The sequence below is a fragment of the Cyanobium sp. L1E-Cus genome (assembly GCF_024345755.1).
In the GTDB taxonomy this organism is placed as follows: Bacteria; Cyanobacteriota; Cyanobacteriia; order PCC-6307; family Cyanobiaceae; genus Cyanobium_A; species Cyanobium_A usitatum.
In genome coordinates, this window is the sequence record NZ_JAGQBS010000007.1 from 1 (window position 1) to 53410 (window position 53410).

Sequence of the window (53410 nt, forward strand, 5' to 3'; positions counted from 1 at the left end):
CCTGTGCGGTGGGCTCATCCGCCTTCTCACATCAGCTTTGACGGCCTCGCTGTAACGACGCATTGGTCATGTCCTCAAGCCCCCGGGTGTACTGATTAGGGGGTGACAACTTTCCTGAAACTGGGGGCGGCACCACTGCTCACCAACTGTTGAACGCCCGCCTGGTTGAGCCAGCCCATCACCGCCTCCGGCGCCGGCGGCCTGGTGCCAAAGCGACTGCAAACGGGCAAGGCGTAACGGCCGCGGGTGATCTTCACGAGCTTGCCCCGGGCCGCCAGGCGCCGCAGGGCCTGGTCCACCGCATCGCGCTTGCCCAGCGCCAGGAACTGCTTGGCAGCCAGCAGGAATCCCTCAGGTCACTTGCCTGCCGCTTCAAGGATCTGCTCGCTCAGCACGGTCTTCTCGCTCGGAACAGCCATGACAAATGGATCGATCCTGTTATGTCCTAGTGTGTCAGGACGCTACAAGAGTTTCTGACACCCTGTCCACGGAGCTTTTGCCATCGCGCCCGTGAGACCGGTGCTCCTGGCTTGGCCGTCGACGCGCTCCGGGGGCGGTGATTGGGGTGGAGGGCAGAGCGGACCTCCCCCGACTGCTACCCCTCCAGCGGCGTCCAGCCGCGGGCGGGCCGTAGCGCAAGACCTAGCGAAAAGCGAAAAACAATGCATCCAGAGGCATCCACACGACCACAGCTCTTACCAAGATCGACTGCGCTGCAATGGCCTTACCAGTGGCGATCAGGAGTCTCGAAGGGTGGCATGTATTGCATGACATGCAGGGAGTTAGCCCCGGGGTTTGGCGAATGAGCTGCCGGGGGGCAACCCACTAGCTCATTTAAGAAGTTCAGCTAGAGCTACCACCGTGGCGGGTCAAAGATTGGGGGAAGGAGTAGTCCTTTTCCCGGAACAGCGCCAGGCAAGCTTCCACCACAGCGCCATCGAACAGGGTATTTTTGCCCGCACTGACCACCTCCAACGCCTCCACCAATCCTTTAGCAAAGCGATAGGGACGGTTGGTAGTCATCGCTTCTACGGTGTCGGCCACCGCCAGAATCCTGGCCTCGATAATGATGGCGTCGCCCTCAAGCCCTTGAAGGTAGCCGCTGCCATCGAGACGTTCGTGGTGTTGACGCACCGCCTTAGCCACCGGCCAGGGAAAATCAATTTCACTAAGCACCTCATATCCCACCTCCACATGGCCCTTAATCAGAGCCATTTCCCAAACAGACAAGGCGGTGGGCTTGGTCAATAACTCTGCGGGAATTGCAATTTTGCCAATGTCGTGCACAAGTGCAGAAATGCGCAAACCCTCCATGGTGCTGGCATCTAGGCCCAGCGCTCGACCAATCGCCTCGGCAAGATCTGCCACTCGGTGAGTATGCCCAGCGGTATAGGGGTCGCGCGCCTCCAGCACCGAAGTGAGGGCATTAACGATGCCACTTAAACCGGCCAAAACCGCATTGTCATAGGCCTGCTGCAGGCCTTCGGCCCGCTTCCGCTCCGAGATATCACGAATATTGCACTGAATCACCATAGCCTCGCCAACCGAATAGACATTGCTAACAAACTCCACCGCTATCGACTTTCCGGCCTTCGTGAGCAGAGGCATGTCGTCATAGTGAACATAAAGCTTGTCCTGCAGATCAGCAAAAGCCTGAAGCGATTTCCCCTTATCAACAAAAGCGCCAATCTCCCACAACTTCAAGCCCACAATTTCAGCGGAGGAATAGCCAAGCAGATCGCAGAGGTAGGGATTTACCTCCAGAATCAAGCCAGTCAACGCATCAATTATTAAAATGCCGTCCTGGGCAGACTCAAAAAGACGCCGGTAGCGCTGCTCCGACTCCAGCAACGCCCGTTGAACTAGATCTTCCTGCTTCGTCACTATCTTTTCTCCCCCAACCCCTTAAGCCTATCCCTGCAAACGGCTTTCGACCATGCAGGGACAGGAACCGCCACCTACCTTTTTCATATCCAACCATTTTCATAGCAAATTCTATTCACAACCAACTCTTTTCCACCCAATCAACGGATCACACTGCGAGTGTGTGCCCAGCCTGGTCTTGATTTGGGGGCTTTTGGCGCAACCAATTAACTGCCCTTAGGGATTTCCTACCCACCCAGCGTTGTTTAGCTGGCAGAATGGCAGTTGACCATTGCAAGCCCATGGGCTTCAGCGCCAAAACCCAATATGGATTGGTCGCCCTCATAGACCTCGCCGGGGCTTACGCCACTGGAGACTTGGTTCAAACCGGCGAGATCTGCAAGCGCCATGCCATTCCCGAACGCTATCTCGAGCAAATGCTCACCGGCCTGCGCAAGGCCGGACTGCTAAACAGCATCCGCGGACCGAAGGGTGGCTTTCAACTCGCCCTCAATCCAGACAACATCACCGTGGCCGATGTAGTGGCTGCGCTTGAAGGCAGCAGCAGCACGGATACGCAAAGAGAACCAGATGATCCGGCCTTCCTTGTGCTTGCAGCTCTAGAGCAAAAACTGGAAGCCACAAAGGAAGCCCTTCTCACCGCAACCACCCTGGCCCAACTGCTGCGCGAGCAAGATGCCTTCAAGCAGCCATTGCCAATGTTCTATATCTGATGCGCAACCGCAAGCCCTTGCCTCCATCAATGGAGGATCAAGACGATTGGCCCATCGACCAGGGGCGTCCCTGGCTGCTAAGACTGCTAGCCCTGCTTGGGGCCCTTGGCTTCGTGATGCTGGGGGTTAACAGCCTGTTGCCTGCCTTCGAGCCGCCCAGCCCAAGGCCAATGCCCGATCAGCGCAACCGCTCAATCACTTGAGGGCTAGAAGCGGGACATGGCCACGATCTTGGCCAGCTTCTCGGCTTCTAGACCATTCAGTTCGTCGAGCTGCAACAGGCTGTCTTTGACCAAGCTGGCAAACACAAACAGGATGCCGTCGAGGCGGAAATCAAAGCGACCTTCGATCGTGTGGCGCTCGATACTCAGGTAATCGTGCAGCTGCCATACGGTTTCAGCATCTTCAAGCTCGTCGGCCTTGGCACGCACCTGAGCCACTAGCTGCTGCACTGCCCTGGTGTAGGCACGGTCGAAGGCTTCGCGGGCAACTGACTGCTCCGTATCTGTCCAACCCTCAAGCATAGTGTCCATCATGTGAATTGGGCCCTCTCCCTTAGCAGCGAGGCTAGTCGGGGACTCAGCCTGCTGCGAGACATACGCCGCTGGGCCGGAAGTTCAAACCAGGCAAGCGTCGGGGCGTCATGGTGCTCCCTGTGATAACCGAAGTGGAAACAGGCCAGTAAGGAAAGCCAGGGAGCCAGTTCGAGGCTATCGGCGTGGGGGCGACGCTGGGGCAAACGCTGGCCTCGATGCGGCAGGTAGGTGCCGAAAACAAACAACTGCAGCGAGCTGAGCAGCAGGGGCAAGGTGCAAAACAGCAGCACATTCAGCCAGCCGAATGGAGCCAAGCGGCAGGCGATCAAGGCCAACACTGTCCAGCCCATAAGTAACCGGCCCATCTGGCCCCAGGTGAGATAGCCAGCCATGAAGCGGGCATACCAAGCAATGGCCCCTGCGGCTGGATCCCCGTGGAAATCAGGGTCAGAGGCGCTAGCAGTGAATAGATGGTGGTGTTGATGGTTGCGACAACAGGCTTGATAAGGAAGCGCCGCATATAGACCCAGGGCGATCCTGCCCAGCAAGGCATTGCCATAGCGCCAATGGGGCCACAACACCCCATGCATGGCGTCATGACCAACGATGAATAGGCCTGTTTGCAGCAGGGTGCGGCCAACCACTCCAAAAAAGATGGCCAGCCAGACCGATGGTCTGGCCAGCTGCGTGGCGTTTAAATCCCAGCTCAGCAGGCCAGCAAGGCTGACCAGCCAACCCATCGTTATCAGTGCGGCAAGCAGAAGCCCCTTGCGGCTGACTGCGCTCAACGGCCGAATTTCAGCAAATCTGCAGGGGAAGCCAACAGATCGATGGCCACGAAGTAGATCTTGCCGTCAGGGTTGAGCAGGAAACGCCAAGCAACGTTCATACCAACGCCAGCTCCAAACCAGGGGGTCTGGACCTTGCCAGTCACCTTGATTTGGGTGAAGTTGCCTTCTGTGGGTTCAGCGAAACCGCGCTCAGGAAGAAGCTGCAAGTTCTGGCAGTCTTCACGGAAGAAGCGCAGGATCGCGTCACGTCCCACGATTGGCTTCTGGAAAGGGGCTTGGAGTGCGCCATCCGTCAGAAACAGCTCGATCAGGTTGTCGAAGTCGTTGGCGTTCAGCAGGTCCATATAGCTGTTCACCGTTGGGTTGATAACGCCCTCGATGAACACCCGCTTGCGCTGCTCCTCCGGGGTGGGAGCGGCAATGGGCTCCATGACCCGCTGTCCTTCGCCTTTGGCGGGGTCGTAGCCCATATCCACCACAAAGTTGCGCAGCAGGGTGATCTGCTGACCCTGATCGACAGCTTTAACTGAGCTGAGCACCGCAGAAGCGTTGGGCGACAGCTGATAGCCCTCGGGGATCGGAGCAACCAAACCGGCGGCCATCCATTCGCCCAACTGGTACCAGAAGCCCAGCTTGATGTTCACCGACCAGCAGGCGTAGGTGCGACCGATTTGGGTATCGGCGCGATTGGCAAGCTCGCACATCACCTGGCTTTGCTCAGCGAAGTTCATCACCTTGATTTGGTTGAGCACAGGCTCGGCAAACTGCATCCGCGCTGCGCCAGGGGCGGCAACGGTGATCGTGTTGCCCATTTCGAGATAGGCGTACCAGATCAGAGCCAGTTGGTCCTCCGCGCTCAGCAAGCGAAAGCGGGCCGTGATCGCAGGCACGACGTCAGCTGAAGCTGTATCGGGAAAGATCTGGGTTGCCTTCTCAAGCGTGAACATGCGGCGACGATCCAATTGTTAAGGAGATTTGCAGAGTCTAGCGCCAAGGAGCCAGATCTGATAAGTCGCAGCCGCTTTGCAGCTCCGCCATGATCCAATTCTGCTCTAAACACCCCACTCCGTGACCATGGTTGCGCCCGTACCGGTGCTTAACGAAGCCGACCGTTACAAGCTCGATCGCTCAGACGACGCTCTTTTTTACGCCGAGCCCCGCCTCGTACAGCACCTCGATGCCAGCTTCCGCGCCCGGCTGACCTCTCTGTACCGCGAGCGCATCCCCCCTTGCGCAACCGTGCTGGATCTGATGAGCAGCTGGGTGAGCCATCTACCAGAGGACATCGCCTATCAAGAGGTGATCGGCCATGGCCTCAATGCCGAAGAGCTCAAAGCCAATCCGCGCCTTGATCGCCATTGGGTGCAAAACCTCAACGTTGATCAGCAGCTACCGCTAGCCAACGACAGCGTTGATGTGGCTCTGATCGTGGCCGGCTGGCAATACCTTCAACAACCGGAAGCTGTAGCTGCAGAGTTGCTGCGGGTGGTCCGGCCCAGGGGGGAAGTGATCGTGGCGTTCAGCAACCGGATGTTCTTTCAAAAAGCGCCCCAGATCTGGACCGACGGCGGCGACCGTGATCACCTGGCCTACGTGGCCCAAGTATTGATGGCTCAAGGTTGGGGCAGGCCGGAACTGGTGGCGGAAGAGACAGCAGCTCCAGGAGCTCTCGGCTGGCTTGGCCAAAAAGGGGATCCTTTCTTGGCGGTGATTGCCGCCAAGCAGATTGCCAGCTAGGCAACCGTCAGCAGCAGGGCCTGGCTGCAAGAACACAAAAAAACGGGCAGTTTTCACTGCCCGGGAAAAGCTCAGAAGGCTGTTGCGCTGAGCCCGAGTGGATTCAGCCCAAACCCAGTTGGCCCAAGATTCCTTGACCGGTGAGGAGCTCGGTGCCAAGTCCGATCACGAAACCGAGCATGGCGAGACGACCATTCCAGGTTTCAGCGAAAGCGACAAAACCGAAGCGGGTGGTGGATTCAGCCATGAATGTTCGTTAGTTACGAAACTTGAAGTGATCGTAACAGATCTTGAAGCCATGGTTGCGCTCGATCGGAGCCGGCCATATGGGTTCCTGCAGGCCCGCCCGGGATTGATCACCACTGCTGAGCAGTGGGCTTTTCCCCAGTCAAGCGCCCTTATCCCCAGCTTTGCGTAGGTTTTTCCACAGAACGGCGGCTCAATATCGGCCGCTCGTCCTGATCCTTTTGGTTCTGGATGGGGAAAACGGCCCTCCCCTTGACGCGTCTCCAAGCAACACTTCCGAGCCTGAAGCCGCAGCTCCCAAACCCCGAAAGCGCCCATGGGCCGGTGCTGGCGGCCGTGCGTCTTGCCGGACTCGCCTCCCGGGGCAGCCTTTGACGGATGAGCGCCTGGCGTGGGGTGATGGGGGACCCAGGCCGAAGCCGCCATGCTGCAGATCCCGGAACACGCCCCCGCCTTTGTTTCAGTTGAAAACCAGTTCCCTGAGGAGCTGTACGACGCCATGCGGGAGTTTGTCCGGGTTCACCCGCAGTGGGATCAATACCGCCTGATGCAGGCAGCCCTGGCCGGCTTTCTCTTCCAGCACGGCTGCCCAGACCGGGCCGTGGCTCGCCATTACCTCGACGGACTATTCCGCCGCCAAGAACCCGATCCCACCGCAACCAGACCCTGAGCTCACCAGCCGGGGGCAGAGTGGCAGGACGTTGTTGAACAGCAATGGCCCCAGGAGCATCAGAGGCCGATGCCCTCATGGTGGCGATCGGCGCCGTTCCCGGCGCCTGGCTCCGCTTCCGGGTGGTGGATCACCTGGAGCCCGTGCTGCCCAGCCGGCACTGGGGCACCTTTGGGGTCAATGTGATCGCCTGCTTTGCCCTAGGGCTGATTGTGGGCCTAGAGCAGAGCTGCGGCGAAGCCTCCCGCAGAGCATTGCTTCTTCTGGGCACCGGCTTCCTGGGTAGTTTCAGCACCTTCTCCAGCTTCAGCGCCGAGCTCTGGATCGAGCTGGGCAAGCGGCATTGGCGCGAGGCTGCCGTGCTCGCGGGGGGATCGGTAGCGGGAGGGCTGCTGGCGATGCTGGCGGGCCTCAGCCTGGGCGCTCAGCCATGACCACCATGCCAAGCCGCAGCCTGCAGGGCGATTTGCGCGACCTGGCCCTTGTGGCCGGCGGGGCCATCCCCGGCGGCCTACTGCGCTGGCAGTTGGAGGCCGATGTGGTTGCCAACATGCTGGGTTGCTTACTATTAGGTGTAGTTTTGGCCCAAGCAAGCCAGCGCAAAAAGCTGATGCTGTGGGCAGGCATTGGCTTCTGCGGGTCCCTCACCACCTTCTGCACCTGGATGTTGGACCTGGCAAGGGCCCTACAGGCCGGCAAACCAGGGGAAAGCGCTCTTTTATTGCTGGCAAGCCTGGCCGGTGGCGTTGCTTTGGTCGCCCTTGGCCACACCATTGGGATGCTTTTGAGCCCCCGCCTGCGAGATACGTCTGCGAGATAGGACGGCGGAGATAGGGCGAGAATGCCAAAAAACCAATGAGCAGCTCTGCTGTGAGGCCCAGCTCTCCAAAAAAGGGCCCCTATCAACCCTCCCTGTTGCGCGCCCTGCATGGCTGCAGCGCCCTGGCCGTGCTGGGATGCTGGCTCACGGGCCTAGTGGTTTACGGCCGCTACGACGGACGCTGGGGGCGGCTACCACTGCAGCTGCCAGGCGACTGGATTGACATCCACGGCAGCTTGGGCGTGGTGTTGTTGCCGTTTGCGGTGCTGCTGGCTGTCTACGCCTGCACCCTGGGACGTCGCCGGCTGCAACGCCCCAGCAACTCCCTGCCCCTGCTGGCCCTAGGCCTGGCGATAGGCAGCGGCAAGTTGATGCAAGAAGACTGGTTGCGCAGCGGCCAACTGCACCATCTCGCCTATCACCTTCACCTGCTGGCCTGGCTGTTGGTTGGCGTGGCAGTGGCGGCCCATCTCTGGGGAGTCCTGCGGCTAGGTGGCTGGCCCCTAGCCCAGTCGATGCTGAATACCACCGCCCGCAGCGGCGATCAACCCAGCGACTGGCTCCGGCAGCTACGCCGAAGCAGGTGATCCCTCAGAGCCATCTGCGCCAAGCCGCCCCCACCAGCACCAGTAGCAAGGGAAGCTCTCGCCAGCGGTCGTAGGGGCTAGGGGCCTGCAGGCGGGGCACGGTGAACACACCGGTGGCGGTCCGCCCGGAAGGCAGCGAGGCCACGGGCAGGCCGCGGCTATTCACCAGCAGGCTGGGCCCCGTGTTCGCGGCACTCACCAGCCAGCGGCCCGTTTCGATGGCCCGCAGCTGGGCCAGGGCCTGAAACTGCTGCTGGAGCAGCAGCGGGTAGGGATCGAGGTTGGCGCTGGCCAGCAGCCAGCCAGCTCCGTCCCGGGCGGCGGCAGCCAGAGCGGCCCCATCGGAGAGCTCATAGCAAATTGCCCCGCCGATGGCGCCAGCTGGCCGGAGCAGTAGCCGCGACGGCGCTCCTGGCTGCAGACCCCCCACGGCCGAAAGGCCGCTCCAGCGAGCCAGGTTTGCCAGGGGCACCCATTCCCCCAGGGGCACCAGCCGATGCTTATCGAGCCAGCTACTCGCCCGGCTTTCCCCTGGCGCCAGGCGCAACAGGGCGCTGCGCTGCTCGGGCTCCCCCGCCACCTCCTGCCAGCGGAAGCCGCCGCTGATCAGCTCCACCGGCACCGGCTGCGCCAGCTGGGGCTCAAGACCGAGGGCCCCCTCCGGCAAGACCACCACATCCACCGAGCGCTGGGACGCCTCCGCCAGCGCGGCCGCCAGGCGCTGCTGCAGCCGCTGCTGCTGGTCCCACTGAAACTTGCGGCGGGTGGGAATCGCCGGCTGCAGCACCAGCACTCGCTCGCTGCCGCCCTCCCCCCCCAGGGGCATGGCCGCTAGGGCAGCAGCACCGGCGCCGTGGCTGAGCAGCACGGCAGCGGTTGTAACCACAAGCCAGCGGCGGCGCTGGGGGGCGGTGCAGCAGCGCCAGAGGCACCAACCCAGCAGCAACTGCACCGCCGCCAGCAGGCCACCACCACCAAGGGCAGCCAAACCCGCCAAGGGGCGATCGCCCGGCAGGGCAGCAGCCCCCAGCCCCAGCCAAAACAAAGGCCCTTTGGCCAGCAGCACCTCAACCAGCCCCCAGCCAGCGGCTAACAGCAGGGCGCTGCTGAAGCGGCGCGGGTCCAGGCGCCGCGCCAGCAGCACCCAGAGGGCCACCAGCAGTGCTCCCGCCAGGGCACAGAGAAATAGCAACAACAGGGCCAGGGGCAGGCTCAAGGGGCCCGGTACGCCGATCCAATCGAGGGGATGGAGACCCAGCAACCAGCGGTGACTCACCAGCACGGCGGCAGCTCCCCACAGGGCCCCACCCCAAGCCCCGAGAGCTGAGCCAGCCAGGGCCCACAGGGGCACCAGGGCCAGCCAAAGCAGGGGAGGCATGCCCAGAGGCGGCAGCGCCAGCCCGGCCAGCAGCCCCGAGGCCAGCGCCAGCCACCACCTCCCCAGCCGGTCATTGCCCATGGCAAGCAAGCGTAGGAAGCGCCAGGGTGTCAGGGGAATCAAGCCGCCATGGATCCGAACAACCCCCTCCAACAACTGCTGCTGCGCGGCCTCGGCACCACCTCGTTGGTGTCAGAGCGGTTGCGCAGCGTGACCCAGGCCTGGGTGCGCAGCGGCAAGCTCGATCCCAGCCAGGCTCCAGCCCTCGTCGACGACGTACTCAAAGCCCTGCGGGGCGAAACCCCAGAGCTAGAGCAGCAGGCCGAGCGCCAGCTGGAGCGCAATAAAGACCAGCTCCTGCAAGACCTAGGCCTGGCTCGTCAGCGCGAACTTGATGAGCTGCGGGGCCGACTCGACCGGCTTGAACGCAGCCTGCGTCAGCGCCCAGGCAATGAAATGCCTGGCGAGATCGAAATTCCCGACTGATCAGCCCTGGCTATCCGTCTGCCCGTCAGAATCAGTCCACTACTTGGAGTCCCATGCGCGACATCCTGATCAGCTCCGCTGTCTGCGTGGCCTGTCTGCTGCTGGCTCTGGTGAGCCAGCTGGTCAATCCCACCGTGGTTGACGCGGCCAGAGTTGATGCGGCCAGCGCCGGTGGCCAAGCCATGGCCTCCCTGTTTTCAGCCCAAGCGCGGCCAGCCGTGAGCAGCAGCTTCGAGCTCGACCCCGACGACCCCAACCCCACTCTTTTTGTGATGGCCAGCGAAAACGATCAAACCAACGGCGCTGAGATCGCCCAGGCCAGCGGCCTCGGCGGTGAACTCAACGCTCCTAAAGAGCGCACCACCCCCAGCGGCCTGCGCATCACCGACCTGGTAGTCGGCGACGGCGCTGAAGCCATCGCCGGCCAGACCGTGGCCGTGAACTACCGGGGCACCCTGGCCAACGGCACGGAATTCGACAGCAGCTACGGCCGCGGTCCCTTCTCCTTTCCCCTTGGCGGCGGCCGGGTGATCCAGGGCTGGGATGAGGGTGTGGCTGGCATGAAGGTGGGCGGTAAGCGCAAGCTGGTGATTCCACCCGATCTGGCCTACGGCGATCGTGGCGCCGGCGGCGTTATCCCCCCCAACGCCACCCTCACTTTCGAGGTGGAGCTGTTGCGCATCGGCGGCTGAGCTGCGGGCTGGGATCGTTAGGATGGGCGCACTGGCTGGATGCTGGCGCGCCGCCCCTCCTGCCCACCCCTTCGTCTTTTTCCTCTCCATGGCTCACACGCTGCCCGCGCTGCCCTACGGCCTCGATGCGCTCGAGCCCAACATCTCCCGCTCCACCCTGGAGTTTCACCACGGCAAGCACCACGCTGCCTACGTGACCAACCTCAACAACCTGGTGGCTGGCACCGACCTTGAGGCAAAGAGCCTGGAAGACACCATCACCGCAGTGGCTGGTGATGCTGGCAAGGCTGGCGTTTTCAACAACGCCGCTCAGGTGTGGAACCACAGCTTTTATTGGCAGTGCATGAAGCCCGATGGTGGTGGCCTGCCCACCGGCGCTCTGGCCGAGAAGATCAATGCTGATTTCGGCAGCTACGAGGCCTTCGTCGAGCAGTTCAAAACCGCCGGTGCCACCCAGTTCGGCAGCGGCTGGGCCTGGCTGGTGCTCGATGGCGGCACCCTGAAAGTCACCAAGACCGCCAATGCCGACCTGCCCCTAGCCCACGGCCAGAAGGCCCTGCTCACCATGGATGTGTGGGAGCACGCCTACTACCTCGACTACCAGAACCGCCGTCCCGACTACATGACCACCTACCTCGAGAAGCTGGTGAACTGGGACTTCGTAGCTGCCAATCTGGCTGCCGCCTGAGTCGAACCTCTCCAGGCGTTCAAACGTCATTGAGGCCAAGCCCCCGGAGAACCTGGGGGCTTTTTTATGGCTCTGAAATACACAGCCGTGACTTGACTAGTCTGACCAGACAAGCCTGGTCAACCAAGCATGGATATCAAGACTGTGAACGTCCAGGACGCCAAGACCCATCTTTCGTCCCTGCTTGCACGGGTGGCAGCCGGCGAACACATCTTGCTAGCCCGCAATGGCAAACCGATCGCCCAGCTCGTGCCCCTCGATCCCAAACCCCGGCGCCAGCTGGGCTTCATGTCAGGAAGCCTGGGTAATGAATTCTTTGAGCCCCTGGCCAACGATGAACTTGAGGGCTGGGGCCTATGAGGCTGCTGCTCGACACCCACATCCTGATTTGGTCAGTGCTTGAACCGCAAAAACTCTCACCAGTCCTGCGCGACGCCCTAGAAGACAGCAACAACCAATTGTTAGTGAGCGCTGCGACCGCCTGGGAAATCGCCACTAAATGGCGCATTGGCAAGCTCAATCAGGCACAAGCCATAGTGCACAACTACCCCCAGGCCCTTAACGGGTTGGCCGCCATCGAACTGCCCATAACCGGGGCGGTGGCCCGTCAGGCCGGACTCCTGGATGTTGAGCACCGCGATCCCTTTGACCGCCTTCTGGCCGCCCAGGCGATTGCAGATGGATTGCTGCTCGCCAGCAATGACCCTGCCTTCAGGTTGTTTGCTGGATTGGAGCTGCTGAGCTGAGCACCACTTCCGGCGCAATCCACATGGCATCGCCATAGGAGAAGAAGCGGTACTCCCGGGCGATCGCCTCGGCATAAAGAGCCAAAAGGCGCTCGCGGCCTAGGAGGGCACTTACCAGTAGCAGCAAGGAGCTCTTGGGCAGGTGGAAGTTGGTTAGCAGCCCCTGCACCACGGCAAACCTGTAGCCCGGCTGGATTACCAGATTCACCGGCCCCGTGTGGGGCCGCAGCTCGCCGGCATGCAGCTGGGCCACCGCCTCGAGGCTCCGCACCGAGGTGGTGCCGATGGCTATCACCCGGCCGCCACGGGCGCGGCAGGCGGCCACCGCCGCCACCAGCTCTGGGGTCACCTCCACCCACTCACTGTGCAACTGGAGTTGGCTTAGGTCTTCCGTTTCCACGGGGCGAAAGGTGCCCAAGCCCACGTGCAGGGTGGTGGTGGCCAGCTCCACACCTCGAGCGCGGATCGCCGCCAGCAGTTCGTCGCTGAGATGCAGCCCCGCTGTTGGCGCAGCAACAGCCCCAGGCTTGGCGGCGTAGCGGGTCTGATAGCGCTCGTTGTCGCTTTCGTCGTGCTCGTGGATATAGGGCGGCAGGGGGATGGCGCCGTACTGCACCAGCAGCGGCTCCAATGCCGCCGCATCGGCGCACTCCACCGGAAACTGCACAATCCGCCCGCCCGTATCGGGGTCACTGCCAAGCACCTGCAACGGCAGCGGCGGCTGGCCTTCGGCCACCACCTCGATCCAATCACCAGGCTTGAGCTTCTTGGCGGGTTTAGCCAGGCAGAGCCACTGGCCCAGCCCGCCATGCCAAGGCTCCAGCACCAGCAGTTCCACGGAGCCGCCACTGGGCCGGCGCGCCTCCAGCCGAGCCCGAAGCACCCTTGTGTTGTTCACCACCAGTAGGTCGCCGGGCCGCAGCTCCTGCTGCAGGTCCCAGACGTTCAAATGACGAGCCTGGGGCGCAGGACTAGCCCCGCCTGGCTCCACCACCAGCAGCCTCGCCGCATGGCGCGGCTCCACGGGACGCTGGGCGATGCGCTCCTCTGGCAGATTAAAGTCGTAATTGGAGAGCCGTAGATCGGCGGAATCGCTCATGCCGGAAGGTAATAGCGCACGAGGGTAAAAACGCGATTGCCGCTGGCATCTAGGGCTCTGTGCATATTGATGCCGCGTTGATTGAGAAGTAGCGAATCAAAGCTGTAACGAGGTATCGCCATCGGCATCACAATCGTGTGGGTGACGTCTGGGTGAAGCTGCTCCTCAGACGCCACGAATGCCACAAACGGATCTACCAGCGACGAGAAGGGGCTTTCCAAAATATGCAAGTGGATTCCGGGCGACTCGCCTACTAGCCGCTGCCAGTCGCGGCGGATCATTGCAGGGTCGTCCTCCTCGGAGCGAACCCACACCCCAATCACCTGATCCGACACCTTGGCGGCGTAGCGCAGGGCGTCAAGTGATGGACGTGACAGGGAAGGAATCCAGACGATGCTGCAGTTGCCCACCGGATCGCGTCGATCGGGCAAACGCACTGTGCCCTGCGCCTCGGCTGGCAGGGAAATAGCCGCATAAACCCGGTGATAGCGGCCCCGAATGCGAGCCAGCAGCCACACCAGGAGCGGGATAGCAATCACCACTATCCAGGCCCCCTCGGCAAATTTTCCCACCACAATCACCAGCAGCACCACCAAGGTCGTGAGTGCTCCCAAGGCATTCATCGTCATTCGGCCCAGCCAGCCAGCGCCCCGTAGCCGCCACCAGCGCACCACCATCCCCGCCTGGGAAAGGGTGAAGGCCAGGAACACGCCCAAGGCGTAGAGGTTCACAGCCACGCTGGTGTCACCCCGGCACACGAGGATGATCAGAGCGGTGGTCACCAGCAACACGGCGATACCGTTCTGAAATACAAGCCTGTCGCCAATCCAGCCCATCTGACGAGGCAGGAACCGGTCATGGGCCAGCATCGCCGCCAATCGGGGGAACCCCGCAAAGGCGGTGTTGGCCGCCAGGGTAAGGATCAGCAGAGTGGTGATCTGCAATGCCCAGAACAGTGGACTGCCCGCGCCGAAGACCCTCATGCCGATTTGGGCCAGCACCGTGCGCTCCGGATCAGGAGCCACTCCGTAAAGGAAAGCAAGTCCACTGACGACCAGGAACATGGCGGCCAGCATTACCCCCATTACCAACAAGGTGGCCTGGGCCCGGCGAGCTGCCGGTTCACGAAACACCGAAACTCCATTGGCGATGGCTTCAATTCCAGTCATCGCAGAGCAGCCAGAGCTGAAGGCACGAAGTAGCAAAAACAGTCCCAGGGGCTCCACCGCCCGGATCACGGGTGGCGCATCGGGCGTAAAACCATGGGCAAACACCAGGTTGTGGAGGCCGAACACCGCCAGCAGCGCCACCATCACCACAAAGGCGTAGGTGGGAACGGTGAACGCCTGGCCGGCTTCGCGCAGGCCCCGCAGATTGGCCCATCCGACAGCCAGGAGCAGCAGCAGCGCCAAGGGCACCTCGTAGGGGAGCAGGGCTGGCAAAAGCGAGGAGAGGGCTTGAGTACCTGCCATCAGACTCACTGCCGCGGTGAGGGTGTAATCCACCAAAAGAGCTGCTGCCGCCACTAGCGAAGGCCCGGTGCCCAGGTTTTCGCGGGCCACCACATAGGAGCCACCTCCCTGGGGATAGGCCTCGATCGTCTGGCGATACGAGAACACCACGATGGCGATCAAAACAACGATCGCTGCGGTGATCGGCAGCGACAGGCCCAAGGTCTGGCTGCCGGCCAACACCAGAACCCCAAGCGCAGCCTCGGTTGCATAGGCCACCGAGGAGAGAGCATCTGAGGAAAGAATCGGCAGAGCCTGCACACTCGGCAGGCTCTGAGCAGAGGCTTCCGCGCGAGGCAGAGGTTTGCCCAACAGCCTGCGGAGCAAGGGTTGGGCCGCAGACTGTTTCATCGCGATAGGGGCTTCAGAAGGCCAAGCTTTCGGGGTTTGTCTCGATCAGCTGAGCCAGATCCTTGAGGAAGGCAGCCGCCTGGGCGCCATAAATCGTGCGGTGGTCGCAAGTGAGATTCACCTGCATTTGATTGGCCACCCGAATCGAGCCGTCTTTACCTGCCACCACTGCGGGCCGGGAGGCGGCCACCGCCAGGATGGCGCCGGTGCCTGGGGGCAGGATTGCGTCGAAGCGATCCACACCAAACATGCCCAGGTTGGAGAGGGTGAAAGTGCCGGTGCTGTATTCCTCAGGCTGGAGCTGCTTGCTGCGGGCCCGCGCCACCAGATCGGCCCAGTTGCGGGCCATGGCATAGATATCGGTCTTATCGGCGTTGGCCAGCACTGGAGTGATCAGGCCTCCGTCTTCCATGGCTACGGCCACCGCCACATTCACTGAGGCGGGGAAAGCCATGGCAGTGCCATCGGCGCTGGTGGCGGAATTTACCTGGGGATGGCGCGCCAGCACCACGCCCACGGCCTTGGCCAGCAGGGCGGTCATCGTGACGCCCTTGGGCTTCACCTGCTTGTAAAAAGCGTCGAGCTTGGTGGTGGTGATTGTGTATCCCACCCGGAAACAGGGCACCGCCAGGCTGGCGAACATGTTGCGGTTGACGGCGTTTTGCAGCGTGTTGAAGCCCACGCTCTCGCCGGGCCGGCCGAAGGCCTCGCCGGCGGGAGCTGGGGCAGGCGCTGCTGCACCATTGCCAGCGGCAGGTGCGGAGGCGGGGCCTGAACCCTCGGCAACCCGCGGCACCGTGATTGGCTGACCGGTGGCAGCCATCACGTCTTCCGCCTGGATGCGGCCGTGGGGACCACTGCCGCGCAGGGCACCCAAATCGACACCCAATTGGGAGGCAAGCTTCTTGGCCCGTGGCGAGGCCACCACCCGGCCGCTGGCCGTCGACGCGGGAGCCACCACCGGAGCCACCACAGCAATAGCTGGGGCAGGAGCTGTTGCCGGAGCAGGAGGTGGGGTTACGGGTGCTGCGGGAGCGGTGGCCGCAGGCGCTGGGGCAGCAGCTGGGGCAGGGGCGACAGCAGGTGCCGCTGGGGCCTTGTCTGCCACCTCGGCAATCTCAGCCTCGGTTTCGACGATCAGGCCAATTGTTTCGCCCACCGGCGCCGTGCCGCCGGCAGGCATCAACACAGCCGCCAGGTAGCCCTCGTTGAAAGACTCCACGTCCATGTCGGCTTTATCCGACTCGACGACCAGCACGGACTCCCCGCGCTCAACCTTGTCGCCTGGCTGCTTGAGCCACTCCACGATCTTGCCCTCCGTCATGGTGGAGGAGAGGGCCGGCATGAAGATTTCGTGGGTGGCCAACGGAGGTCTGCCGTGTAATCGGCTGATTTTACGCGGCTCCCGCCAGGGGGATCAGCCGGCCTCGATGGCCTCGATCACGCCATCGCGCACCAGCACAGCCGCCTGCAACTTCTCAACCAGGTTGTCGCCCACCCGCACATCGCAGACGCTCTCGATCTGGCCTTGCTCCACGATCTGCTCCATTTCCAGTTCGCGCACCTGGCGCTGCTGCTCCAGCATCTGGCGCTTCTGCTCCTCCAGCTCGGCGCGCTTTGCCGCCACCTGCTGCTGCACTGAAGCCACCTGCTCCTGCACCCGGGGGTCGAGGGGGTTGGCGCTCTGGCGGCGGATCTCGTCTACCAGCTGCTGACCCTCCTGCTCAAGCTGGGACAACTGGGCGTCGACATTGGCGATGGCATTGCTTAGCTCTCGCTCGGCGTCCTCCTTCCAACGGGGGGTAACCACGGCACGCACGGTGATGGTGCGTTTGATCGTGAGGGAGCCGTCAGCCATGGGGGGAGTAAAGCAGCGCTCAGGCTGTCAGCAGGGCGCACCAGGGTCAACCGCCGGTTCGCCGCACCTCACCCACAAGCCTCAGCGGGGTGCGTAGATCGACTCAATCGCCCTAGCGTCGCGGGCCGTAATCCGGTCGCGGCGCTGCTTGAGGGTCTGGGTGAGCAGACCGTTATCGAGCGTGAATGGCTCCACTAAGGCCACACCGCCAAGGCGTTCGTCTGGCCGGGAGCCGGGGCGGGCGGCCAGCAGCCGGTTGCACTCCCGCGTTAAGGCGCGCAACAGGGCCAGATCGCTTGACTCAGCCGCCTCCTTGGGCACCACCAGGGCGCCGAGCTGCTTGCGGTCCTGGCCCACCACCAGCACCTGCTCGATCAAGGGGCTGGCCACCAGGGCCTCCTCGAGGGGGCCGGGCTCGATGTTTTCGCCGCTGCTGAGCACGATCGTGTCCTTGGCCCGGCCGGTGAGCACCAGGGAGCCATCGGGCAGCAAGTGGCCCAGATCGCCGGTGTCAAACCAGCCTTCGCTATCAAGCACAGCCGCGCTGGCCTCCGGCTTGCCCCAGTAGCCCGCCATCACCTGAGGGCCCCGGGCCAGCACCCGGCCCCGCTGCCCCAGGGCCAGCAGCTCGCCGGATTCGGGATCAACGATCCGCAGGCTGGTGCCCGCCAGGGGCTGGCCGGCGCTACCGCGGCGGTTGGCCCAACGGCGCCGGCAGGTGAGCACGGGACTGGTTTCGGTGAGGCCGTAGCCCACCAGCAGCTCGACGCCGATGGCCTCGAAGAAGCCATCCACGTGCATGGCCAGGGCGCCGCCACCGCTGATCGCCGTGCGCAGCCGGCCGCCCACCAGCTGCTGGCGCAGCTTCGGCCAGAGGAACGACGCCGCCAGCCGGTGCAGGGGCCAGCGCAGCAAGGCCAGCCCCGCGGCGCCGAGCCGAGCCGGCCAGGCCTCCGGCGCAAGGGTGAGGTCGAGGGCCTGGCGGCGGCAGCGGCCAAAAGCGCGGCTGTTGGCCAGGGCCACGCCTAGTAGCCGCTGGCGCGAGGCCGGCACGGCCGCCAGGGCATCGTCAAAGCCAGAGAGCAGTGCCTCCCACAGCCTCGGCACACTTATCAAGTAGTGGGGTTTTACCCGCTGCAGGTCGGCGCGCAACTGCTTGAGGGTTGTGTAGGTCTGGCGGCAGCCGCAGGCGAGCAGGAAATATTCGGCACTGCGCTCGTAGGAGTGCCAGATCGGCAGCACGCTCACCACCCGGTCGCCGGGCTTGGGTGCCACGGCCACCCCCAGGTGGCGCAGCTGGTGCAGCAAGTTTGAGTGGCTCAGGGGCACACCCTTGGGCTGCCCCGTGGTGCCAGAGGTGTACAAAATCGTGGCGAGGCGGGCCCCATCAGCCGGTGGTGGCGGGGCCGGCGTGCCGCAGGCCAACGCCGCCGCCCCGCGCTCGAGCAGTTCGCCCCAACTGAAACAGGATCCTGGCGCCGCCCCCGTATCCCGTTCCCCCTCCAACAGCACCACAAAGCGCAAGCGCGACCTTGCCTCAGGGGAGAGGTTCAGCTTGGCCAGCAGGGCGGCCGACTCCACCACCAGGCCGCAAGCGCCGGAATCTTCAAGGATGTACGCCAGCTCCTCCACAGGAGCGGCGCTGCCTCTCACCGCATTTGCAGCTCCGGCCCGCATCAGTCCCTGGTCGGCCTGCAGCCAGCGGGGACCGTTTTCAGCAAACAGGGCCACCACATCACCAGCGCCCACACCCAGGCCGGCAAAGGCCGCCGCGGCCTGCTCGATGCGCTGCTGCAGCTCGCGGTAGCTGAGCTGCTCGGGCGTGGCCGCATGGGGAGCCTCCAGGGCCAGGGCCTCGCCGTGGCGCGCCGCGAGCACTGGCCAGAGCTGCTCCAGGCCGGTGAGGCCGCTCCAGTCGGCACGCTGGGCCAGGGCCTGGCGATCGCGGCGACTGCCGCTCCAGTGGATTTCAGCGGGGGAGGCGGCGCGGGCCACGGTGGTGGAAGCGGTAGGGCTTGCCAGCAGTGTTAACACCCTTTGGACCGGCGCCCGCGACCTAACGGCGCCAGGGAGGGTCCTGTTTATTGCTCTTGCCGCCAGCGGCGCACCACCAGTTCAGGGCTCTGGTGGTCCAGATCCACCGCGGCTCAGCAGTCACAGCTTGAACACCCCATCCTGGGGATTGGATGGCCGCAGCACCAGGCCAAAACTGCTGGCAAAAGCATCCAGCAGGGGCTGACGCAGCTGCTGGGCGTTGAGCTGCGGCCGCCAATCCACCAGACGCCCCACGGGCCGATCACGGAGTCCACAGGGCACCACTGCCGCAAAGCCAGCCAGGTCGCAATCCACATTCAGGGCCAGGCCGTGCTGGCTGATCCAGCGCCTGGCCCCCACACCGATCGCCGCCAGCTTGCGGCCCTCCAGCCACACCCCGGTGAGCCCATCGATCCGCTCGCCCTGCAGATCCAGACCCGCCATCACATCGATCACAACCTGCTCGAGTTGGCGCAGATACAGGTGCAGGTCAGCGCCGTGGCGCTGCAAATTGAGCACCGGGTAAAGCACCAGCTGGCCCGGGGCGTGGTGGGTCACCTCGCCGCCACGGTCAATGCGGTGCAGTGGCAGGGGCGGTGCGGCGGGATCGAAGCGCAGAAAGGCCTCCGATGCGCCGCGGCCCAGGGTGTAGCAGGGCTCATGCTCAAGCAGGACCACGGTGTCAGGGCCCTCGGGATAGTCCAGCAGCCGCTGCTGCAGCTGGCGCTGGACCGCCCAGGCCCGTTCAAACGGCACCGGACCCGTCGCTTCAAAAAGGATTGCATCGAGGTTGGGGGATATCACAAGCCGTTCTTAGCGTTGGTGCACCAGAAGACCGGAGGCGGTTGCCATCTGATGAAACTGCTGATCCATGGCCGCAATCTTGACGTCACTCCCGCCATTCGGGAGTACACCGAAACCAAGCTGACCCGCGCCATTCACCACTTTGAGGGCCTTGTTAAAGAGGCCGATGTGCACCTGTCGGTGGCCCGCAATCCCCGGGTACCGCAGCAAACGGTTGAAGTCACGATGTTTGCCAATGGCACCGTGATCCGCGCCCAGGAGCGCAGCGACAACCTCTACGCCAGCATCGACCTGGTGGCCAGCAAGCTCAGCCGCCAGCTGCTCCGCTACAAGGACCGCATCCAGGAGCAGGCCCAGGGGCCGGTGCATCGCTCCGCCCGCGATGAGGAGGCCGGCGCCGCCGCCAATCTGCCTGCACCTGGTAGCAGCTTGGTGGACGGCAAGGAGCCCGAACTGCCCAGCCGGGGTGTGCGGCGTAAGTACTACGACATGCCCTCGATGAACATCGACGATGCCCTGCACCAGCTGGAGCTGATCGACCACGACTTCTACGTCTTCCGCGACGCCGAAAGTGGCCAGATCCAAGTGGTGTATCACCGCAACCATGGCGGCTTCGGGGTGATCCAGGCCAAAGACGCGTGAGCGCCGACCGGCCCGACCTAGCCCCCCTGATCGACCACGCCCTGCTGGATCCCCACCACGGCAGCAGCGCCGTGCGCCAGTGCTGCGAGGAAGCCCGCCATTTCGGCTTTGCCGGGGTGTGCGTGGCCTCCCGCTGGGTGGCCAGCGCCAGGGAGCAGCTGCCCCTTGAGGGCAAGGGCGCCAGCCCCCAGTTGATCGCCGTGGTGGGCTTCCCCTTCGGCGCCGTGCCTGCGGCGGTGAAGCTGGCCGAAGCGGTGGCCGCGGCTGAGGCCGGCGCCGACGAACTGGACGTGGTGCCCGATTTCGGCGCCCTGGCGGACCGCCAGAGCACGCCGATCCACGACGAACTCGCCGCCATCTGCGAGCTGGGCCTGCCGGTGAAGGTGATCCTGGAGGTGGGCAGGCTCGATCCAGACGCCCTGGCCCTGCTGGTGGAGATCAGCATTGATGCCGGCGCCCGCTTCCTCAAAAGCGGCAGCGGCTTCGGGCCGGCGGTAACGGTGGACCACATTGAACAGCTGCGCCAGCTGGCCCGCGGTCGGGCAGCCATCAAGGCCTCCGGTGGCATCGCCAACCTGGAGCATGCCCTTGCCCTGGTGGAGGCTGGCGCCACCAGGCTCGGCACCAGCCGCGGCGTGGCCCTGGCCCAGGCGATGCGGGGCTGAAGCAACCGTGCCGGAGCAAAGCCTCGAAGGGTTGGCGCTGAGCTGCCGTCCCCTGGGCGAAAACGACAGGCTGCTCACCCTGCTCAGCGACGAGGAGGGGGTGGTGCGGCTGGCCGTGCCGGGGGCGCGCAGACCCCGCAGCAGCCTGGCCGCCGCCGTGCCCCTGAGCCATCTACGCCTGCAGGTGGGCGGTCGCAGCGGCCTGAGGCGGGTGCGTCAACTGAAGGTGCTGCGCAGCTACAGCGGCCTGGCCCAGCAGCTGGAGGCCCTCGCCGCCGCCCAGGCCCTGATGGAGCTCTGTTTGGCCCTGGTGCCAAGCGACGCACCCTCAGCCGGCATCTTGGGAGATCTACTGATGCAGCTGGGCCGCCTCGACGCCCTGGTGCGGGAGCGGGGCTGCGACCTAGAAGCCTTGGCAATCGCGGTGCAAGGCAGCGTCCACCTGCTGGCCCTCGGCGGCTACGCCTTACCCCTGGGCTGCTGCAGCCGCAGTGGCGAGCCCCTGGATCCACCCGTGGGCGATTGGGATTGGCGCTGCAGCCTGGTGCCGAGCGAGGGGTTGGTGATCGGTGGCGTGCCGGGGGCACGGGTGGTGCTCAATGCATCCGAACTGGCCCTGCTGCAAAGGCTTCTGCGGCCCAACCTGCCCCGCCGGCGCGATGGAGAACTGATGGGCCCCCTGCCGGTGTGGCTGCACCTGCTGGAGCTGGTGGAGCACTGGTGCCAGGAGCATCTCAGCCGCAAACCCCGGGCCTTTCGGCTGCTGCGCACCGGCCTTGCAGCCGGGACTGCGCCATCATGACGAGCCAGCAGCAATACGAACCAGCTTGAGAGGCAGTTCCAACGCCACCGGATTGCAGGGCGTTCTGGCGCTGCCCGATTTCCGCTGGCTCTGGCTTGGCCAGATCTTTTCCCAGCTGGCAGACAAGTTTTACATCGTGCTGATGGTGTTCCTGATCGCCCAGACCTGGGTGAAGGGAACGCCTGAGGCCAACCCAGCCCTGGCGGAAGCCGCCTCGGCAATCCGGCTGGACCTGCCCGAGACCAGGGCCCAGATGATCACCCTGCTGGCCACCGGGATCTACGTGGCCAACACGATTCCAGCCATGCTGCTGGGCACTGTCGCCGGGGTCTGGGCCGACCGCTGGCCCAAGCGGGGCGTGATGGTGGCCTCCAACGGCCTGCGGGCGTTGCTGGTCTTGCTAGCTCCCCTATGCCTGGTGGAGGGCCCCGAGTGGCTGGGGCTGAGCTGGGGTTACTGGGGGCTGGTGCTGATGACCTTTTTCGAGTCGGTGCTCACCCAGTTTTTTGCGCCGGCCGAACAAGCAGCCCTACCCCAGCTGGTGCCAAGCGACCAGTTGCTGGCAGCAAACTCGCTTTATCAGGCCACCAGCATGGCCGCCACGATCGTGGGCTTTGCCCTGGGTGATCCGATCCTGCGGCTCCTAAACCTGGGCCTGCAACGAATCGGCATCAGCGGCGGTGAATTTTTGCTGCTGCCGCTTTGCTATGGCCTGGCGGCCGTAGCCATCAGCCGAATCCGCTGGCAGGAGCCGCCTCGGGCGCCGAGCCGCACAACCGTGTGGCAAGAGATCGGCGAGGGGCTTCAGGTGCTGCGGGAGCGGCCGCGGGTGTTCAGCGCCATGGTGCAGCTGGTGTTGCTGTACAGCCTGCTTGCCGCCCTTTACGTGCTGGCGATCAGCCTGGCGGCGGCTATCCCCGGGCTTGGCCCCACCCAGTTTGGAACCCTGCTGGCGATGAGCGGCCTGGGCCTGGCCATTGGGGCCCTGGCCGTGGCCCAGCTGGGCCAAGGGATCAACCGCCGCCACCTGGCTGCCACGGGCCTGGGCACGATCGGCTGGAGCCTGGTGCTGCTGGGTCAGTTGCGCGGCAATTTGGTGTTCACCTTGCTGCTCTGCGGCGTGCTGGGGGTGGGCTCAGCCCTGCTGGCGATTCCCGCCCAAACCACAATCCAGGAAGAAACACCCGAAGAGTTGCGCGGCAAGGTGTTTGGCCTGCAAAACAACCTGATCAACGTGGCCCTGAGCCTGCCTTTGGTGCTGGCCGGGGCGGTGGTGAGCAGATACGGCCTGCTGCCTGTGCTTTGGGGCCTGGCAGCCATTGCCTTGGTGGCGGCCTTATTGGAGCGTCCCTGGAAGCGCTGGTAGCGTGGGCCTCCGGACGCGCGAGCCCTGGTGGCCCACATTGCCTGGCTGGGCAAGAAAACACCGTTCTGCGGCAACGTCACCTACGGACTGAGCACGACCCACGCGCTGCGCAGCCGCGGCCATGGCATCAGCTTTATCCACTTCGACACACCCCCCGGCAGCCTGGCTCGCTCCAGCGATGCCCTGCCGGACGCTGACAACCAGGGCGACAGCAATGGCGGCGGCCCGGAAGTGGCCCTGCCCTATCTGGTGAAGTCTCAGGTGTACACGATTCCATCGCTGGGGGCCCAGCGGGAATTGCGCGAATCCCTGGAGCGACTCAAGCCCGACCTGGTGCACGCCAGCCTCACCCTGTCCCCCCTCGATTTCCGCCTACCCGATCTCTGCCAGCAGCTGGGGCTGCCGGTGGTGGCCACCTTTCATCCGGCCTTCGATGCCAGCTTGCGCAACCTCACCGCCGGCACCCAGCAGCTCACTTACCAGCTCTATGGACCCACCCTGGCCAAATTTGATCGGGTGATCGTGTTTTCGGAGCTGCAGGCGGAGATGCTGCTGCGCCTGGGGGTGCGGGCCGAGCGGCTGGCCGTGATCCCCAACGGCGTCGACACCGCCATGTGGCAGCCGGCATCGCTGGCCGCCGCTGCCAGCCCAGACCTGCAGGAGCTGCGCCAGCGCTTTGCGGGCCGGCGCGTCTTCCTGTACATGGGCCGGGTGGCCACTGAGAAAAACGTCGAGGCCCTGATCAAGGCCTGGCGGCTAGTGCGACCCGCCGGCTGCGTGCTGGTGATAGTGGGCGATGGCCCCCTGCGCAGTGCGCTGCAGGCCCCTGGAGATGAACCAGATCTGGTGTGGTGGGGCTATGAACCCAGCCTGGAGCGACGCGTGGCCTTCCAGCAGCTAGCCGAGGTTTTCCTTCTTCCCTCCCTGGTGGAGGGCCTGAGCCTGGCCCTACTGGAGGCCATGGCAAGCGGCACCGCCTGCATCGCCACCGACGCCGGCGCCGACGGCGAGGTACTGGAGGGGGGCGCCGGCATCGTGATCAGTACCCAGGGCGTCACCACCCAGCTGCGCACCTTGATCCCGGTGCTGCGCGATCAGCCGGTGCTTACCGCCGAGCTGGGCCGCCGGGCCCGGGAGCGGGCCCTGGAGCGCTACACACTTGAAGGCAACATCGACGCCCTCGAGAAGCTCTACGCCCAGCTCATACCCCAGCGCTCACTGGTTGCCTAAGCGTGGTGGCCTAATAGCTCTCTACAGCAGGCCGCAAACGCCGCAACCGGATCTGGCGACGCCGTGATCGGCCGGCCGACCACCAGCTGGCTGGCACCGGCGGCGACGGCCTGGGCGGGCGTCAGCACCCGCTGCTGATCCCCCAAGGCCGCTCCAGCCGGGCGGATGCCGGGGGTCACCAGGGCAAAGGGCTCCTGGTGGGCAGCACGCAGGGCGGCCACCTCCAGCGGGGAGCAGACGCAGCCGCCGATGCCAGCCGCCGCCGCCAGCTGGGCCAGCCGTGGCACGTAGGCGGACAACGGTTCCTCAATGGCCAGCTCGGATGCAAAACGGGCCTGCTCCCAGCTGGTAAGCACCGTCACAGCCAGCAGGGTGGGGGCAGGTAGGCCTACCGCCGCAGCCGACTCCAGCGCCGCCGCCTGGGCCGCGCCAAGGGCCACGCTGCCAGCGCTGGCATGCACCGTGATCAGCTCTGCACCGAGGCGGGCGGCGCTGCGGCAGGCGCCGGCCATGGTGGCAGGGATGTCGTGGAACTTGAGATCGAGAAACACCCGTTTGCCCTGGTCGCGCAGCTGCTGGACCACCTCCGGCCCGCCAGCCACGAACAGCTCCAGGCCCACCTTCACCCAGCGCAGCTCAGGCACGGCAGCCGCAAAGGCCATGGCCTGCTCTGGCGCCATGCCATCGAGGGCCACGATAATTTGATCACTGGGCTCAAGCAAGGGCCGCTGGCAGCTTGCTTGCAGGCTAGGCAGAGCGTCTCCCAGACGACATGGCGATGGCATCAGCGCTGCATTGAGGGCCCTATGCCAGCGCCCAGGCTTGGTAAGTGCGAGCCGTGGCCATGGCCTTCTCCGATTCCACTCCCCTGCCGGTGACCCTCAGCCTTGAGCCGGGAGCCTGCTGCCCCCTACCTGCCTGGCACCCCTGGGGCGATGCGGGCATCACCATTCCTTGCGGCAGTTCCAGTGATGCAGCTGCAGCCCAGGGCCCGAGCTGGGACGATCTACTGGGCACCAGGTAGGAGGGCACCAGGTAGGAGCTGCAGGTAGTAGCGCTCAGCCCGCCACCAGCCTCCGAAAGGTCTTCTTGCCCAGCTGCAGCACCTTGCCGGCGAGGACCTCCGGGCCGGCAAACTCCTGGTTGGGATCGGCGAGCTTTTCGCCATCGAGCTTGACGCCGCCGCCCTGGATCTGGCGGCGGGCTTCGCTGCTGCTGGCGCAGAGGCCCACAGCACTGAGTAGGTAGAAGGCCTTGGCGGGGAAATTCACCGCCGCCAACGAGGCCTCCGGCACCTCGGCGGCGGCGGCACCACTACCCGCGGCACCGGCTACAAGCTTGGCTGCATCCACCTGGGCCGCCGCCGCCGCCGGCCCGCCATGGCGCGCCTGGGTGATCTCCAGAGCCATCAGTTTCTGACGCTCCCGAGGGTTCTGCGGCAGAACTGCCATATCCAGATCAGTCAGCAGGGTTAGGTAGTCGTCGACCACCGCATCGGGCACCTTTTCAAGCTTCGAGTACATCGAAAGTGGGTCTTCGGCGAGGCCCACGGTGTTGCCCAGGCTTTTGCTCATCTTCTGCACGCCATCGAGGCCCGGCAGGATTGGCAGCAGCATGCCGAATTGGGGGCGCTGACCGAAGTGACGCTGCAGGTCGCGGCCCATGGCCACGTTGAACTTTTGATCAGTGCCGCCCAGCTCCAGATCCGCCTGCACCTGCACCGAGTCGTAGCCCTGCAGCAGCGGATAAAGAAACTCGTGCAGGGAGATGGGGGCGCCCGAGCCGTAGCGATTGGAAAAGTCCTCCTTGGCCAGCATCTGGCCCACGGTGCTGATGCCCAGCAGCTCAATCACCTGGGGCAGGTCAAGCCCGGTGAGCCACTCGCTGTTGCGGCGCACCTCCAGCCGGCCAGGAGTCTCGAAATCAAGCAGGGCGCGCTCGGGGTCCTGGCCCTGGCCCAGCTGCTGCAGGTAGGTGGCGGCATTGGCCTCCACCGCAGCAGCGCTGAGTTGAACCCGGGTGGCGCTCTTGCCGGTGGGATCGCCGATGCGGGCGGTGAAGTCGCCGATGATCAGCACGGCGATGTGGCCAGCATCCTGGAAGGCCCGCAACTTGCGGAATAGCAGCGAGTGCCCCAGGTGGATATCGGAGCCGGTGGGGTCGATGCCGAGTTTGATGCGCAAGGGCCGCCCGGCCCGCTCGGCCTCTTCCAGGCGAGCGGCTAGCTGCTGGTCTGGGTCGCTGCAGGCACCGGCACCGCTGCCGGCGGGGAACAGATCCGCCATTCCCCGCTCAAGCCAGGCCGGCAGAGGAGGCAGGCCGGTAGGTGGCTGCTCTGCTGGAGTGTGCTCTGCTCGCGGCTGCTCTTCTGGAGGGTGCGCTGTTGTCATTCGAACTGCGACCCGCCTTGCTCTGTGGCGAGATCGTAGGCAGCCGCTATGCCGTGGCCTCCAGCTCAGACTTCATGCGCTCCAGGGTCTGGTGCATCTGTTGGAACATCGTTTCGGGTGTCATGCCGAACTGGCCCAGCTGGGTACGTAGCTGCTCCACGGTGAGCTTTGCCTGGAAGTCTTCGGAGAGCTCGAAGCGCTTCATGAACACCCGGTAGCGCTCCATCATGTCCTCCATCTTTTCGATGTAGAGCTTCTTGCCCTCGCGATCAAACTTGCCGTATTCACTACCCAGCTGCATCAGCTGCTGGTAATCGCCAAACAGCCGCTTGGCTTCGTCCTGAACGATTTCGGATTCAAAGAACGCCATAACCCTGGCAGCGCAGCGTTTGCAGATTCTGGTGAGGCCTGGCACCCCTGGGGAGTGCGGATAGGCGTATTGCCCCTGGCGGATCGAGCGGAGCTGGCCAGGATGGCGCCAATGCAGGCCCCCAGCCCAGCCTTCAGCGCCGATGGACTTCACGCCCAAGCTTGAGCAGATCCGCCGCAACACCAGCCAGATCAACAACCTGCTGCGGGATGCCCGCCTGGTGGCCTGCCTCGGCAACAGAGCCCTGCTCAGCTTATTTGTGGGCGGCCTGATCGGCCAGGAGCACCTGGTGGGTGCCGCCACCTGTGAGGCCGCCGGCCTGGAGCTGGTGGAGCGGCACCGGCCCTCGATGGTGTTTCTCAGCGACACCCTGGAGCAGGGGTCGGGAATCTCCTTACTGCTGCAAATCAAGCAGCGCTGGCCCGGACTGCACACCTTGTTGCTGATCACCCAGGAGCACCGCCAGAGCGAGATCCAAGCAGCGATCGAGGCCGGCTGCGACGGCTTGCTGGTGGAGTCCCGCATTGGGCTGGGCAGTGCCATGGCCGCCCTGCATGCGATCAGCGGCGGCGGGGTCTACGTAGACCGCAGTCTGACGGAGCTGTTTCGCCGCGGACCCGGTGAGGGGGGCCCCCTAGAACCGCTGACTGGGCGCGAACTCCAGGTGCTCAGCCTGGTGGCCCAAGGCGACACCAACGTCGAGATCGGCGAGCGGCTGTTTATCAGCGCCGACACGGCCAAAACTCACCTGCGCTCCCTCTGCCGCAAACTCCAGGCCCGCGACCGCACCCACGCCGCCGTGCTCGGCCTGCGCTGGGGCTTAATCGATTGGCCTGCAGAGTGAGGCCCCCGCTAGGTTTAAAGCGTTTTTGATGCGGTGGCATTCCGCCATGGCCAAGCGGCACTGGTTGGATCCCCTGGCGCGTCAGCTGCTGAGGGCCACTGGCCAGATCCCACCAGCACAGATCCCACCAGATCAGATCCCTGCTGCACCTGCCGATTCAGCGGCGGAGCGGGAACGGGAGCGGGTCCAGAGGGAGCTGGTTGAGCAAGAGCTGGTGGAGCAGGAGCTGCTGGCCCTGAAGCTGCAACACAACCCTGCCCTCAGGCTTGAAGATGCTGAGGCCGTAGGCCGGGCCGCTGCCCTGGGCTGGCGGCTTGATGTGAATCGCGCCACCGCGGCCGACTGGCTGCGGCTGCCCGGCATCGCTGCCGATCAGGTGGACCTGCTGCTGCGGCTGCAGGCGGGCGGCATCCAGCTCAGCGGCGCCGACGACCTGCAACGGGTGCTGGATCTCTCCGATGCGCTGGTGCACCGCTGGCTGCCTTTGCTGGAATTTCGCTGGTACGGCGAGCCAGCAGCGCCTTTGCAATCCGCCACCCGGATGGATCTCAACCAAGCTTCCAGCCAGGAGATAGCAGGGCTGGGGCTCGATCCGCCCAGGCTCAGCCGACTGCTGCGGGAACGAAGTCGCAGCCCCTTTCGCGATCTGGCCGACCTGCAACAGCGACTGCAATTTCCCGCCGACCTGGTGGAAAGCTGGATTGGCAAGGTGAGCTTCAAGCAAGGCCCTGCCGGGCCAGCACTGCCCCCAGGCGGCAAGGGCAATACCCGCCTAGGCCAAACCAGCAACGGGGCCTGAAGCGATGCCGCGTCAAGGCGAGTTGTTTACGGCCAGCCAGCTGGGGAGCGCTGGCCGCGCCGATACCCCTGATCTGCCCCTGCAAGCCTCGCAACTGCTGGACTGGCAGACCCGCCTAGGCGCCCACCAGCAGCCCCTGTGGAGCAACCAAGCTGGTGGTGCCATACAAGTTTCGCTTTTTGCCGGTAGCCCCGGAACACCTGAAGAGATAGCCAAGGCCTTCAACCCCCTGCAGCTCACTCCCCAGGCCCTTTCCTTCTGGCGCTGGCCCGCCGCACCCCAACAGGGTGCAGCCCTCTATCTGGTGACAGATCGGCCCGCCGGTCTTGGCCAGCCCCTGCTGCTCTATGTGGGTGAAACCGGCCAGGCAGATCGGCGCTGGAAAGGCGAACACGACTGCAAGGCCTACCTCGCCGCCTACAGCGAAGCCCTGCTGAAAGTGGGCCTGGGCTGCCAAACCAGCATCCGCTTTTGGTTAGATGTGCCCGCCGCCACCCGCCCGCGCCGCGCCTTAGAGCAGGCCCTGATTCAGCTCTGGCTGCCGCCCTTCAATAAGGAAACCCGCAGCCGCTGGGCCACGCCGTTTCAAGCCGATCCTGCCTAGGTGAGTTGGACTGGCCACGCTGGCTACGATCGCGCCCAACCTCGGCCGTTCCATGGATTTTCGCTGCATCCCCGACGTCCTACCTGCGGCCCTGGGCGATTTCGATGGTGACTGCCTGGCCGTAGGCCTGTTCGCCGCTGCCGAAGATCGCCCCGACCACCCCCAGCGTGAGCAGCTCAGCGCCGCCCTGGGTCAGTCGCTGACGAGTCGCCTGGAGCAGCGGCGCTTCAAAGCCAAGCCCGGGGAATGTCTCAGCCTCGATCGCCTAGATGCCAGCCCCCAGACCCTGATCCTGGTGGGCCTGGGGGCTCCGGCCGACTTCAACCTCGCCGGCCTGCGCCGGGCCTGTGCCGCCGCCAGCCAAGCCGCTGCCGCCGCTGGAGCAAGCCATCTAGCTCTGGCCATGCCGATCGAGGCCTTGGCAGCAGGTGCTGCAGCCCAGGCCATGGCGGAGGCCAGCCGCCTGGCCCTGTTCAGCGACCAGCGCTTCAAGGGGGAGCCCGAGCCCCGGAGCCTGCCGGAGACGATCAGCCTGATCGGGGTGGCAGCAAGCACCGCTCCCGCCCTGGCGGCAGTGGCAGCCAGCTGCGCCGGCGTCGAGCTTGCCCGGGAGCTGGTGGCCGCTCCGCCCAACGTGGCCACGCCCCAGCACCTGGCCGACACCGCCGCTGCCCTCTCCCGCGACTTTGGCCTGGAGCTGACGGTGCTGGAGCGCAGCGACTGCGAGGCCCTGGGTATGGGCTCCTACCTGGCGGTGGCCCAGGGCTCAGACCTGGCGCCCAAGTTCATCCACCTCACCTACCGCCCCGAGGGTGGGGCTAAGCGGCGCCTGGTGCTGGTGGGCAAGGGCCTCACCTTCGATTCCGGCGGCTACAACCTCAAGACCGCCGGCTCCCAGATCGAGATGATGAAGTACGACATGGGCGGCAGCGCGGCGGTGCTGGGAGCCATGCGTGCCATCGCCGAGATCAAGCCCGCCGGCGTGGAGGTGCACATGATCGTGGCGGCCTGCGAAAACATGATTAGTGGCGGGGCCATCCACCCCGGCGCGATCGTCACCGCCTCCAACGGCAAAACGATCGAAATCAACAACACCGATGCCGAGGGGCGCCTCACCCTGGCCGATGCCCTGGTGTACGCGTGCAAGCTCGAACCGGATGCGGTGGTCGACCTGGCCACCCTCACCGGAGCCTGCGTGATCGCCCTGGGGGAGGAGATGGCGGGCCTCTGGTCGAACAACGACGGCCTGGCAGATGCCCTGCTGGGCGCCAGCGAAGCCAGCGGTGAAGCCCTCTGGCGCATGCCCCTGAGGGCCTCCTACAAGGCCGGGCTCAAGAGCCAGTTTGCCGACCTCAAGAACACCGGCCCCCGGCCCGGGGGCTCGATCACCGCCGCCCTATTTCTGCAGGACTTCGTCACCCCCAAGCTGGCTTGGGCCCACCTAGATATTGCCGGCACCGTCTGGAGTGACAAGGGCCGCGGCCAGGATCCCGCCGGCGCCACCGGCTTCGGCGTGCGCACGCTGGTGAATTGGGTGTGTTCGGGGGCACCTCTTGAAGCATCGGCCTAAGTTTGGAGCCCTGACGCCTTTGAGCTCTCCATGGCCGTTCAGAAGATCCGCTGGTATGTGAAGGCCCAACTCGGCGTGCTGCTCCTGCCCGCCGGGCTCTGCCTATTTGGCGAGGCGGTGATCCGCAAAGGCATCCAGGTGCTTGCCGCCGCAGGCAAATTGGAAACCATGGCCAGCCCCGGCCCCTGGTTTTGGTACGGCACCTTTGGCCTGATCCTGATCAATGCCGGCGTGGGGCTGATGATCGAGAGCGGCCTACTGCGCGGCTATCCCGGGCGCAGTTAGGACTCAAGCAGCCACGACTGCCGTACGCGCGGTTCCAGCACCCAGGCTGGCCATCAACTCAGCGGGCGATTCCAGGGCATGAATCTGCCAGCGGGACCGCTCACCGCAAAGCGGCAAGAGGCGATCAAGGTCGTCAGCAGCCTGCTTCGGACTTAGGTAGGGCCCAACATGACGGGTATTCAAACCGTCTCGGATGGTCAGCAGATACATACAGGACTGCTCACGTAATTGACAGAATGTTAGTCAGTCCTAACTTGCCCTGAAAGGGCGGAAAGCCGCTCCATAACAGCAATTAGACGACCACCAGGAGCCCTGCTTCTTTAGATTTTCCTAGGAATTGCCTCAATTCCCAGCTGCTTACGCTCCCACGGGAGTTACCGCCTAGTCAGGACTTGCTGCCAGAAGCCCAAGCCGCCCCACTGCGAGCGCGCTTGCCCCACACCGAATCAAGCCGCCGATCCCGGCCGCAAGCCCAGCGGTAGTAGTTGTATTTGACGCTGTTTAGCTCCGCGTAGTTCTGGTGATAGGCCTCCGCAGGCCAGAAGCGATTCAGCGGCTTGATCTGCACCTTCAGGGCTGCGACCGGACGGCCCAGCTCGGCGGCGGCCGAGCGCAGGCTTGCCTGGGCCTGATTTTGTTGATCGGAGCCACTGGTGAAAATCACCGGGCGATAGGAGCTGCCGCGATCGCAAAACTGGCCGCCACCATCTAAGGGATCAATGTTGCGCCAGTAGGAGCGCAGCAGGGCGCCATAGCTGATCCGAGCGGGATCGAACCGCACCCGCACCACCTCCTGGTGGCCGCTTCCCCCAGCCGATACCTGGCCGTAAGTGGGGTTAGCTCCGGCGCCACCGCTGTAACCACTCTGAGCGTCCAAAACCCCTGGGAGCTTTTCAAGGTCGTGTTCCAAACACCAGAAGCAGCCGCCCGCAAGCACCGCTTCCTGAGGCGCATTTGCAGCCATAACAGGTGATGGGGCCAGGGCTAGGCAAATCAGGAACAGCAGGCTCAGCAGCCAGGCCAGGGGGCGGGCCCCAAGAGAGGGGGGGCGGGTATTCATCGAGCTTCCAGTACCTGGTCAAAGATGGCGGATGCTGCCCGCTGGGTGACGCCCGGCTCCCCAAGTTCCAATCGCAGCCGCCGGTATCCATCCAGCATGGTTTGGCGTGCCCCACAGCTGACATCAAGCTCAAGCAGGAGTAAGGCCTCTCGCACGATTGCCGCAGCAGTGAGGTCCTCCTGCAGCAGCTCCGGCACCAGCCGCTCTCCTAGCACCAGATTTACTGGGGAAATGTGGGGCACGCTGAACCGCAGGATGTGCCGGGCCACAAAGGCTGTCGCCCTACTGACCCGATACACCACCACCTGGGGCACACCCCGCAGGGCCAGCTCCAGATTCACCGTGCCCGATTTGGCCAGGGCCAAATCGGCAGCAGCGCAGAGGCAGGCCTTGAGCTGGTCTGAATCAGCGGCAGCAATGATCTCCGCCCGCACCCCTGCCTGGCCAAGTTGCCGCGCCAGATGGGCCTCGAAACCCGGCAATCCCGCCGGCACCACCACCTGCAACTCGGGCAGCTGGCGCTGCAGCTCGGCAGCCGCCGCCACGATGTGGGGCAGCATGTAGCGGATCTCTTGGCGCCGCGATGCCGGCATCAGCAGCAGCACTGGCGCATCACCGCGCAGCCCAAGCTGACGGCGGGCCTCCTGCTGGCTTGGCACTTCACCGATGGTGTCCAGCAGAGGATGGCCCACATAGGTGACATTGGCGCCACGACAGCGATAGAAGCGGGCCTCCTCCTGAAAAATCGCCAGGATCTGATTTGTGAAGCTGATCAGATTGGAGCGGCCGCCGTTGCCGAATTTGAATGCCCACTCTTGCGGGGCTATGTAGTAGGTGACGGGCACCTTGGGAAATCTGCGTTTGAGCCGCAGCCCCAAGCTCACATTGGGGCCCATGTAGTCGATCAGCACCACGCCATCGGGAGGGTCGCGGCGAAACCAATGCTTCAAGCGCCGCTGCAACCTCAGGGTCGGCAACACAAAGGGAATCGCCTCCAGCAAGCCGATGGCACCCATCCGGGTGGTGTTAGCAAGCAGTGCCGCACCGGCGCGCTCCATGCGCTCGCCTCCAAGGGCCACGATCTCGAGATCGAGCTGGCGTCGCCGGGCCTCCTCGTGCAAAGCCTTTACCAACAGCGATCCCTGCAAATCCCCAGACACCTCACCGGTGCTCACCAGCAACCGCAGCATCAGCGCGTCCCCGGGATAGGCCCGCGGCGGGAGGGGCCAATGGAGGCCTCTAGGAAACTGCACAGCTGGTCTGCAGCACCTCCTAGGGGCTGGGAGCGCAACTGGCTTAGTGCTTCAGCCAGGGTGATGCCACTGCGGTAGAGCAGGGTCCAGGCCTGTTTGAGTTGCTCGAATTGTTGGCCGCCGTCCTGATCGAACAGACCGCTGCGCCGCAGACCGATCTTGTTGAGGGCCCTGACACGGGAGGGATGGCCCTCCACCATGGTGAACGGCGGTACATCTCGCTCGATACGGCTCATACCCCCCACCATGGCCAGGGTTCCTATATGAACGAACTGATGAATACCAAGTACACCGCCAATCACAGCCCGATCGCCTACAACCACATGGCCGGCCACGGCCACCCCATTGGCGATCACGATCCGGTCGCCTAATTCGCAGTTGTGGCCCAGGTGGCAATAGGCCATCAGCAAATTGCCGCTACCAAGCCGTGTTTGCTGGTGGCCAGTGGTGGCCCGATTGATAGTGACGCACTCCCTGATGGTGTTCTCGTCGCCAAGCACCACCTCGGTGGGATCCCCCGTGTATTTCAGATCCTGGGGTTCGAGGCCGATGCAGGCCCCGGGAAATATGCGGTTATTGCGGCCCATGCGCACCCGACCATCGAGAACCACATGGGGTCCGATGCGGCAGCCGGCACCAAGCTCCACCTGGGGGCCGATCACGGCGTAGGGCCCCACTTCAACACCGTCAGCCAGCTGAGCTTTGGGATCGACAACAGCCGTGGGATGGATGGTCGTTGCCATCAGTCCACCAGCGAGAACATCAGTTCCCCGGAGCAAACCAGCAGACCATCCACGCTGGCTTCTGCCTTGACCTTGCCGAAACGGCGGCGCTTGAGGCTCAGCAACTCACAGGTGATTACCAGCTGGTCGCCAGGGACCACCGGACGACGAAACCGCACCCCATCGATGCCAGCAAACACAAATAAGCCCTTGGGCAGATCGGGCATCTGGGTAACGATCAACCCGCCCACCTGGGCCATGGCCTCAACGATCAACACTCCCGGCATCAGGGGGCGACCGGGGAAATGGCCCTGAAACTGAGGTTCATTGAGGGTGACGTTCTTGATCGCCACAGCGCGTTTACCCGGCTCATGCTCAATCACCCGATCCACCAGGGCGAAGGGATAGCGGTGGGGCAGCAGTCCCTGAATCTGCTCGCTGGTGAGGATCACCGCAGCTGTGGGATCCAAAGACGCCGGCGCGGCGGGATCAGAAAGCGGTGGGCTGGCGTCAGACAAGGGCATCAACTGGCGAAAGAACTGGAGGAAGAAGAGCTGGCCAGGCCGGCCAAGGCCGCAGCCAAAGAGGTGTGGAGCCCGTGGGAGCCGCGGTAGGCGAAAACCTGGGCTCGAGGCAATCCGATCAGCGCCAAGTCTCCCAACAAGTCCAGGATTTTATGGCGCACCGGTTCCTCCACAAACCGCAGCGGCGGATTTAACCAGCTGTCGCCGTCACAAACAAGGGCGTTTTCAAGGCAGCCGCCCCGGATCAGGCCAGCTGCCAGCAGCTGGTCCACCTGAGAGCGCAATCCAAAGGTGCGTGCCGGGGCGATCTGCTCAACAAAAGTGCTCGGTGACAAATCAAGTGAAAACAGCTGGCGGCCAATGGCCGCATCGGCGAATTCAATTGCCGCACCTACCCGCAAGCCGGAGTGGGGCAGGGCAGTGGCAAAACTGACGCCACTACTAACAGTGAGCGGCAACTCAAGCTCTAGAGGCGCCGATGCATAGGGCAGAGCTTCCAGCCCCGCCTCATCTAGCGCCTCTACCCAGGGCAGGGCCGATCCATCCAGCAAGGGGATCTCCTCGCCGCTCACGAGGATTTCAGCTTGGGTAACACCGGTGCCAGCCAGGGCAGCCAGCAGATGCTCAACCGTAGCTAAACGGCGTTGGTCTAGCCGCAAAGCCGTACAAAGCTGAGTTTCGCTTACGTAATCCGGCGCCAAACGAATCAAGGGGAGCTCCGGTGCATCCAGCCATCCCACCCAGTAGCCCGGGCGCCGTGATGGCTGTAAGCGCACTTGGGCCTGCTGGCCGCTGTGCAAGCCCACACCCTCCCGTTGCACCGACTGGCTCAGAGTCCAGGCACCGGAATAGTCACTTGGCCATTGCGCCACTAGAACTTCCAGCCCACACCCAAGTTGAAGCGCCAATCACTGGAGAAATCCTGGGTGGCAACCTCAAGGCGCAGGGGCCCCACTGGCGTTGTCACTATTAAACCAACTCCAGGCGAATATCCCTCACCTTTCTTACCAAGCAGGCCACCAGGGTTACCAAGGATGTCTGCCTGGCTCCCGAAAGTGGTGCCAGCATCAAAAAAGATTTCACCACTAATGATGCTGAAAATGGGGAAGCGATATTCAATCGTGGCTTCAGCAAAACTTTTGCCAACTCCCAAATCGCAATCGTAATAACCGCGTACGGAATTGCCACCACCCAGGCAGAAAGCCTCATAGGGCGGAATATCACTGCCCACCAACGATCCAGCCGAAACCTGGAAAGCCAGTGCCTGCTTGCAGTCTTTGGTCTCACCGGGCTTAGGCCGGCAGCCCTTGAAGATCTTCAACCATTCCACAGGTATGTAGTGGGTGAAACTGCCGCGAACGCGGTTGAAGGTGGGTGAATTCTCGCCTACCGAAATAAATTGCTCCGTGCCGATACTCAGAAAGTTACCCTTAGTGGGATTACGTGGGTCATTAAGAGTGCTGTAAGTAGCCCCGACCCGAAAACTCACCAACTGGTTTTCAGAAGCACAATTAAAGGCTAGGCAAATGACCTGATTACTCGGAACAATATCGGGAGATGTCGTTGCACCAACTACCCCATAGGAATATTTACTACCGGAAAAATCCATCGGCGTAACTTCTTGCCCGCCAAACGAGAGAATCAGGTTCCAGGGAGCTTTCTTGTAAGGGTTGCCACCATTTAGGGGTCGCACAAACTGAATATTAGCGCCGATACGCTGAATCGCAACAGTATCAAAATTCGTGGTTACAGCAGTTTCGGTGCCATTATTATTGACAGTTCGACTTGTGACTACGTCAAAGTCGGATCCATCAAAATTCTGAAGATTCAGTGCATCATTGTTTTCATTCTGAAACAGCTGAGGCACTTCCCGGCTGAAGAAGAGGCGAGCACGGAAGGAAGTTCGGTATTTGTTGTCCTTGATCCAAGGATCTGTGAAGGTGATATCGCCAAGGCCGCCGTACTGGCCGTAGGAGATGTTGGTACCGAGGTCCCAAGCGCGGCCTAGCAGGTTGCTGTCCTGCAACTGGATCTGACCAAACACGCCCTGGCTCTGGCTGTAGCCCAAGCCGCCTGACAATGAACCGCTGGACTGCTCAACAATGCCAAGCACAATCACCACCTTGCCAGGCTCTGCCGGCACCGGCTTGAGAGTCACCTTGACATCGCTGAAAAGGCCCGTGCCGTAGATGCGCTTGATGTCCTCCTCCAGCTCGCGCCGGTTAAACACCTGTCCGGGGCGCAGGGACACCTCGCGGGTCACTACCCAGGGCTTGGTCTTGCCCCGAATTGGCTCGCCTTTGTCGTTGGTAGCTGAGCCTTCTTTATTGAGGAACTGCACCTCAACCCCCTCAACGGTGCCCTGGCGCACCAGCAGCTCCACCACCCCCTCCGGACTCACCCGGCTAGGACCGGTGATCCGCGCCAGGGAGTAGCCCTGATCGGCATACCAGCGCTGCAACTCCTGCATGCGGGTCTGCAGGGTGTTGAGGTTGAGGGTTTTGCCATAGTCAGCGGCGAAGGTGTCCTTAACCACCTGCTCCGGCAACTTCAGGTCGGCTGGATCGAGCTTGACCTGCTGCAGCACCGGGTTGGCCACCACCACCACCACCAGCCGCACGCCCAGCGGACCATCTACGGGCTGGATCCGCACATCGGAAAACCAGCCGCTGGCGTAGATCGCTGAAAGGTCGGTCTGGAGCTCGTTGCGGGTCACCCGCGAGCCTGGGGTGGCTGCCATCGCGGCATAGGCAGCCAGCTCCAGCCGTTCCCGTTCAGGGTGGTCTTGAAGGCCTTCGATCGCCACCTCCGCGATCAAAACCTTGGGTTCAGCTTTGGCAGCAGGCTCGGCTACCGGAGCGGCCTGAGTTGGAAATGGAGTCTGGGGGATCGGCTGGGCTGGGGCAGGCGCCTGGCTGGCTGGCTCCTGGGTGGCAGGCGCTTGGGTAGCAGGCTCCGCCAAAGGATTGTCCACCTGCTGTGAGGCAGGTTGGGCCAGGGCCGGGGTCGCCGAGAGGAGGGCGGCGCCCATCAGGGGCCAAACAGCCTTCAAACTCAGCAAACCAGCCATGGGGAAGGGGTAGCGGAGCGGACAGGCCGCAAATTGGGCTGACCTTACCGGTAGACCCTGGGTGGAGGACAGGCCCCTTGGACCCGTTTGAGGACCTCCCCGTATGCCTCGACAACGCCGCCTAAATCCTGTCGGAATCGATCCTTGTCCAAAATCCGGTCCTGAGAATCCAGTACCGCCCTATCCCAAAGACGGCATGTATCAGGGCTGATCTCGTCAGCAACCACCAATTCACCACTGGCCGTATGTCCCAATTCGATCTTGAAATCGACCAGCTGCAAGCCGACTGAATCAAACAGGGCCAGCAATTCCCGGTTCACCTGACGGGCCAGCTCTTCCAACTGGCGGCGCTGCTCGGGGGTAACCAAGCCCAAATGCTCAAGGCGGGCCTCGGTTAGCAAGGGATCTCCGAAGCCATCGTCTTTGTAATAGAGATCAAGCAAGGGTGGCTCCAGCGGCGTGCCTGGCGCGATGGGCATCTGCTTGCAAAGCGAGCCCGCAGCCACGTTGCGGATCACCACTTCAATCGGGATCACCCGCACTGGACGGGCCAGCATCCAGCGGCTGCCTTCCACCCCGAGGTAGTGGGTGGGGATGCCCCGTGCGGCGAGATGCTCAAAAAGCAAAGCCGAAATTCGGCAGTTCAACTCTCCCTTCCCTGCCAGTTGGGCCTTTTTGAGGGCATTGAACGCGGTGGCATCGTCTTTGTATTCGACCGCTACCAAGTCGGGCTGATCTGTGGCGAATACCCGTTTGGCCTTGCCTTCGTAAAGCAGGGAACCAAGGTTGTAGGCCGTCATGGCTGGGGATCGGGGGACTGCGCTGCGGCGGCATGGCCACCAGGGGCGCGGGGGGAGCGAAGTTGACGCTCCAGATCACCCTGCCGGGACAGGGCAGCAGGATCCCGCCGCTGCAACATCCACTCACCGTAGGCATCGTCGATACGGGAGCTAAGGCGCAGGCGCCGCTCCGTTGCCCGGGCGACCTGCTCCGGCGTACTACCGGCCAGGGCCAGCTGCTGATCGAGGATCTCAGCTACCAGCCCCCAGCTGCCTGAGGAAGCCGCCTGCTCGAGGGCAAGCTCTAGGAGCCGGTCCTGCTCAAGAGCTGGGAGTGCTCCGGAAAGCGCCACCGCCTTAGCCAGCCGGGCCGCCGTCGCCGCACCGGGCTGGGCGCTGCTGACCAACACCTCAGCGGCCCGTTGCCATTGACCCAGGCTTTCCAGATGGCCCGCCAACAGATCCAGGGCTGGGCGATTGATCGGGGTGCCGTCCTGACGCTCACCCACCGGCAACTCCAGCAACGCCAGCTGCCCAAGGTTTCCAGCCGCAAGCCGCAAGAGGGCATCGGCCGCCAGCTGGTGGTGCAGTCCCGCCTGGGCAGCGCGCCATTGCAGCACCAGCCACTGGGTCCGCTCAGCGCCCGGTGCCGGCCCCACCCGCGCCAGCACCTGCAGGGCCCCGTCAGGTGCCTGGCAGCTCAACAGGCTGTGGGCATTAGCCAGCACCACCACAAGAGGCTGGGGCGCTGGGTGGATCGTGAGCAGCCGCTGTTGCAGCTGGCTCAACAGCGGCCCATCGCTGCGCCGCACGGCATTGACGCAGGCAGCGTCGAGGGCATTGAGATCTCCATCGCGCAGCAGGGCAATCAGGGCTGGATCCGCGCTGGCGGCCCTGATCTTGGCTTGCGCTTCTGCGGCAGGCGCGGCGGCCATAAGGCCCACCAGCGCAGCCCCAAAAATCAGGAACAGCCGGGCCCGGGGCGAGAATGGCGTTGGTATTGCCGGCATGTCTAGAAACAGGGCCTGGCAGCCCCCCGCACCACGTTTCAACTTAGAAGAGCTTTCGCTCACTCCCCACCTCGCGTCCGGCCCATGCCCCCTGCCTCCTGTCCAACACCCGCGCGGATCCTGGTGATCGGCGCGGGTGGCCGCGAGAACGCGCTGGGCTGGGCCCTGGCCCGCTCGCCAGGGGTTGAGGCTGTCTGGATTACCCCTGGCAATGGGGGCAGCTGCGACCTACCGGGCTGCCAGCAACTGGCCATCGCCGAATCCGACCACAACGGGCTAGAGGCCGCCTGCCGCGACCTGGCAATTGAACTGGTGGTGGTGGGTCCAGAAGCCCCCCTGGCTGCTGGCCTGGCCGACAGCTTGCGCGCTGCGGGATTCCCCTGCTTCGGCCCGGGGGCCGATGGGGCGCAGCTGGAGGCAAGTAAGCAGTGGGCTAAGGCGCTGATGAAGGAGGCCGGCATTCCCACCGCCGGCTACTGGTCTGCAAACAGCCGCGAACAAGCTCTGCAAATTTTGACGGCCCAGGGGCGCCCCCTGGTGGTGAAGGCCGATGGCCTGGCCGCCGGCAAAGGCGTCACGGTGGCCGAAAGCGTTGAGGAAGCACGCGCCGCCATCGAGGAAATTTTTGCCGGCCGCTTCAGCGCAGGGCCCAAGGATGCCGGCGCCGAATTGACAAGCGTCTCTCTGGTGCTGGAGGAGCGCACCGTTGGTCCCGAAGTGTCCGTATTCGCCCTCTGCGATGGCCAGCGCATGGTGCTGCTGCCCACTGCCCAGGATCACAAGCGCATCGGCGAGGGCGACACCGGCGCCAACACCGGCGGCATGGGCGCCTACGCCCCGGCTCCCCTATTGGATGCGCCCGGCCTAGAAGAGGTGCGCCAGCGGGTGCTTGAGCCCACCGTGGCTGCCCTGAGAGCTCGAGGCATCGACTACCGCGGCGTTATCTACGCCGGCTTGATGCTCACCGCAGCCGGACCGAGCGTGATCGAATTCAATTGCCGCTTCGGCGATCCGGAGTGCGAAACCCTGATGCCCTTGCTGGGGCCGGAGCTAGCCCAAATTCTGTTGGCCTGCGCCAACGGCAACCTCGACCAAGCCCCAGCCCTCACCATTTATCCCGGCTGCAGTGCCTGCGTTATCGCCGCTGCGGAGGGCTACCCAGGTGATCTGCGCCGCGGCGACCCCATCGCAAGCACCCTGCAGCCCACCGACCAGTTGCAGCTGTTCCATGCCGGCACCCGCCGTGATGACCACGGCCGCTGCCTAACCAGCGGCGGCCGGGTGCTGGCGGTGGTAGCCCAAGCCGACGACTTTGATACCGCCTTCGAGCGGGCCTACGCCGGGCTAGCCCAAGTGCACTTTGAGGGCATGGCCTTCCGCCGCGACATCGGCCATCAGGTGCGCAGCCGATGAGCTGGCGCCAGGCCATGGGCCGCTGGTGGGCGGAATTCAGCCTGCAGACCAAGCTGCTGGCTGTGGCCACCCTGGTGGTGAGCCTGCTGATGACGGGCATCACCTTTTTGGCCCTCAACGGCATCCAGAGAGATGCCCAGCTGAGCGATACCCGCTACGCCCGAGACCTAGGCCTGCTGCTCTCGGCCAACATCACGCCCCTGGTGGCTGAGGGCAACGACCGGGAGCTGGCGGCAGTAGCAGATCGTTTCTGGCGCTCCAGCCGCAGTCTTCGCTACATCTTTTTCGCCGATCCAGAAGGGGTGATCTACCTAGGCATTCCGATCGGTGCCAGCTCTGGCAGCAGCGAGCTGCTGCTCAGCCGCCGACTCGAATTGCCCTCAGACCTACAGAAACGGCCTGAAACGCCCCTGATCCGCCAGCACCTAAGCCCAGGCGGCCAGGTGACCGATGTGTTTGTGCCGATGGTGAGTGACGGCCGCTATCTCGGCGTGCTGGCCCTGGGTATCAATCCAAACGAAACCCTGCTCACCAGTGCCGCCCTCACCCGGGAGGTGACAGTGGCTGTGTTCATCTCAATCTGGGTGCTGGTGATTTTGGGGGCAGTTTTCAATGCCCTTACCATCACGCGCCCTGTGAAAGAGCTGCTGCAGGGGGTGCGCTCGATCGCTGGCGGCAACTTCGAGACCCGGCTGGCCCTGCCGGTGGGCGGGGAATTAGGGGAGCTGCTCGACGGCTTCAACACCATGGCCTCCCAGCTGGAGGACTACAAGGCAGCAAACATCGAGGAGCTCACCGCCGCCCAGGTGAAGCAGCAGTCCCTGATCGCCAAGATGGCCGATGGGGCAGTGCTGCTGGATGCCGAGGGCGCAATTGTGCTGGCCAACCCCACCTCCCGTCGGCTGTTCCGCTGGGAGGGCCGCAACCTCGAGGGCAACGACCTGATTGCCGAGCTGCCGGAAAGGCTGGCGATGGAGGTGCAGCCAGCCCTCGACAGCGTGACCTGCCGCGACCGAGACAGCGCCGATGTGCGTTGCAGTTTTGGCGAACCGATCCGCACCCTGCGCATCGTTTTGCAGTCGGTGAGTGATGCCAGCGGCGAAAGCCTCAAGGGCATCGCCATGACCATCCAAGACCTAACCCGCGAGGTGGAGCTCAATGCCGCCCAGAGCCGCTTCATCAGCAATGTCTCCCACGAGCTGCGCACGCCGCTGTGCAACATCAAGAGCTACGTGGAAACCCTCCACGACCTAGGCGACCAGCTCAGCGAAGAGGAAAAGCGCGAATTTCTGGGGATCGCCAACGCCGAAGCCGACCGGCTCACCAGACTTGTCAACGACGTACTCGACCTATCCCGGCTGGAGTCGGAGCGGGAGTGGAACCTAGAACCGCTGGAGCTGGCCCCAGCCATCGAGCAGATCCTGCGCACCTACCGCCTCAATGCCGATGAAAAGGGCGTCTCCCTGGCCTTTGAAGCCGATCCCCAGCTGCCGCGCATCCTGGGCAACTGGGACCTGCTGCTGCAGGTGTTCGACAATCTGGTGGGCAATGCCCTCAAATTCACCCCCAAGGGTGGGCGGCTGCAATTACGGGCCTACCCCTGGCCCGATCTCTGCGTGCTAACTCCGGGCAACGAACCCAGCAGCGACAGCCCCAGCTGCGATCTCACCTCACCCCTACCCCGGATTCGAATCGAAATCGCCGACAGCGGATGCGGCATCTCGGATGCAGACCAGGAGTGCATTTTTGATCGCTTCTATCGAGTTGAAAACGCGGTGCACACCGAAGCTGGGACGGGCCTAGGCCTATCGATTGTGCGTGGCAACCTCGAAAAACACGGCACCCAGGTGCGCATGGCCAGCGCCCTAGGGGTGGGCAGCACCTTCTGGTTTGACCTACCCCTAGAGAATTCCGACACGGACGAACTGCGGTTACTGGCCGAGCGCCGCCGCTACGACCAGGCCGAGATTTAAATCTCGTCGTCGGCGACGCTGCGGGCGATACGGGAGAGTTCGCTGCGCTCGTCGGTGGTGATCCGGTGGGGCACCCCGGAGATGATGCGCTCGAAGTTGGAAAAGGAATCCTTGATCTCAGGGCCATTGCTGGTGATCACGAATTCACGGATGCCCTTGTCGTGCCAGGAACCGCGCATTTTGAACACATTCAAGGCACGGGCCATCTCACCGCGGATCTCCACGTATTGGAGCAGCAGGATCGTGTCGGTGATTGTGGAGATATGGGAGTCGGTGATCGAATGGCTACCCATGAACTCCTCGGAGGTGTTCGTAAAGAAGCCGGCAATCTCCTCCTGCTTGGCATAACCAGTAACGCCAATCACAAACTGCCGAAAGGCGTTGTGGCTCACGCCCCTGGCTAGGGCACTTAGGGAATCGATCGCCATCCGCGATGGCTTGAACTGGCCTATTTCGGTTTTGATGATTTGGAGGTGATCTTCCAAACCCGTGGACTCGGGATAGGCGCAAATGATCTTGAGCAGGCCGTCCTGCTCCATCTGCTCAAAATCGATACCCCAACTGGTGGCATTGCGAAGCAGCTGGGCACGGGACTCCTCGTAAGCGAACAGAATTGCTCTCTCCTTAGAGCGACAAGCATCCTCGACAAATTTGGATACCAGCAGGGTTTTACCCGTACCCGTGGCACCGGTGGCCAAGATGATCGAATCCTTGAAGAAGCCTCCGCCGCACATCTCGTCGAGCCTGGGAACGCCGGAGCTGAGCCGCACATTTGAGGATCGCTGGGTGAGGCGCATGGCTCCCAGCGGGAAAACGCTGATGCCGTGGCTACCCATCGTGAAAGGGAACTCGCCCTTCATGTGGGTGGTGCCGCGCAGCTTGAGAATCTCCGCGGTGCGGCGCCGCCGCTCCCCCTCCAGCACGTTGCGGAGAATCACAACGTTGTCGGAAACAAATTCTTCAACCCCGTAGCGAGCAATCGGACCGTATTCATCGATCCTTTCGGTGGTCATCAGCGTGGTGACACCAATTTCCTTCAACCTGGCAATAAGGCGGAATATCTCCCGACGCACCACGGAAACCGCGTCGTATTGCTGAAATACAGCCGTAATCGAATCAATAGCCACCCGACGGGCTTTATACTTACGAATTGCATAATTAATCCGCTCAATCAAACCGGACAGATCAAAACTCCCCGCCACATCCTGGCCTTCCGGATCCGGCGAGGCGTCAAGAATAAAGAGCTTGTCTTGCTCCACCATCTCTTGCAGATCCCAACCAAAACTTGCCGCATTACGCAGAATATCTAGGGGCGACTCTTCAAAGGTTACAAAGATTCCCGGTTCGTTGTACTGACGAATGCCGTTGTATAGGAAGTTAAGAGAAAACACCGTCTTACCGGTGCCTGAGGTGCCGCTGATCAGGGTGGAGCGGCCGATGGGCAAACCGCCATGGCACACGTCGTCGAAGCCCTCGATCCCAGTCGGGAGCTTCTGTACCTGCATCAGAGGGTTGCTAGTGGGGCTTGGTTCCTGCATCGAGGGAAGAGTTCTGAATAAAAACTACTCAGGGCAGCGGCTCAAGAGAAGGGAGAGGATCTGTAGGAACCGAAACCGACGGATTTGCCATGCCGTCGGCGTCGCATAGTTCCTCTTCCAAAACCTCCTCACTAAGCTCTTCGTAGAGCAAATCAAGCCCGATCAGCACCCGCTCCCGATCGGAGAGATCGCCGATGATGCGGCGCACAGGCGGCGGCAAGATCTTGGCCAAGGTGGGGGTTGCGAGAATCTTGTCCTCCTCAGCCAGCTGAGGATTTTTCAAGACATCAATCACCTTCAAGGCATATACGCCCCGGAATTCCGTTTCCAGAATATTCCGCAGTGTTTTCAAGGCACGCATCGAGTTGGGCGTATTGCCCGCCACGTAGAGCTTGAGGATGTAGGTCTTGCGTGGAGTCATGGTTAAGAAACCTCCTGGTTCAAGCCGTCTTGGGCTGGCCGGACGCCTGGACCGGCAAACCAGTCAAAGGCGCATCGGGTGGAATGGAGCGGCGGTACATCTCGCAGAGATGGGCCATCACATCGAGCAGGGCCAGTCGATAATCCTGGAGGAAATCGTTCTTGTGCCCTTCCAGCTTGAGCTGCTTGGAGAAGCCATCAATGAGATTCATGTGAATCTCAACAGTTTTAGTAATGGGTAAATCACTGAAAAAAGCCGTATTGACGAAACTTTCCAAGGCCTGGTTTGCCGCCGCCGGATCCCGGAAATAACTGAGTAGCAGGTCTCGATAGGTGCGCTCTAGAGAATGGATCAGCTCTTCGCGCTCCCGCTCGCTCAGGTTACGTAGAAAGCGGGCTGGATCACGCTTGTAGAAAACCCCAACAAAGCCGACGCGGCCCTTCAACCGGTTGGCCAGCTTCCAGCGGTCGGGGGGTTCGGTGCTCTGGCCAGCAGGGGAGCTCTCGGAGCCGGCCAGGCCTTCACGTAAATAGCGGGAGACAGCCGCATCCAGGCTGTAGCTGAGCTGTTCAAGCTGATCGGGGGGCAGGTGCACCTCCGCTTCATGGAGTTCGATCTTCCCTCCCACGCCCCCGATCACCACCGCCGGCATCAGCAGTCCCAGATCCCCAAAGGCGCGGCAGTCATCTGGGCTGAGCCCCCCCTGCTCCAGCAGCACGGCGTCGAATTCCTCCCGTCGCTGCTCTAGCTCCACCAGGGGGTTGGTAGAGGGATCAACCCAGACCATGCGGCAACGCCCCCCGACCAGCCAGCGAGAGCATGCTTGCTGCAGGCGGGGATCTCGGATCAGAGAAGCGATGGTGAGGGCCGGTTCGGGCATGGACCGCGTTGGCAGCGGGGCAACCCGCGGGAAAGGCCCCTGAATGTTGACGAAAGGAAGGGCCGGGCGAGAGGATTATTGTTTGTTTTTCGATTGTGCGCCAGGCCGAATGACGCTAAGCCATTTTTAGGTCAGGGTTTATTGAAAACCTTGGCTCAAAAAGTGCTCCGTCAGCCTGGCCACGCTCCTGCCGCCATGAGCCCTACCACCGAATCCGCAGCCAAGAGCAGCGCCGAACCGGCCGCTTCCCAAGACGCCCCCACCAGTGGCGCCTACGCCATTGTTGAGGCATCAGGCCAACAATTCTGGCTGCAGCCGAACCGCTACTACGACCTCGACCGCCTTGGCATCGATGTCGACGGCACCTTGACCATCGAAAACGTGTTGCTGGTCAACGACGGCAAAACCACGACCCTGGGCCAGCCGTACGTAAAAGGAGCCAGTGTTGAGCTCAAGGTGATGGCCCATCGCCGCGGCCCCAAGATCATCATTTACAAAATGCGCCCTAAGAAAAAGACCAGGCGCAAAAACGGTCACCGTCAGGAGTTGACCCGCGTGATGGTCGAATCGATTTCCATAGGTGGCAAGGCTCTGGCCTGAGCTTTTTAACCGCCCCTCTCCAATTTCCATTTCCACTAGCTGATACCCCCGATCCATGGCCCACAAGAAAGGCACAGGCTCCACCCGCAACGGCCGCGATTCCAATTCCAAGCGCCTCGGCGTCAAGCGCTACGGCGGTGAAACCGTGTGCGCAGGCTCCATCCTGATTCGCCAGCGCGGCACCTCCGTGCTGCCCGGGGTCAATGTTGGCCGCGGCTCCGACGACACCCTGTTCGCCCTAGTGGATGGCGTAGTCAACTTCGAGAGCATCAAGCGCGGCCTGCGCAACCGCAAGCGCATCAATGTTGCCATCGCCTGAATCGGCCCCAGGCCCTTAAAGCGATTCCTTACTGCCGGCGGATCTCCGCCGGCTTTTTTATGCCCCGGGCTACCTGCCCTTCAGGCCAATCGGTAGGCCCGGGTCGTGATCAGGTAGGGGTGAAACACCTCGAGAAAGCGGCTCTGCAGCGTGCGGAAAAAAGCCTCCACCAGCTCTGGGGCATCGAAGTGAAAGGGGTACTCGCCCTGAAATCCCTTGAAGAAATACCAGTTGAGTAGGGCGATGCCGGCTGGGGCGAGGCGCTCGGCAAACAGGGCCAGCTGGGCGGCAGGATCGCTCAGATGCTCCAGCACATCCAGGCAAACGATCGTGTCGAAGCGCCCGGGCAGTGCCGGATCAGCCATATCCCGATAGCAGCTCAACTTGGCGCCCAAGCCCAGCTCGGCAGCGCGAGCCTGCACAAAGGCGCGATTGTGGGGATTGAGATCCACAAACCACACCCGCTCCACCTCGGGAAGAGCCGCCGCGGCTAGGGCATGGCTGCCGATGCCGCCGCCGAAGTCGAGCACCTGACCGCGGGCAAAGCGCTGCTGCAGCCGCAGGGTGTCAGCGATGTAATCGGCGCTGCCTAGGTGCCAGGCCGCCAACTCCAGCAGATGGCCGGTGCCAACAGTGTCTTCATAAAAGCGACCCGCCTGGTCTGGATCAAAGGCACCGGGGTGCAGGGCGGCCAGGTCGTCGGTGCTGCTGGGCAGGCGGCGCTCCAGCTCCTCGGGAGAAATGTCGAGGAAGCTGGCCAACTGGGGGCGCAGGGCGAAGCCATCAGCCAAGAACCGCTCCACCCCGAACTCCAGCTCCCCTGCCGCGCCCATGCCTTGCCATGCCCTTTAGATGAGCGTCAACCTAGGAGCCAGCCCCGATACGGGCCTGTTCCACAAGTTCAGCCCCTTCTCCCGGCACTTCTAACCAGCGCCGCAGCCAGGCCACCAGGCCATAGAAGGGCAGGGTGTCCGCCAGTGCTGCCACGAGTTTGAACAGGTAACCACTGGCGATGAAGGAGGCCAGCTGGGGTACCACCGGCTCGCCGGGGCGCACCGGCAGCACATGGCTGGCGTAGTGACTGATCAGCACCACGGCGCTGGTATCCACCAGCTGGCTAACCAGGGTGGAGCCGTTGTTGCGCAGCCATAGGGCCTTGCCCCCACTGAGGCGCTTCCAGAAATGGAATAGGCGCACGTCGGTGAACTGGGCCGCCAGGTAAGCCACCATAGAGGCGCCAACCGCGCCGAAGGCGAGCCGGCGCACCTCAAAAAAGGTGGCATCGGGCGCGCCTGCCAGCCCCGGCAGGATGCCGCCAAGCCAAAGGATCAGCACAATCCAGCCGTTTAGCAGCAGACCCACCCACACCAGCTGGGAAGCCTTCTGCTCGCCCCAAAGCTCACTGATCAGGTCGGTGCAGAGAAAGGTGATCGGATAGGGCAGGGCCCCCACCGCCACCACGATCGGCCAGGAGCCAATCGTGCCCAACTGCAGAAAGCGGGTGAGGCCAAGGATGTTGAGCATGCCCATGGTGCCCAGGAAGATCCCAGCCAGCACCAGAAACGCCAGGTCACGGCGCTGCAGCAGGGTCATTGGAGCTGAACATGGGACGCTGCAAGGGTGACGCTCCGATCCATGGCTGACCAGCCCTGCGGCTTTCTGGTGCTTGACAAGGCGGCGGGACTCACCTCCCACGCCTGTGTCGCCCGGGTGCGGCGCGCCTACAAGCTCAAGCGGGTGGGCCATGGCGGCACCCTGGATCCAGCCGTCACCGGGGTGCTGCCAATCGCCCTAGGCCCCGCCACCCGGCTACTGCCCTACCTCGAGGGCGACAAGACCTATCAAGGCGTCGTCCAACTGGGAGTGAGCACCGTCAGCGACGACCTGGAGGGAGAGGTGCTGGCCCGCTTTGCCGTGCCAGCTTTGGTGGCGTCGGATCTGGAGGCGGCCCTGGCAGCCTTTCGTGGCACGATCGACCAGGTGCCGCCCCAGGTTTCAGCCGTGCACGTGGAGGGTCAGCGGGCCTATGCCCTGGTGCGCCAGGGCGAGCAGGTCGAGCTGGCCGCCCGAGCGGTCACAATCCAGCGGCTGGAGCTGCTGGGCTGGGATGCCGCAACCGCCAGCCTGGAGCTGCTGGTGCGCTGCTCGGCCGGCACCTACATCCGAGCTCTAGCCCGCGACCTTGGCGAGGTGCTGGGCTGCGGTGGTGCCCTGGCGCGGCTGCGCCGCACCGAGGCCCTGGGCTTTGGCCTCGAACAGGCCGTGCCATTGGAAGCCCTCGATCAGGCGCCATTGCCCGCCCTGCTGAATCCACTGACAGCCCTTGGGCACCTACCCCAACGGCGGCTGCTCGATGCTGAACTTGAAGGCTGGCGCTGCGGCCGCGCCATTGACCATGGGTTGTCGCTGGAGGAAGGAGCGCCGGTGGCGGTGCTGGGGCCGGATGGCAACCTGGCCGGCATGGCTCGCACCAGTGAAAGCGGCCTCTTGCAGCCCAAGCTGGTTTTCAACGCAACCGGCTAGCCCCTCGCTCCTCTCCCCCCGCACCCCGATGGCCGGCCACAGCAAGTGGGCCCAGATAAAACGCAGCAAGGCCGTGGTGGATTCCAAACGCGGCGCCGTGTTCACCCGGCTTGGCAGGGAGATCATGGTGGCGGCCCGAAGCGGGGCCGACCCCGCCGGCAACTTCCAGCTGCGCACCGCCATCGAGAAGGCCAAAGCCGCAGGCGTTCCCAACGCCAACATCGAGCGAGCCATCGCCAAGGGTTCAGGCCAAGGCGGTGGCGCTGGCGAAACCTTCGAGGCGGTGCGCTACGAGGGCTACGGCCCCGGTGGCGTGGCGGTGCTGGTGGAGGCCTTCACCGACAACCGCAACCGCACTGCCGCCGAGGTGCGCCTGGCCTTCGGCAAGCATGGCGGCAACCTGGGCGAGACCGGCTGTGTGGGCTATCTGTTTGAGCAGCGCTCGGTGGTGCAGCTCGCCGCCGGGGATGGCCAAGCCATCGATGAAGAAACTCTGCTGGAGGGGTTGCTGGCCCTGGAGGAGCAGGGCGGACCCGCCGCCCTCGGCTACAGCCCTCTTGAGGAAGGGGGGCTGGAGGTGTTCGGCAACTTCGCAGACCTGGAAGCCCTGCAGGACGGCCTGCGGCACCAAGACTGGGTAGTGGTGGGTTGGGAACACCGCTGGATTCCCCAGACCGCCTGCCCCCTAAGCGACGCCGAAACTCTGCGTGCCTGCCTGCGCATGCTTGATGCCCTCGAGGACCTGGAAGATGGGCGCAGCGTTACCAGCAACCTGGAGGCCGACGAGGGGCTGCTGGCGGCGGTGATGGGCTGAGAGCAGCTGCGCTAGGGAGTGGCGCTAGGCAGCAGCGCTAGGGAGTAGCTAACCCACTTAAGGATCCTCTCGAATCGTTTGGGCATCAACCCGCCGCAGAAAATCGATCAGACCCTGGATATAAACCACCTGGTCATCAACCATCGCCATATGGCTTCCATTCGGGCAGTGGAGATGGGAACCCCGCGGCAGAGCCTTGGCCATAGCCGCCATCTGCTGGGGATTCATGGTGTCGTGGGCGGCACCAATGGTGAGAGTGGGAACCTGAATCCGTGATAAGTCAGCCCTGCGATCCCACTGGGCCAACTTGCCCCGGGCGCCCAGCTCACTGGGGCCCTGCATGGGGATGTAGACCTTCGGATTGAGGTGCTCAAATGCACGCAGAACCGAATCGGGCCATTGCGCATAGGGCCGGCGCAACACATGGTGCTCGTAGTGGTGCGGAATCAACAACTCCATGTAGCGTGGGTTGTCGTAATCCTCGGCAGCTTCGATGGCTTGGAGCTCGGCCAGAACGCCCGCCGGCAGTTGACGTAGAAATTTTCTTCAGCGTAACGATTATACTCGGGCACACTCCAAACCATGTTAGAGATTATTAATCCCTTCAGATGCTGCTGGTGGCGCAGCGCATACTCAATCGCCAGAATCCCGCCCCAGGAGTGACCGAGCAAGAAAAAATTGTTGCCATCGAGAGCCAGGGCTTGGCGCACCTGCTCCACCTCATCGACAAATCGCTCGATCTCCCAGAGATCAGCGTGATCAGGCTGGCTGCTGTGATGCGAACCCAACTGATCGTAGAAATAGAGCTCGACTCCCGCCTGGGGCAGAAAGCTATCAAACACCTCGAAATACTCGTGGGTGCAGCCAGGCCCGCCATGGAGCAGCAATAGCTTGATGTTTGGACTTGCACCGCTGCGACGTGTCCAAACCTCAAACGTGCCGTGAGCAGTCCGAACCGGAATCTTGCGAACACCGGAAGCGGGCGGAGCTGGATTGGATGTCATTGGCAAGGCCGAGAAAGATTCCTTACATAATCGTGACTAGCTGATCGTTCAGCCGCCACACGACTTTGTGTGATTCGGCGGCAAACAGCGGCGAGGTTCCTCACTAATAATTAGTACGCGACCCCCCTAGCACCCCGCTTAATGCCCCCTGTCCGCCCCGCAGCGCTATCCCTGGGAATCCTGGCCCTGCTGGCCCCCCTGAGCAGCCCGTCCCTGGCCCAGGCCGCACCCACCGCCTCAGCCAAAACCAGCGTGGACACGCCGGCTTTGGGACGCCTGCAACTGGAGAACGGCTACCCCACGGCCGCCACCGCCCGCAAGCTCTACGACACCCTCGACCTGCAGCGGGCCACCCAGGGCTACCTGTGGGCCCTGCCCGCGGTGGGCTTCAAGGCCCTCTACGACGCCCAGGCGAAAACCATGGGCGTGCGCAACGGCGATGTGCTGCTCTACCGCACGCTGCAGGACAAGGCGGGGATGCTCACCCCCAACATCACTACCCTCTACGCCTTCAGCTTCTGGGATCTGGCCAAGCAGGGGCCGCTGGTGGTGGAGGTGCCGGCCGGGCTCACCGCCGGCGGCGTGCTCGACATCTGGCAGCAGCCGATCACCGACCTGGGCCAGACCGGGCCCGACAAGGGCGCCGGCGGCAAGTACCTGATCCTTCCCCCCGGTGGGCCGGAGATGGTGGCCCCGGGCTACCGCATCTTCCGCTCCCCAAGCAACCAGGTGTGGTTCGGCACCCGGGGCCTGGCGCCGGACAAGGCCGTGGCCGAGGCCACCGTGCGCCAGCACCGTCTCTACGGCTGGAACGAACGCACCAACCCAGCGGCCACCGGGTACAGCGAGGTGGGCGGGCGCCCCTGGCAGTCGGCCCAACCCGCCGATCTCTCCTACTGGCGACTGCTCAGTGATCTTTACGCCAATGAGCCCGTCGCCCCCCGCGATCGGATGATGTTTGGGATGCTGTCGCCCCTGGGCATTGCGCCGGGCCAGCCTTTCAAGCCCGATGCCCGGCAGGCACGAATCCTCAGCGAGGGGGCCCAGCTGGGTGACCTGATGGCCCGCACCATCGCCTACGACAAGCGCACCCCTGGAGCCACGGTGTACCCCGGCAAGCACTGGGAGTACGCCGTCCTGTTTGATCTGAATCAGGAATCCCCCGACAAGCTGCGGGTTCAGTTCGACGAACGCAGCTCCTGGTTCTACGAGGCCATAGCCATGTCGGTGGGGATGCAGGGCCGGGTGGTGGGCTTCGGCCAGGTGTATCTGGAGGCCTCCAAAGATGCCAAGGGCCAATGGCTCGACGGCAGCCGCAGCTATCGCATGCGCGTGCCGGCCAATGCGCCGGTGAAGCAGTTCTGGTCGATCACCCTCTACGACAACCTCAGCCGCGGCCCGCTGATCACCCCCCAGGGCGCCGCCGACCTCAGCTCCCGCAAGCCCGATCTGGCGAGCAACGCCGACGGCTCGGTGGATGTGGATTTCGGGCCAATCCGGCCTGCCGGTGCCAAGAACTGGATCCAGACCACTCCAGGCAAGGGCTGGTTTGCCTACTTCCGCTTCTACGGCCCCACCGAGCCCTATTTCGCCAAAACCTGGCAACTCAACGACATCACGACGATCCAGCCATGAAGACCAGCAACCAGCGTCCGCCCAGAAGCCTGGGGCTGATCCTCGCCCTGATGGCAGTGACCAGCGCCGCGCCGGGACCAGCCCTAGCCGCCTCTGTGGCGCCAGCCCCCACCCCCGCCGAAGCGAAGGCCATCGCCGCTGAGGCCTGGCTCTACGCCTATGCCCCCCTGCAGGGCTACCAGACCTTCTGGAACCAGACTCAGAACAAGGCCTTTCCGGGCTATGTGGGCGGCTTCAACCGATTCCGTCATTACAGCCGCTCCGCCACCCCGGCCGACACCGACATCGTCACCCCCAACAACGACACGCCCTATTCCTGGACCTGGCTGGATCTAAGGGCTGAACCGATCGTGCTGAAGCTGCCAGCCGTGCCGGCACCCCGCTATTACGTAAACCAGTGGGTCGACCTCTACACCCACAACTTCGCCTACACCGGCGTGCGGGCCACGGGGCGCGGCGCCGGCACCTATTTGTTTGCCGGCCCCCGTTGGCAGGGCAGCGTGCCCAAGGGGATCACCAAGGTGTTCCGCGCCGAGACAGATTTCGTAGGCAGCCTCACCCGCACCCAGCTCAACGGGCCCGGGGAGATCCCAGCGCTTCAGGCGCTGCAGGCGAAATACCAGTTGATCCCCCTTTCGAGCTTCGAAGGGACCAAGCCGCCCAAGCCCGCTCCG

General features: G+C 63.6%; 62 protein-coding genes and 1 pseudogene (1 of these 63 cut by a window edge). 31 read left to right on the plus strand and 32 right to left on the minus strand.

All coding sequences use genetic code 11. The annotated features are described in order from the left end of the window. Positions 1–95 precede the first annotated feature (95 nt). Together KBZ22_RS07850 and KBZ22_RS07855 are read right to left on the minus strand one after the other, a co-directional pair. A complete protein-coding gene (locus tag KBZ22_RS07850; protein WP_255021631.1) occupies positions 96–299 on the minus strand; it encodes a type IV toxin-antitoxin system AbiEi family antitoxin domain-containing protein in 204 nt (67 codons plus the stop codon). A gap of 544 nt (positions 300–843) precedes the next feature. Beyond that, on the minus strand, positions 844–1851 hold the full coding sequence (locus KBZ22_RS07855; RefSeq protein ID WP_255021632.1) for an HD domain-containing phosphohydrolase: 1008 nt from the start codon (positions 1849–1851) through the stop codon (positions 844–846). Positions 1852–2141: 290 nt separating this feature from the next. On the opposite strand from KBZ22_RS07855, the gene KBZ22_RS07860 reads away from it, so the two are divergent. Both KBZ22_RS07860 and KBZ22_RS07865 read left to right on the plus strand, forming a co-directional pair. Next, positions 2142–2597 carry an Rrf2 family transcriptional regulator gene (locus KBZ22_RS07860; protein ID WP_255021633.1) on the plus strand — a complete coding sequence of 152 codons (456 nt, stop codon included), beginning with the start codon at positions 2142–2144 and terminating at the stop codon, positions 2595–2597. Then, complete coding sequence (locus KBZ22_RS07865; protein ID WP_254941977.1) at positions 2597–2800, plus strand: hypothetical protein; 204 nt, start codon at positions 2597–2599, stop codon at positions 2798–2800. Before KBZ22_RS07860 ends, KBZ22_RS07865 begins: the two co-directional genes overlap by 1 nt. A 3-nt stretch (positions 2801–2803) precedes the next feature. Here KBZ22_RS07865 and KBZ22_RS07870 read toward each other — a convergent pair whose 3' ends face one another. Genes KBZ22_RS07870 through KBZ22_RS07880 form a run of 3 tightly spaced genes read right to left on the minus strand, consistent with a single transcriptional unit; the run spans position 2804 to position 4871 of the window. Then, the gene (locus KBZ22_RS07870; RefSeq protein WP_315858604.1) at positions 2804–3130 is read right to left on the minus strand and encodes a hypothetical protein; all 327 of its coding nucleotides are present in this window, start codon (positions 3128–3130) and stop codon (positions 2804–2806) included. Continuing rightward, on the minus strand, positions 3130–3873 hold the full coding sequence (locus KBZ22_RS07875; protein WP_255021635.1) for a fatty acid desaturase: 744 nt from the start codon (positions 3871–3873) through the stop codon (positions 3130–3132). The genes KBZ22_RS07870 and KBZ22_RS07875 overlap by 1 nt, the downstream gene beginning before the upstream one ends. 44 nt (positions 3874–3917) lie before the next feature. Then, the gene (locus KBZ22_RS07880; RefSeq protein WP_255021701.1) at positions 3918–4871 is read right to left on the minus strand and encodes an orange carotenoid-binding protein; all 954 of its coding nucleotides are present in this window, start codon (positions 4869–4871) and stop codon (positions 3918–3920) included. 127 nt (positions 4872–4998) lie between these two features. Between KBZ22_RS07880 and KBZ22_RS07885 the strand changes: the two genes are divergently transcribed. Further along, positions 4999–5661, plus strand: a complete 663-nt coding sequence (locus KBZ22_RS07885; RefSeq protein WP_254941994.1) for a class I SAM-dependent methyltransferase — start codon at positions 4999–5001, stop codon at positions 5659–5661. Positions 5662–5764: 103 nt separating this feature from the next. Here KBZ22_RS07885 and KBZ22_RS07890 read toward each other — a convergent pair whose 3' ends face one another. Then, complete coding sequence (locus KBZ22_RS07890; protein ID WP_242036302.1) at positions 5765–5908, minus strand: chlorophyll a/b-binding protein; 144 nt, start codon at positions 5906–5908, stop codon at positions 5765–5767. Between the two features lie 423 nt (positions 5909–6331). On the opposite strand from KBZ22_RS07890, the gene KBZ22_RS07895 reads away from it, so the two are divergent. Genes KBZ22_RS07895 through KBZ22_RS07910 form a run of 4 tightly spaced genes read left to right on the plus strand, consistent with a single transcriptional unit; the run spans position 6332 to position 7984 of the window. Next, positions 6332–6577, plus strand: coding sequence for a DUF2811 domain-containing protein (locus tag KBZ22_RS07895; protein ID WP_254941981.1), 246 nt, complete (start codon positions 6332–6334; stop codon positions 6575–6577). A 44-nt stretch (positions 6578–6621) separates the two neighbouring features. Then, positions 6622–7011: a CrcB family protein gene (locus KBZ22_RS07900; protein WP_255021636.1), complete on the plus strand. Its 390-nt coding sequence runs from the start codon at positions 6622–6624 to the stop codon at positions 7009–7011. Further along, positions 7008–7397 (plus strand): CrcB family protein, encoded by a 390-nt coding sequence (locus KBZ22_RS07905; RefSeq protein WP_255021637.1) that lies wholly within the window; start codon positions 7008–7010, stop codon positions 7395–7397. The genes KBZ22_RS07900 and KBZ22_RS07905 overlap by 4 nt, the downstream gene beginning before the upstream one ends. Before the next feature lie 35 nt (positions 7398–7432). Beyond that, the gene (locus KBZ22_RS07910; RefSeq protein WP_255021638.1) at positions 7433–7984 is read left to right on the plus strand and encodes a cytochrome B; all 552 of its coding nucleotides are present in this window, start codon (positions 7433–7435) and stop codon (positions 7982–7984) included. Positions 7985–7988: 4 nt separating this feature from the next. Here the strand turns inward: KBZ22_RS07910 and lnt are convergent, their stop codons facing one another. Then, positions 7989–9443 carry an apolipoprotein N-acyltransferase gene (gene lnt, locus KBZ22_RS07915; protein WP_255021639.1) on the minus strand — a complete coding sequence of 485 codons (1455 nt, stop codon included), beginning with the start codon at positions 9441–9443 and terminating at the stop codon, positions 7989–7991. 48 nt (positions 9444–9491) lie between these two features. Here lnt and KBZ22_RS07920 point away from each other — a divergent pair, with 48 nt between their 5' ends. The 5 genes from KBZ22_RS07920 (at position 9492) to KBZ22_RS07940 (ending at position 11974) form a co-directional block, all read left to right on the plus strand. Then, positions 9492–9848 carry a phasin family protein gene (locus KBZ22_RS07920; RefSeq protein ID WP_106502258.1) on the plus strand — a complete coding sequence of 119 codons (357 nt, stop codon included), beginning with the start codon at positions 9492–9494 and terminating at the stop codon, positions 9846–9848. A gap of 53 nt (positions 9849–9901) precedes the next feature. Continuing rightward, positions 9902–10540, plus strand: a complete 639-nt coding sequence (locus KBZ22_RS07925; protein WP_254941986.1) for an FKBP-type peptidyl-prolyl cis-trans isomerase — start codon at positions 9902–9904, stop codon at positions 10538–10540. Positions 10541–10628: 88 nt separating this feature from the next. Further along, the gene (locus tag KBZ22_RS07930) at positions 10629–11228 is read left to right on the plus strand and encodes a superoxide dismutase (protein WP_255021640.1); all 600 of its coding nucleotides are present in this window, start codon (positions 10629–10631) and stop codon (positions 11226–11228) included. 129 nt (positions 11229–11357) lie between these two features. After that, a complete protein-coding gene (locus tag KBZ22_RS07935) occupies positions 11358–11588 on the plus strand; it encodes a type II toxin-antitoxin system Phd/YefM family antitoxin (RefSeq protein WP_254998337.1) in 231 nt (76 codons plus the stop codon). Then, positions 11585–11974, plus strand: a complete 390-nt coding sequence (locus tag KBZ22_RS07940; protein ID WP_255021641.1) for a type II toxin-antitoxin system VapC family toxin — start codon at positions 11585–11587, stop codon at positions 11972–11974. The genes KBZ22_RS07935 and KBZ22_RS07940 overlap by 4 nt, the downstream gene beginning before the upstream one ends. Here KBZ22_RS07940 and queA read toward each other — a convergent pair. From queA to lipB, 7 genes and pseudogenes are all read right to left on the minus strand, one after another. Then, positions 11940–13073, minus strand: coding sequence for a tRNA preQ1(34) S-adenosylmethionine ribosyltransferase-isomerase QueA (queA, locus tag KBZ22_RS07945; RefSeq protein ID WP_255021642.1), 1134 nt, complete (start codon positions 13071–13073; stop codon positions 11940–11942). The two genes, KBZ22_RS07940 and queA, sit on opposite strands and share 35 nt — an antisense overlap. Continuing rightward, positions 13070–14935: an APC family permease gene (locus tag KBZ22_RS07950; RefSeq protein WP_255021643.1), complete on the minus strand. Its 1866-nt coding sequence runs from the start codon at positions 14933–14935 to the stop codon at positions 13070–13072. Before KBZ22_RS07950 ends, queA begins: the two co-directional genes overlap by 4 nt. Before the next feature lie 13 nt (positions 14936–14948). Next, positions 14949–15908: a dihydrolipoamide acetyltransferase family protein gene (locus KBZ22_RS07955; RefSeq protein ID WP_396111868.1), complete on the minus strand. Its 960-nt coding sequence runs from the start codon at positions 15906–15908 to the stop codon at positions 14949–14951. Positions 15909–16088: 180 nt separating this feature from the next. Next, positions 16089–16280 (minus strand): annotated as a pseudogene (locus tag KBZ22_RS14395) (biotin/lipoyl-containing protein); the annotation flags it as partial. 72 nt (positions 16281–16352) lie between these two features. Further along, positions 16353–16793 (minus strand): YlqD family protein, encoded by a 441-nt coding sequence (locus KBZ22_RS07960; RefSeq protein WP_255021645.1) that lies wholly within the window; start codon positions 16791–16793, stop codon positions 16353–16355. An 81-nt stretch (positions 16794–16874) separates the two neighbouring features. Further along, positions 16875–18827, minus strand: coding sequence for an AMP-binding protein (locus KBZ22_RS07965; protein WP_255021646.1), 1953 nt, complete (start codon positions 18825–18827; stop codon positions 16875–16877). Positions 18828–18947: 120 nt separating this feature from the next. Next, the gene (gene lipB, locus KBZ22_RS07970; protein ID WP_255021702.1) at positions 18948–19628 is read right to left on the minus strand and encodes a lipoyl(octanoyl) transferase LipB; all 681 of its coding nucleotides are present in this window, start codon (positions 19626–19628) and stop codon (positions 18948–18950) included. A gap of 54 nt (positions 19629–19682) precedes the next feature. On the opposite strand from lipB, the gene hpf reads away from it, so the two are divergent. Genes hpf through KBZ22_RS07995 form a run of 5 tightly spaced genes read left to right on the plus strand, consistent with a single transcriptional unit; the run spans position 19683 to position 24336 of the window. Next, positions 19683–20273, plus strand: a complete 591-nt coding sequence (gene hpf, locus KBZ22_RS07975) for a ribosome hibernation-promoting factor, HPF/YfiA family (protein ID WP_255021647.1) — start codon at positions 19683–19685, stop codon at positions 20271–20273. Next, on the plus strand, positions 20270–20938 hold the full coding sequence (gene deoC / locus KBZ22_RS07980) for a deoxyribose-phosphate aldolase (protein WP_254937484.1): 669 nt from the start codon (positions 20270–20272) through the stop codon (positions 20936–20938). The genes hpf and deoC overlap by 4 nt, the downstream gene beginning before the upstream one ends. A 7-nt stretch (positions 20939–20945) precedes the next feature. Next, the gene (gene recO, locus KBZ22_RS07985) at positions 20946–21740 is read left to right on the plus strand and encodes a DNA repair protein RecO (protein ID WP_254942322.1); all 795 of its coding nucleotides are present in this window, start codon (positions 20946–20948) and stop codon (positions 21738–21740) included. Positions 21741–21765: 25 nt separating this feature from the next. Beyond that, a complete protein-coding gene (locus KBZ22_RS07990) occupies positions 21766–23106 on the plus strand; it encodes an MFS transporter (protein WP_255021648.1) in 1341 nt (446 codons plus the stop codon). 27 nt (positions 23107–23133) lie between these two features. Next, positions 23134–24336, plus strand: coding sequence for a glycosyltransferase family 4 protein (locus KBZ22_RS07995; RefSeq protein WP_106502268.1), 1203 nt, complete (start codon positions 23134–23136; stop codon positions 24334–24336). Here the strand turns inward: KBZ22_RS07995 and pyrF are convergent. After that, the gene (pyrF, locus tag KBZ22_RS08000) at positions 24333–25058 is read right to left on the minus strand and encodes an orotidine-5'-phosphate decarboxylase (protein WP_255021649.1); all 726 of its coding nucleotides are present in this window, start codon (positions 25056–25058) and stop codon (positions 24333–24335) included. The two genes, KBZ22_RS07995 and pyrF, sit on opposite strands and share 4 nt — an antisense overlap. Positions 25059–25180: 122 nt before the next feature. Here pyrF and KBZ22_RS08005 point away from each other — a divergent pair, with 122 nt between their 5' ends. Continuing rightward, positions 25181–25360: a hypothetical protein gene (locus KBZ22_RS08005; RefSeq protein ID WP_255021650.1), complete on the plus strand. Its 180-nt coding sequence runs from the start codon at positions 25181–25183 to the stop codon at positions 25358–25360. Between the two features lie 34 nt (positions 25361–25394). On the opposite strand, the gene tyrS is transcribed toward KBZ22_RS08005, so the two are convergent. Then, positions 25395–26621 (minus strand): tyrosine--tRNA ligase, encoded by a 1227-nt coding sequence (tyrS, locus tag KBZ22_RS08010; protein ID WP_255021703.1) that lies wholly within the window; start codon positions 26619–26621, stop codon positions 25395–25397. A 151-nt stretch (positions 26622–26772) separates the two neighbouring features. Continuing rightward, a complete protein-coding gene (locus KBZ22_RS08015; protein ID WP_106502272.1) occupies positions 26773–27096 on the minus strand; it encodes a DUF1825 family protein in 324 nt (107 codons plus the stop codon). A gap of 142 nt (positions 27097–27238) precedes the next feature. Between KBZ22_RS08015 and KBZ22_RS08020 the strand changes: the two genes are divergently transcribed. The 5 genes from KBZ22_RS08020 to KBZ22_RS08040 are packed head-to-tail and all read left to right on the plus strand — an operon-like array spanning position 27239 to position 31198. Continuing rightward, on the plus strand, positions 27239–27940 hold the full coding sequence (locus KBZ22_RS08020; protein WP_255021651.1) for a response regulator transcription factor: 702 nt from the start codon (positions 27239–27241) through the stop codon (positions 27938–27940). A 46-nt stretch (positions 27941–27986) separates the two neighbouring features. Continuing rightward, positions 27987–28739: a hypothetical protein gene (locus KBZ22_RS08025; RefSeq protein WP_255021652.1), complete on the plus strand. Its 753-nt coding sequence runs from the start codon at positions 27987–27989 to the stop codon at positions 28737–28739. A 4-nt stretch (positions 28740–28743) separates the two neighbouring features. Continuing rightward, on the plus strand, positions 28744–29343 hold the full coding sequence (locus KBZ22_RS08030; RefSeq protein WP_255021653.1) for a GIY-YIG nuclease family protein: 600 nt from the start codon (positions 28744–28746) through the stop codon (positions 29341–29343). Between the two features lie 52 nt (positions 29344–29395). Next, positions 29396–30913, plus strand: coding sequence for a leucyl aminopeptidase (locus KBZ22_RS08035; RefSeq protein ID WP_255021654.1), 1518 nt, complete (start codon positions 29396–29398; stop codon positions 30911–30913). Positions 30914–30943: 30 nt separating this feature from the next. Next, positions 30944–31198 (plus strand): hypothetical protein, encoded by a 255-nt coding sequence (locus KBZ22_RS08040; RefSeq protein ID WP_255021655.1) that lies wholly within the window; start codon positions 30944–30946, stop codon positions 31196–31198. Positions 31199–31583: 385 nt separating this feature from the next. On the opposite strand, the gene msrA is transcribed toward KBZ22_RS08040, so the two are convergent. The 8 genes from msrA to KBZ22_RS08085 form a co-directional block, all read right to left on the minus strand. Continuing rightward, positions 31584–32258: a peptide-methionine (S)-S-oxide reductase MsrA gene (gene msrA, locus KBZ22_RS08050; RefSeq protein WP_396111842.1), complete on the minus strand. Its 675-nt coding sequence runs from the start codon at positions 32256–32258 to the stop codon at positions 31584–31586. After that, positions 32255–33448 (minus strand): lipid-A-disaccharide synthase, encoded by a 1194-nt coding sequence (gene lpxB / locus KBZ22_RS08055; protein ID WP_255021656.1) that lies wholly within the window; start codon positions 33446–33448, stop codon positions 32255–32257. The genes msrA and lpxB overlap by 4 nt, the downstream gene beginning before the upstream one ends. Next, the gene (gene lpxA / locus KBZ22_RS08060) at positions 33448–34254 is read right to left on the minus strand and encodes an acyl-ACP--UDP-N-acetylglucosamine O-acyltransferase (protein ID WP_255021657.1); all 807 of its coding nucleotides are present in this window, start codon (positions 34252–34254) and stop codon (positions 33448–33450) included. The genes lpxB and lpxA overlap by 1 nt, the downstream gene beginning before the upstream one ends. Then, positions 34254–34757 carry a 3-hydroxyacyl-ACP dehydratase FabZ gene (fabZ, locus tag KBZ22_RS08065; protein ID WP_396093869.1) on the minus strand — a complete coding sequence of 168 codons (504 nt, stop codon included), beginning with the start codon at positions 34755–34757 and terminating at the stop codon, positions 34254–34256. The genes lpxA and fabZ overlap by 1 nt, the downstream gene beginning before the upstream one ends. After that, complete coding sequence (gene lpxC / locus KBZ22_RS08070) at positions 34757–35629, minus strand: UDP-3-O-acyl-N-acetylglucosamine deacetylase (protein WP_255021658.1); 873 nt, start codon at positions 35627–35629, stop codon at positions 34757–34759. Before lpxC ends, fabZ begins: the two co-directional genes overlap by 1 nt. Then, entirely contained in the window at positions 35629–37788 is a 2160-nt protein-coding gene (locus tag KBZ22_RS08075) for a BamA/TamA family outer membrane protein (protein ID WP_255021659.1), read from the minus strand. Before KBZ22_RS08075 ends, lpxC begins: the two co-directional genes overlap by 1 nt. A gap of 83 nt (positions 37789–37871) precedes the next feature. Continuing rightward, complete coding sequence (gene purC / locus KBZ22_RS08080) at positions 37872–38627, minus strand: phosphoribosylaminoimidazolesuccinocarboxamide synthase (protein ID WP_254941016.1); 756 nt, start codon at positions 38625–38627, stop codon at positions 37872–37874. Next, on the minus strand, positions 38624–39658 hold the full coding sequence (locus tag KBZ22_RS08085; RefSeq protein ID WP_255021660.1) for a hypothetical protein: 1035 nt from the start codon (positions 39656–39658) through the stop codon (positions 38624–38626). Before KBZ22_RS08085 ends, purC begins: the two co-directional genes overlap by 4 nt. A gap of 42 nt (positions 39659–39700) precedes the next feature. Here KBZ22_RS08085 and purD point away from each other — a divergent pair, with 42 nt between their 5' ends. After that, on the plus strand, positions 39701–41029 hold the full coding sequence (gene purD / locus KBZ22_RS08090; RefSeq protein ID WP_255021661.1) for a phosphoribosylamine--glycine ligase: 1329 nt from the start codon (positions 39701–39703) through the stop codon (positions 41027–41029). After that, a complete protein-coding gene (nblS, locus tag KBZ22_RS08095) occupies positions 41026–43002 on the plus strand; it encodes a two-component system sensor histidine kinase NblS (RefSeq protein WP_255021662.1) in 1977 nt (658 codons plus the stop codon). Before purD ends, nblS begins: the two co-directional genes overlap by 4 nt. Here the strand turns inward: nblS and kaiC are convergent. The 3 genes from kaiC to KBZ22_RS08110 are packed head-to-tail and all read right to left on the minus strand — an operon-like array spanning position 42999 to position 45841. After that, on the minus strand, positions 42999–44540 hold the full coding sequence (kaiC, locus tag KBZ22_RS08100; protein WP_254998301.1) for a circadian clock protein KaiC: 1542 nt from the start codon (positions 44538–44540) through the stop codon (positions 42999–43001). The two genes, nblS and kaiC, sit on opposite strands and share 4 nt — an antisense overlap. 28 nt (positions 44541–44568) lie before the next feature. Then, positions 44569–44961 carry a circadian clock protein KaiB gene (gene kaiB, locus KBZ22_RS08105; protein WP_241518179.1) on the minus strand — a complete coding sequence of 131 codons (393 nt, stop codon included), beginning with the start codon at positions 44959–44961 and terminating at the stop codon, positions 44569–44571. A 19-nt stretch (positions 44962–44980) separates the two neighbouring features. Next, entirely contained in the window at positions 44981–45841 is an 861-nt protein-coding gene (locus KBZ22_RS08110; protein ID WP_254941011.1) for a circadian clock protein KaiA, read from the minus strand. Between the two features lie 195 nt (positions 45842–46036). Between KBZ22_RS08110 and rplU the strand changes: the two genes are divergently transcribed. Together rplU and rpmA are read left to right on the plus strand one after the other, a co-directional pair. Beyond that, complete coding sequence (gene rplU, locus KBZ22_RS08115) at positions 46037–46441, plus strand: 50S ribosomal protein L21 (protein ID WP_255021663.1); 405 nt, start codon at positions 46037–46039, stop codon at positions 46439–46441. Positions 46442–46496: 55 nt separating this feature from the next. After that, positions 46497–46760, plus strand: a complete 264-nt coding sequence (rpmA, locus tag KBZ22_RS08120; RefSeq protein WP_106502291.1) for a 50S ribosomal protein L27 — start codon at positions 46497–46499, stop codon at positions 46758–46760. 80 nt (positions 46761–46840) lie between these two features. On the opposite strand, the gene KBZ22_RS08125 is transcribed toward rpmA, so the two are convergent. Next, complete coding sequence (locus KBZ22_RS08125) at positions 46841–47593, minus strand: bifunctional 2-polyprenyl-6-hydroxyphenol methylase/3-demethylubiquinol 3-O-methyltransferase UbiG (protein WP_255021664.1); 753 nt, start codon at positions 47591–47593, stop codon at positions 46841–46843. A 31-nt stretch (positions 47594–47624) separates the two neighbouring features. After that, complete coding sequence (locus tag KBZ22_RS08130; protein ID WP_255021665.1) at positions 47625–48353, minus strand: queuosine precursor transporter; 729 nt, start codon at positions 48351–48353, stop codon at positions 47625–47627. 42 nt (positions 48354–48395) lie between these two features. Here KBZ22_RS08130 and truB point away from each other — a divergent pair, with 42 nt between their 5' ends. Continuing rightward, on the plus strand, positions 48396–49283 hold the full coding sequence (truB, locus tag KBZ22_RS08135) for a tRNA pseudouridine(55) synthase TruB (protein WP_255021704.1): 888 nt from the start codon (positions 48396–48398) through the stop codon (positions 49281–49283). A gap of 28 nt (positions 49284–49311) precedes the next feature. Continuing rightward, positions 49312–50097: a YebC/PmpR family DNA-binding transcriptional regulator gene (locus KBZ22_RS08140; RefSeq protein ID WP_254941006.1), complete on the plus strand. Its 786-nt coding sequence runs from the start codon at positions 49312–49314 to the stop codon at positions 50095–50097. 57 nt (positions 50098–50154) lie between these two features. Here KBZ22_RS08140 and KBZ22_RS08145 read toward each other — a convergent pair whose 3' ends face one another. Continuing rightward, positions 50155–50556, minus strand: coding sequence for a hypothetical protein (locus KBZ22_RS08145; protein ID WP_255021666.1), 402 nt, complete (start codon positions 50554–50556; stop codon positions 50155–50157). Next, entirely contained in the window at positions 50544–51101 is a 558-nt protein-coding gene (locus KBZ22_RS08150; protein ID WP_255021667.1) for a proline iminopeptidase-family hydrolase, read from the minus strand. Before KBZ22_RS08150 ends, KBZ22_RS08145 begins: the two co-directional genes overlap by 13 nt. Before the next feature lie 141 nt (positions 51102–51242). Between KBZ22_RS08150 and KBZ22_RS08155 the strand changes: the two genes are divergently transcribed. Then, positions 51243–52736, plus strand: coding sequence for a DUF1254 domain-containing protein (locus tag KBZ22_RS08155; RefSeq protein WP_255021668.1), 1494 nt, complete (start codon positions 51243–51245; stop codon positions 52734–52736). After that, on the plus strand, positions 52733–53410 hold the start of the coding sequence (locus tag KBZ22_RS08160; protein WP_255021669.1) for a DUF1254 domain-containing protein. The gene runs 738 nt beyond the window's last position; 678 of the gene's 1416 nt are visible here — the first part of the coding sequence; it begins with the start codon at positions 52733–52735; its stop codon lies off the right edge, out of view. Before KBZ22_RS08155 ends, KBZ22_RS08160 begins: the two co-directional genes overlap by 4 nt.

What these genes read in the sequence shown, in the direction of transcription:
- KBZ22_RS07860 (WP_255021633.1), top strand. Translation starts at nt 2,142, where the DNA reads ATGGCAGTTGACCATTGCAAGCCCATGGGCTTCAGCGCCAAAACCCAA.
- KBZ22_RS07865 (WP_254941977.1), top strand. Translation starts at nt 2,597, where the DNA reads ATGCGCAACCGCAAGCCCTTGCCTCCATCAATGGAGGATCAAGACGAT.
- KBZ22_RS07870 (WP_315858604.1), bottom strand. Translation starts at nt 3,130, where the DNA reads ATGGACACTATGCTTGAGGGTTGGACAGATACGGAGCAGTCAGTTGCC.
- KBZ22_RS07875 (WP_255021635.1), bottom strand. Translation starts at nt 3,873, where the DNA reads ATGGGTTGGCTGGTCAGCCTTGCTGGCCTGCTGAGCTGGGATTTAAAC.
- KBZ22_RS07880 (WP_255021701.1), bottom strand. Translation starts at nt 4,871, where the DNA reads ATGTTCACGCTTGAGAAGGCAACCCAGATCTTTCCCGATACAGCTTCA.
- KBZ22_RS07885 (WP_254941994.1), top strand. Translation starts at nt 4,999, where the DNA reads ATGGTTGCGCCCGTACCGGTGCTTAACGAAGCCGACCGTTACAAGCTC.
- KBZ22_RS07890 (WP_242036302.1), bottom strand. Translation starts at nt 5,908, where the DNA reads ATGGCTGAATCCACCACCCGCTTCGGTTTTGTCGCTTTCGCTGAAACC.
- KBZ22_RS07895 (WP_254941981.1), top strand. Translation starts at nt 6,332, where the DNA reads ATGCTGCAGATCCCGGAACACGCCCCCGCCTTTGTTTCAGTTGAAAAC.
- KBZ22_RS07900 (WP_255021636.1), top strand. Translation starts at nt 6,622, where the DNA reads ATGGCCCCAGGAGCATCAGAGGCCGATGCCCTCATGGTGGCGATCGGC.
- KBZ22_RS07905 (WP_255021637.1), top strand. Translation starts at nt 7,008, where the DNA reads ATGACCACCATGCCAAGCCGCAGCCTGCAGGGCGATTTGCGCGACCTG.
- KBZ22_RS07910 (WP_255021638.1), top strand. Translation starts at nt 7,433, where the DNA reads ATGAGCAGCTCTGCTGTGAGGCCCAGCTCTCCAAAAAAGGGCCCCTAT.
- lnt (WP_255021639.1), bottom strand. Translation starts at nt 9,443, where the DNA reads ATGGGCAATGACCGGCTGGGGAGGTGGTGGCTGGCGCTGGCCTCGGGG.
- KBZ22_RS07920 (WP_106502258.1), top strand. Translation starts at nt 9,492, where the DNA reads ATGGATCCGAACAACCCCCTCCAACAACTGCTGCTGCGCGGCCTCGGC.
- KBZ22_RS07925 (WP_254941986.1), top strand. Translation starts at nt 9,902, where the DNA reads ATGCGCGACATCCTGATCAGCTCCGCTGTCTGCGTGGCCTGTCTGCTG.
- KBZ22_RS07930 (WP_255021640.1), top strand. Translation starts at nt 10,629, where the DNA reads ATGGCTCACACGCTGCCCGCGCTGCCCTACGGCCTCGATGCGCTCGAG.
- KBZ22_RS07935 (WP_254998337.1), top strand. Translation starts at nt 11,358, where the DNA reads ATGGATATCAAGACTGTGAACGTCCAGGACGCCAAGACCCATCTTTCG.
- KBZ22_RS07940 (WP_255021641.1), top strand. Translation starts at nt 11,585, where the DNA reads ATGAGGCTGCTGCTCGACACCCACATCCTGATTTGGTCAGTGCTTGAA.
- queA (WP_255021642.1), bottom strand. Translation starts at nt 13,073, where the DNA reads ATGAGCGATTCCGCCGATCTACGGCTCTCCAATTACGACTTTAATCTG.
- KBZ22_RS07950 (WP_255021643.1), bottom strand. Translation starts at nt 14,935, where the DNA reads ATGAAACAGTCTGCGGCCCAACCCTTGCTCCGCAGGCTGTTGGGCAAA.
- KBZ22_RS07960 (WP_255021645.1), bottom strand. Translation starts at nt 16,793, where the DNA reads ATGGCTGACGGCTCCCTCACGATCAAACGCACCATCACCGTGCGTGCC.
- hpf (WP_255021647.1), top strand. Translation starts at nt 19,683, where the DNA reads ATGAAACTGCTGATCCATGGCCGCAATCTTGACGTCACTCCCGCCATT.
- KBZ22_RS08005 (WP_255021650.1), top strand. Translation starts at nt 25,181, where the DNA reads ATGGCCTTCTCCGATTCCACTCCCCTGCCGGTGACCCTCAGCCTTGAG.
- tyrS (WP_255021703.1), bottom strand. Translation starts at nt 26,621, where the DNA reads ATGGCGGATCTGTTCCCCGCCGGCAGCGGTGCCGGTGCCTGCAGCGAC.
- KBZ22_RS08015 (WP_106502272.1), bottom strand. Translation starts at nt 27,096, where the DNA reads ATGGCGTTCTTTGAATCCGAAATCGTTCAGGACGAAGCCAAGCGGCTG.
- KBZ22_RS08020 (WP_255021651.1), top strand. Translation starts at nt 27,239, where the DNA reads ATGGACTTCACGCCCAAGCTTGAGCAGATCCGCCGCAACACCAGCCAG.
- KBZ22_RS08025 (WP_255021652.1), top strand. Translation starts at nt 27,987, where the DNA reads ATGGCCAAGCGGCACTGGTTGGATCCCCTGGCGCGTCAGCTGCTGAGG.
- KBZ22_RS08030 (WP_255021653.1), top strand. Translation starts at nt 28,744, where the DNA reads ATGCCGCGTCAAGGCGAGTTGTTTACGGCCAGCCAGCTGGGGAGCGCT.
- KBZ22_RS08035 (WP_255021654.1), top strand. Translation starts at nt 29,396, where the DNA reads ATGGATTTTCGCTGCATCCCCGACGTCCTACCTGCGGCCCTGGGCGAT.
- KBZ22_RS08040 (WP_255021655.1), top strand. Translation starts at nt 30,944, where the DNA reads ATGGCCGTTCAGAAGATCCGCTGGTATGTGAAGGCCCAACTCGGCGTG.
- msrA (WP_396111842.1), bottom strand. Translation starts at nt 32,258, where the DNA reads ATGAATACCCGCCCCCCCTCTCTTGGGGCCCGCCCCCTGGCCTGGCTG.
- lpxB (WP_255021656.1), bottom strand. Translation starts at nt 33,448, where the DNA reads ATGCTGCGGTTGCTGGTGAGCACCGGTGAGGTGTCTGGGGATTTGCAG.
- lpxA (WP_255021657.1), bottom strand. Translation starts at nt 34,254, where the DNA reads ATGGCAACGACCATCCATCCCACGGCTGTTGTCGATCCCAAAGCTCAG.
- fabZ (WP_396093869.1), bottom strand. Translation starts at nt 34,757, where the DNA reads ATGCCCTTGTCTGACGCCAGCCCACCGCTTTCTGATCCCGCCGCGCCG.
- KBZ22_RS08075 (WP_255021659.1), bottom strand. Translation starts at nt 37,788, where the DNA reads ATGGGCGCCGCCCTCCTCTCGGCGACCCCGGCCCTGGCCCAACCTGCC.
- purC (WP_254941016.1), bottom strand. Translation starts at nt 38,627, where the DNA reads ATGACGGCCTACAACCTTGGTTCCCTGCTTTACGAAGGCAAGGCCAAA.
- purD (WP_255021661.1), top strand. Translation starts at nt 39,701, where the DNA reads ATGCCCCCTGCCTCCTGTCCAACACCCGCGCGGATCCTGGTGATCGGC.
- nblS (WP_255021662.1), top strand. Translation starts at nt 41,026, where the DNA reads ATGAGCTGGCGCCAGGCCATGGGCCGCTGGTGGGCGGAATTCAGCCTG.
- kaiC (WP_254998301.1), bottom strand. Translation starts at nt 44,540, where the DNA reads ATGCAGGAACCAAGCCCCACTAGCAACCCTCTGATGCAGGTACAGAAG.
- kaiB (WP_241518179.1), bottom strand. Translation starts at nt 44,961, where the DNA reads ATGACTCCACGCAAGACCTACATCCTCAAGCTCTACGTGGCGGGCAAT.
- KBZ22_RS08110 (WP_254941011.1), bottom strand. Translation starts at nt 45,841, where the DNA reads ATGCCCGAACCGGCCCTCACCATCGCTTCTCTGATCCGAGATCCCCGC.
- rplU (WP_255021663.1), top strand. Translation starts at nt 46,037, where the DNA reads ATGAGCCCTACCACCGAATCCGCAGCCAAGAGCAGCGCCGAACCGGCC.
- rpmA (WP_106502291.1), top strand. Translation starts at nt 46,497, where the DNA reads ATGGCCCACAAGAAAGGCACAGGCTCCACCCGCAACGGCCGCGATTCC.
- KBZ22_RS08125 (WP_255021664.1), bottom strand. Translation starts at nt 47,593, where the DNA reads ATGGGCGCGGCAGGGGAGCTGGAGTTCGGGGTGGAGCGGTTCTTGGCT.
- KBZ22_RS08130 (WP_255021665.1), bottom strand. Translation starts at nt 48,353, where the DNA reads ATGACCCTGCTGCAGCGCCGTGACCTGGCGTTTCTGGTGCTGGCTGGG.
- truB (WP_255021704.1), top strand. Translation starts at nt 48,396, where the DNA reads ATGGCTGACCAGCCCTGCGGCTTTCTGGTGCTTGACAAGGCGGCGGGA.
- KBZ22_RS08140 (WP_254941006.1), top strand. Translation starts at nt 49,312, where the DNA reads ATGGCCGGCCACAGCAAGTGGGCCCAGATAAAACGCAGCAAGGCCGTG.
- KBZ22_RS08145 (WP_255021666.1), bottom strand. Translation starts at nt 50,556, where the DNA reads ATGGAGTTGTTGATTCCGCACCACTACGAGCACCATGTGTTGCGCCGG.
- KBZ22_RS08150 (WP_255021667.1), bottom strand. Translation starts at nt 51,101, where the DNA reads ATGACATCCAATCCAGCTCCGCCCGCTTCCGGTGTTCGCAAGATTCCG.
- KBZ22_RS08155 (WP_255021668.1), top strand. Translation starts at nt 51,243, where the DNA reads ATGCCCCCTGTCCGCCCCGCAGCGCTATCCCTGGGAATCCTGGCCCTG.